This window comes from Streptomyces sp. DH10 (assembly GCF_029813805.1).
GTDB classification, from domain to species: domain Bacteria; phylum Actinomycetota; class Actinomycetes; order Streptomycetales; family Streptomycetaceae; genus Streptomyces; species Streptomyces coeruleofuscus.
Genome location: NZ_JARVKU010000027.1, coordinates 54,785 through 109,742 on the forward strand (window position 1 = coordinate 54,785; position 54,958 = coordinate 109,742).

General features: G+C 71.8%; 53 protein-coding genes and 1 riboswitch. Of the genes, 32 read left to right on the forward strand and 21 right to left on the reverse strand.

The window, feature by feature from the left end:
- Positions 1–96 precede the first annotated feature (96 nt).
- Positions 97–315 carry a helix-turn-helix domain-containing protein gene (locus QC385_RS37885; RefSeq protein WP_010037790.1) on the reverse strand — a complete coding sequence of 73 codons (219 nt, stop codon included), beginning with the start codon at positions 313–315 and terminating at the stop codon, positions 97–99.
- 352 nt (positions 316–667) lie between these two features.
- A complete protein-coding gene (locus QC385_RS37890; RefSeq protein WP_086852169.1) occupies positions 668–2,266 on the reverse strand; it encodes an ABC-F family ATP-binding cassette domain-containing protein in 1,599 nt (532 codons plus the stop codon).
- Positions 2,267–2,514: 248 nt separating this feature from the next.
- Here QC385_RS37890 and QC385_RS37895 point away from each other — a divergent pair, with 248 nt between their 5' ends.
- Positions 2,515–2,928: a VOC family protein gene (locus tag QC385_RS37895; protein WP_279545940.1), complete on the forward strand. Its 414-nt coding sequence runs from the start codon at positions 2,515–2,517 to the stop codon at positions 2,926–2,928.
- A 22-nt stretch (positions 2,929–2,950) separates the two neighbouring features.
- On the opposite strand, the gene QC385_RS37900 is transcribed toward QC385_RS37895, so the two are convergent.
- From QC385_RS37900 to QC385_RS37910, 3 genes are all read right to left on the reverse strand, one after another.
- Positions 2,951–4,351: a hypothetical protein gene (locus tag QC385_RS37900; RefSeq protein ID WP_443033090.1), complete on the reverse strand. Its 1,401-nt coding sequence runs from the start codon at positions 4,349–4,351 to the stop codon at positions 2,951–2,953.
- 246 nt (positions 4,352–4,597) lie between these two features.
- Complete coding sequence (locus tag QC385_RS37905) at positions 4,598–5,725, reverse strand: alpha/beta hydrolase (protein ID WP_279545941.1); 1,128 nt, start codon at positions 5,723–5,725, stop codon at positions 4,598–4,600.
- Between the two features lie 417 nt (positions 5,726–6,142).
- The gene (locus tag QC385_RS37910) at positions 6,143–6,874 is read right to left on the reverse strand and encodes a class II aldolase/adducin family protein (RefSeq protein WP_279545942.1); all 732 of its coding nucleotides are present in this window, start codon (positions 6,872–6,874) and stop codon (positions 6,143–6,145) included.
- A 364-nt stretch (positions 6,875–7,238) separates the two neighbouring features.
- Between QC385_RS37910 and QC385_RS37915 the strand changes: the two genes are divergently transcribed.
- The 13 genes from QC385_RS37915 to cobC all read left to right on the forward strand — a co-directional run bounded on the left by QC385_RS37915 (position 7,239) and on the right by cobC (position 24,654).
- Entirely contained in the window at positions 7,239–8,492 is a 1,254-nt protein-coding gene (locus QC385_RS37915) for an inorganic phosphate transporter (RefSeq protein ID WP_279545943.1), read from the forward strand.
- A 34-nt stretch (positions 8,493–8,526) separates the two neighbouring features.
- The gene (locus QC385_RS37920) at positions 8,527–8,748 is read left to right on the forward strand and encodes a hypothetical protein (RefSeq protein ID WP_033310903.1); all 222 of its coding nucleotides are present in this window, start codon (positions 8,527–8,529) and stop codon (positions 8,746–8,748) included.
- A 128-nt stretch (positions 8,749–8,876) separates the two neighbouring features.
- Positions 8,877–9,017: riboswitch (cobalamin riboswitch) on the forward strand.
- 101 nt (positions 9,018–9,118) lie between these two features.
- Complete coding sequence (locus tag QC385_RS37925) at positions 9,119–10,060, forward strand: cobalamin biosynthesis protein (protein WP_279545944.1); 942 nt, start codon at positions 9,119–9,121, stop codon at positions 10,058–10,060.
- The gene (locus tag QC385_RS37930; protein ID WP_279545945.1) at positions 10,057–11,568 is read left to right on the forward strand and encodes a cobyric acid synthase; all 1,512 of its coding nucleotides are present in this window, start codon (positions 10,057–10,059) and stop codon (positions 11,566–11,568) included. The genes QC385_RS37925 and QC385_RS37930 overlap by 4 nt, the downstream gene beginning before the upstream one ends.
- The gene (gene cobN, locus QC385_RS37935; protein WP_279545946.1) at positions 11,565–15,221 is read left to right on the forward strand and encodes a cobaltochelatase subunit CobN; all 3,657 of its coding nucleotides are present in this window, start codon (positions 11,565–11,567) and stop codon (positions 15,219–15,221) included. Before QC385_RS37930 ends, cobN begins: the two co-directional genes overlap by 4 nt.
- On the forward strand, positions 15,218–17,236 hold the full coding sequence (locus QC385_RS37940; RefSeq protein WP_279545947.1) for a putative cobaltochelatase: 2,019 nt from the start codon (positions 15,218–15,220) through the stop codon (positions 17,234–17,236). Before cobN ends, QC385_RS37940 begins: the two co-directional genes overlap by 4 nt.
- On the forward strand, positions 17,236–17,835 hold the full coding sequence (gene cobO, locus QC385_RS37945; RefSeq protein ID WP_279545948.1) for a cob(I)yrinic acid a,c-diamide adenosyltransferase: 600 nt from the start codon (positions 17,236–17,238) through the stop codon (positions 17,833–17,835). The genes QC385_RS37940 and cobO overlap by 1 nt, the downstream gene beginning before the upstream one ends.
- The gene (locus tag QC385_RS37950) at positions 17,829–19,301 is read left to right on the forward strand and encodes a cobyrinate a,c-diamide synthase (protein ID WP_279545949.1); all 1,473 of its coding nucleotides are present in this window, start codon (positions 17,829–17,831) and stop codon (positions 19,299–19,301) included. The genes cobO and QC385_RS37950 overlap by 7 nt, the downstream gene beginning before the upstream one ends.
- Entirely contained in the window at positions 19,298–20,047 is a 750-nt protein-coding gene (gene cobI / locus QC385_RS37955) for a precorrin-2 C(20)-methyltransferase (protein WP_279545950.1), read from the forward strand. The genes QC385_RS37950 and cobI overlap by 4 nt, the downstream gene beginning before the upstream one ends.
- 53 nt (positions 20,048–20,100) lie before the next feature.
- On the forward strand, positions 20,101–20,919 hold the full coding sequence (cobM, locus tag QC385_RS37960) for a precorrin-4 C(11)-methyltransferase (RefSeq protein WP_279545951.1): 819 nt from the start codon (positions 20,101–20,103) through the stop codon (positions 20,917–20,919).
- Positions 20,920–20,968: 49 nt separating this feature from the next.
- On the forward strand, positions 20,969–22,651 hold the full coding sequence (cobJ, locus tag QC385_RS37965) for a precorrin-3B C(17)-methyltransferase (protein ID WP_279545952.1): 1,683 nt from the start codon (positions 20,969–20,971) through the stop codon (positions 22,649–22,651).
- A 40-nt stretch (positions 22,652–22,691) separates the two neighbouring features.
- Positions 22,692–23,609, forward strand: a complete 918-nt coding sequence (locus QC385_RS37970; protein WP_279545953.1) for a sirohydrochlorin chelatase — start codon at positions 22,692–22,694, stop codon at positions 23,607–23,609.
- Entirely contained in the window at positions 23,599–24,654 is a 1,056-nt protein-coding gene (gene cobC / locus QC385_RS37975; protein WP_279545954.1) for an Rv2231c family pyridoxal phosphate-dependent protein CobC, read from the forward strand. Before QC385_RS37970 ends, cobC begins: the two co-directional genes overlap by 11 nt.
- 4 nt (positions 24,655–24,658) lie before the next feature.
- Here the strand turns inward: cobC and QC385_RS37980 are convergent, their stop codons facing one another.
- The 5 genes from QC385_RS37980 to QC385_RS38000 all read right to left on the reverse strand — a co-directional run bounded on the left by QC385_RS37980 (position 24,659) and on the right by QC385_RS38000 (position 28,987).
- Positions 24,659–25,312, reverse strand: a complete 654-nt coding sequence (locus QC385_RS37980; protein ID WP_279545955.1) for a hypothetical protein — start codon at positions 25,310–25,312, stop codon at positions 24,659–24,661.
- A 95-nt stretch (positions 25,313–25,407) separates the two neighbouring features.
- Positions 25,408–26,499, reverse strand: a complete 1,092-nt coding sequence (locus tag QC385_RS37985) for an amidohydrolase family protein (protein WP_279545956.1) — start codon at positions 26,497–26,499, stop codon at positions 25,408–25,410.
- A gap of 21 nt (positions 26,500–26,520) precedes the next feature.
- Positions 26,521–27,312: an amino acid ABC transporter ATP-binding protein gene (locus QC385_RS37990; protein ID WP_279545957.1), complete on the reverse strand. Its 792-nt coding sequence runs from the start codon at positions 27,310–27,312 to the stop codon at positions 26,521–26,523.
- Positions 27,309–28,145 carry an amino acid ABC transporter permease gene (locus tag QC385_RS37995; protein ID WP_279545958.1) on the reverse strand — a complete coding sequence of 279 codons (837 nt, stop codon included), beginning with the start codon at positions 28,143–28,145 and terminating at the stop codon, positions 27,309–27,311. Before QC385_RS37995 ends, QC385_RS37990 begins: the two co-directional genes overlap by 4 nt.
- Positions 28,142–28,987 carry a basic amino acid ABC transporter substrate-binding protein gene (locus tag QC385_RS38000; RefSeq protein ID WP_279545959.1) on the reverse strand — a complete coding sequence of 282 codons (846 nt, stop codon included), beginning with the start codon at positions 28,985–28,987 and terminating at the stop codon, positions 28,142–28,144. Before QC385_RS38000 ends, QC385_RS37995 begins: the two co-directional genes overlap by 4 nt.
- Positions 28,988–29,215: 228 nt before the next feature.
- On the opposite strand from QC385_RS38000, the gene QC385_RS38005 reads away from it, so the two are divergent.
- The 6 genes from QC385_RS38005 (at position 29,216) to thpD (ending at position 34,435) form a co-directional block, all read left to right on the forward strand.
- Positions 29,216–30,325: a pyridoxal-phosphate-dependent aminotransferase family protein gene (locus QC385_RS38005; protein ID WP_279545960.1), complete on the forward strand. Its 1,110-nt coding sequence runs from the start codon at positions 29,216–29,218 to the stop codon at positions 30,323–30,325.
- 40 nt (positions 30,326–30,365) lie between these two features.
- A complete protein-coding gene (locus QC385_RS38010) occupies positions 30,366–30,905 on the forward strand; it encodes a DinB family protein (protein WP_279545961.1) in 540 nt (179 codons plus the stop codon).
- Between the two features lie 338 nt (positions 30,906–31,243).
- Positions 31,244–31,750 carry a diaminobutyrate acetyltransferase gene (gene ectA / locus QC385_RS38015; RefSeq protein WP_279545962.1) on the forward strand — a complete coding sequence of 169 codons (507 nt, stop codon included), beginning with the start codon at positions 31,244–31,246 and terminating at the stop codon, positions 31,748–31,750.
- Positions 31,751–31,803: 53 nt separating this feature from the next.
- On the forward strand, positions 31,804–33,075 hold the full coding sequence (ectB, locus tag QC385_RS38020) for a diaminobutyrate--2-oxoglutarate transaminase (RefSeq protein ID WP_279545963.1): 1,272 nt from the start codon (positions 31,804–31,806) through the stop codon (positions 33,073–33,075).
- Between the two features lie 42 nt (positions 33,076–33,117).
- Positions 33,118–33,516 carry an ectoine synthase gene (locus QC385_RS38025; RefSeq protein ID WP_059422332.1) on the forward strand — a complete coding sequence of 133 codons (399 nt, stop codon included), beginning with the start codon at positions 33,118–33,120 and terminating at the stop codon, positions 33,514–33,516.
- A gap of 7 nt (positions 33,517–33,523) precedes the next feature.
- Entirely contained in the window at positions 33,524–34,435 is a 912-nt protein-coding gene (gene thpD / locus QC385_RS38030; protein ID WP_279545964.1) for an ectoine hydroxylase, read from the forward strand.
- Between the two features lie 107 nt (positions 34,436–34,542).
- On the opposite strand, the gene QC385_RS38035 is transcribed toward thpD, so the two are convergent.
- The 5 genes from QC385_RS38035 to QC385_RS38055 all read right to left on the reverse strand — a co-directional run bounded on the left by QC385_RS38035 (position 34,543) and on the right by QC385_RS38055 (position 39,254).
- Positions 34,543–35,595, reverse strand: coding sequence for an aminotransferase class V-fold PLP-dependent enzyme (locus QC385_RS38035; RefSeq protein ID WP_279545965.1), 1,053 nt, complete (start codon positions 35,593–35,595; stop codon positions 34,543–34,545).
- Between the two features lie 95 nt (positions 35,596–35,690).
- Positions 35,691–36,404, reverse strand: coding sequence for a DsbA family oxidoreductase (locus tag QC385_RS38040; RefSeq protein WP_279545966.1), 714 nt, complete (start codon positions 36,402–36,404; stop codon positions 35,691–35,693).
- A gap of 73 nt (positions 36,405–36,477) precedes the next feature.
- Positions 36,478–36,972 (reverse strand): GNAT family N-acetyltransferase, encoded by a 495-nt coding sequence (locus QC385_RS38045; protein ID WP_279545967.1) that lies wholly within the window; start codon positions 36,970–36,972, stop codon positions 36,478–36,480.
- A 45-nt stretch (positions 36,973–37,017) separates the two neighbouring features.
- Positions 37,018–37,626, reverse strand: coding sequence for a DUF1349 domain-containing protein (locus QC385_RS38050; protein WP_279545968.1), 609 nt, complete (start codon positions 37,624–37,626; stop codon positions 37,018–37,020).
- Positions 37,627–37,724: 98 nt separating this feature from the next.
- On the reverse strand, positions 37,725–39,254 hold the full coding sequence (locus tag QC385_RS38055; protein ID WP_279545969.1) for an aldehyde dehydrogenase (NADP(+)): 1,530 nt from the start codon (positions 39,252–39,254) through the stop codon (positions 37,725–37,727).
- A gap of 132 nt (positions 39,255–39,386) precedes the next feature.
- On the opposite strand from QC385_RS38055, the gene QC385_RS38060 reads away from it, so the two are divergent.
- From QC385_RS38060 to QC385_RS38085, 6 genes are all read left to right on the forward strand, one after another.
- Positions 39,387–40,160 carry an IclR family transcriptional regulator gene (locus tag QC385_RS38060; RefSeq protein ID WP_010037854.1) on the forward strand — a complete coding sequence of 258 codons (774 nt, stop codon included), beginning with the start codon at positions 39,387–39,389 and terminating at the stop codon, positions 40,158–40,160.
- A gap of 3 nt (positions 40,161–40,163) precedes the next feature.
- A complete protein-coding gene (locus QC385_RS38065; RefSeq protein WP_279545971.1) occupies positions 40,164–40,634 on the forward strand; it encodes a GNAT family N-acetyltransferase in 471 nt (156 codons plus the stop codon).
- 90 nt (positions 40,635–40,724) lie between these two features.
- Entirely contained in the window at positions 40,725–41,732 is a 1,008-nt protein-coding gene (locus QC385_RS38070; protein ID WP_279545972.1) for a hypothetical protein, read from the forward strand.
- Complete coding sequence (locus tag QC385_RS38075; protein ID WP_279545973.1) at positions 41,729–43,015, forward strand: sensor histidine kinase; 1,287 nt, start codon at positions 41,729–41,731, stop codon at positions 43,013–43,015. Before QC385_RS38070 ends, QC385_RS38075 begins: the two co-directional genes overlap by 4 nt.
- Positions 43,012–43,674 (forward strand): response regulator transcription factor, encoded by a 663-nt coding sequence (locus QC385_RS38080; protein ID WP_279545974.1) that lies wholly within the window; start codon positions 43,012–43,014, stop codon positions 43,672–43,674. Before QC385_RS38075 ends, QC385_RS38080 begins: the two co-directional genes overlap by 4 nt.
- Positions 43,675–43,727: 53 nt before the next feature.
- Positions 43,728–45,185 carry a peptidoglycan D,D-transpeptidase FtsI family protein gene (locus QC385_RS38085; protein WP_279545975.1) on the forward strand — a complete coding sequence of 486 codons (1,458 nt, stop codon included), beginning with the start codon at positions 43,728–43,730 and terminating at the stop codon, positions 45,183–45,185.
- 74 nt (positions 45,186–45,259) lie between these two features.
- Here QC385_RS38085 and QC385_RS38090 read toward each other — a convergent pair whose 3' ends face one another.
- The gene (locus QC385_RS38090; protein ID WP_279545976.1) at positions 45,260–46,717 is read right to left on the reverse strand and encodes an NCS2 family permease; all 1,458 of its coding nucleotides are present in this window, start codon (positions 46,715–46,717) and stop codon (positions 45,260–45,262) included.
- 270 nt (positions 46,718–46,987) lie between these two features.
- On the opposite strand from QC385_RS38090, the gene QC385_RS38095 reads away from it, so the two are divergent.
- The 5 genes from QC385_RS38095 (at position 46,988) to QC385_RS38115 (ending at position 51,043) form a co-directional block, all read left to right on the forward strand.
- Positions 46,988–47,593, forward strand: a complete 606-nt coding sequence (locus QC385_RS38095) for a SigE family RNA polymerase sigma factor (protein WP_279545977.1) — start codon at positions 46,988–46,990, stop codon at positions 47,591–47,593.
- A complete protein-coding gene (locus QC385_RS38100) occupies positions 47,590–48,435 on the forward strand; it encodes a hypothetical protein (protein WP_279545978.1) in 846 nt (281 codons plus the stop codon). Before QC385_RS38095 ends, QC385_RS38100 begins: the two co-directional genes overlap by 4 nt.
- An 84-nt stretch (positions 48,436–48,519) precedes the next feature.
- Entirely contained in the window at positions 48,520–49,353 is an 834-nt protein-coding gene (locus QC385_RS38105) for a pectate lyase (RefSeq protein ID WP_279545979.1), read from the forward strand.
- A gap of 438 nt (positions 49,354–49,791) precedes the next feature.
- The gene (locus QC385_RS38110; RefSeq protein ID WP_279545980.1) at positions 49,792–50,124 is read left to right on the forward strand and encodes a hypothetical protein; all 333 of its coding nucleotides are present in this window, start codon (positions 49,792–49,794) and stop codon (positions 50,122–50,124) included.
- Positions 50,125–50,149: 25 nt separating this feature from the next.
- Positions 50,150–51,043 (forward strand): alpha/beta hydrolase, encoded by an 894-nt coding sequence (locus QC385_RS38115; RefSeq protein WP_279545981.1) that lies wholly within the window; start codon positions 50,150–50,152, stop codon positions 51,041–51,043.
- On the opposite strand, the gene QC385_RS38120 is transcribed toward QC385_RS38115, so the two are convergent.
- From QC385_RS38120 to QC385_RS38140, 5 genes are all read right to left on the reverse strand, one after another.
- Entirely contained in the window at positions 50,956–51,366 is a 411-nt protein-coding gene (locus QC385_RS38120; RefSeq protein ID WP_279545982.1) for a class I SAM-dependent methyltransferase, read from the reverse strand. The two genes, QC385_RS38115 and QC385_RS38120, sit on opposite strands and share 88 nt — an antisense overlap.
- A gap of 30 nt (positions 51,367–51,396) precedes the next feature.
- Positions 51,397–51,720 carry a cytochrome P450 gene (locus QC385_RS38125; protein ID WP_279545983.1) on the reverse strand — a complete coding sequence of 108 codons (324 nt, stop codon included), beginning with the start codon at positions 51,718–51,720 and terminating at the stop codon, positions 51,397–51,399.
- Between the two features lie 191 nt (positions 51,721–51,911).
- Positions 51,912–52,493: an SMI1/KNR4 family protein gene (locus tag QC385_RS38130; protein WP_279545984.1), complete on the reverse strand. Its 582-nt coding sequence runs from the start codon at positions 52,491–52,493 to the stop codon at positions 51,912–51,914.
- Positions 52,494–52,656: 163 nt separating this feature from the next.
- Entirely contained in the window at positions 52,657–53,649 is a 993-nt protein-coding gene (locus QC385_RS38135; protein WP_279545985.1) for a hypothetical protein, read from the reverse strand.
- Entirely contained in the window at positions 53,646–54,176 is a 531-nt protein-coding gene (locus QC385_RS38140) for a SigE family RNA polymerase sigma factor (RefSeq protein ID WP_279545986.1), read from the reverse strand. Before QC385_RS38140 ends, QC385_RS38135 begins: the two co-directional genes overlap by 4 nt.
- Positions 54,177–54,328: 152 nt before the next feature.
- Here QC385_RS38140 and QC385_RS38145 point away from each other — a divergent pair, with 152 nt between their 5' ends.
- The gene (locus QC385_RS38145) at positions 54,329–54,718 is read left to right on the forward strand and encodes a DUF6281 family protein (protein WP_279545987.1); all 390 of its coding nucleotides are present in this window, start codon (positions 54,329–54,331) and stop codon (positions 54,716–54,718) included.
- Positions 54,719–54,958 lie beyond the last annotated feature (240 nt).

A 54,958-nucleotide genomic window follows, 5' to 3' on the forward strand; every position in this document is an offset into this window, starting at 1 on the left:
ATGTGTGCGGTCAGCTAAGTGACTGCACAGTAACCACCCGGCCGATCAGTCGACCGACCGGGTGGCCACCATCGAAGCCGAAGGGGCCACCCGGGGTCAGGCCGTGGCCTTTTTACCCCGTGTCGCCCCGCCACGCCCTCGCAGCGTGACGCCCGACTCACTGAGCATGCGGTGCACGAAGCCATACGAGCGGCCGGTCTCCTCGGCCAACGCCCGGATGCTCGCACCGGCGTCGTACTTCTTCTTCAGGTCTGCCGCGAGCTTGTCGCGCGCGGCGCCGGTCACCCGGCTGCCCTTCTTCAGAGTCTCGGCCACCCGTGCCTCCTCATGGGAAGTGCGCTCTGGTCTCCTCATGATCACCCCTCCGGGCCCTGATGGCCACCCATTCGGCAAGGTCCGTGAGACAAGGTTGTGACGACGGGAGCGCGCCCCCACAAGTGGAATACGAAATTCCGAAGAGCGGCGTCCGTACGCCCGAACGGATTGCCAAGCGAAATGCCAGGTCAGAAAGGCGTCGCGGCCGAGCCCGGAAGAATCGGGGGCTCGGCCGCGAAATCGATGTAGGACACACCTCGGTACGAGGAGATCTCACACAGATGATGGATCACCGCTAAGCCGAATGATCCATACGCCGTTGATCACGCATTCGATCAAACCGCACTGACTCTCAGGCCAGGGCGACGAGGTCCGCGTAGTCGGCGCCCCACAGGTCCTCGACGCCGTCGGGCAGCAGGATGATCCGCTCCGGCTGGAGCGCCTCGACCGCGCCCTCGTCGTGCGTGACGAGGACGACCGCGCCCTTGTACGTGCGCAGCGCGCCGAGGATCTCCTCGCGGCTGGCCGGGTCGAGGTTGTTGGTCGGCTCGTCGAGCAGCAGCACGTTCGCCGAGGACACGACCAGGGTGGCGAGCGCCAGGCGGGTCTTCTCGCCGCCGGAGAGGACACCCGCGGGCTTGTCGACGTCGTCGCCCGAGAAGAGGAACGAGCCGAGCGTCTTGCGGACCTCCACCAGGTCCAGGTCGGGGGCCGCCGAGCGCATGTTCTCCAGGACCGTGCGCTCCGGGTCGAGGGTCTCGTGCTCCTGCGCGTAGTAGCCGAGCTTCAGACCGTGGCCAGGGACGACCGCGCCCGTGTCGGGCTGCTCCACGCCGCCCAGCAGCCGCAGCAGGGTGGTCTTGCCGGCGCCGTTGAGGCCGAGGATGACGACGCGGCTGCCCTTGTCGATGGCCAGGTCCACATCGGTGAAGATCTCCAGCGAGCCGTACGACTTCGACAGGCCCTCGGCCATCAGCGGGGTCTTGCCGCAGGGCGCGGGCTCGGGGAAGCGGAGCTTGGCGACCTTGTCGGACTTCCGCTCGGCCTCCAGGCCGGCCAGCAGCTTGTCCGCCCGGCGGGCCATGTTCTGCGCGGCGACGGTCTTGGTGGCCTTGGCCCGCATCTTGTCGGCCTGCGAATGCAGCGCGGAGGCCTTCTTCTCGGCGTTCTGCCGCTCGCGCTTGCGGCGCTTCTCGTCGGCCTCGCGCTGCTGCTGGTAGAGCTTCCAGCCCATGTTGTAGACGTCGATCTGGGCGCGGTTGGCGTCCAGGTAGAACACCTTGTTGACGACCGTCTCGACCAGGTCGACGTCGTGGGAGATCACGATGAAGCCGCCGCGGTAGGTCTTGAGGTAGTCGCGCAGCCAGATGATCGAGTCGGCGTCGAGGTGGTTGGTCGGCTCGTCGAGCAGCAGCGTGTCCGCGTCGGAGAACAGGATCCGGGCCAGCTCGATACGGCGGCGCTGGCCGCCGGAGAGCGTGTGCAGGGGCTGGCCGAGCACCCGGTCGGGCAGGTTGAGCGCGGCGGCGATGGTGGCTGCCTCCGCCTCGGCGGCGTACCCGCCCTTGGTGAGGAACTCCGTCTCCTGCCGCTCGTACTGCTTGAGCGCCTTCTCGCGGGTGGACCCCTGGCCGTTGGCGATGCGCTGCTCGTTGTCGCGCATCTTGCGGATCAGTACGTCGAGGCCGCGCGCGGACAGGATGCGGTCGCGGGCGAGTATGTCGAGGTCGCCGGTGCGGGGGTCCTGCGGGAGGTAGCCGACCTCGCCGGAGCGGGTGATGGTGCCGCCGGCGGGCATGCCCTCGCCCGCCAGGCACTTGGTGAGGGTGGTCTTCCCTGCGCCGTTGCGGCCGACGAGGCCGATGCGGTCGCCCTTGGCGACACGGAAGGTGGCGTTTTCGATGAGGACGCGGGCACCGGCGCGCAGCTCGATACCGGAGGCGGAGATCACGGACAGACTCCAGGGCGGATACGGGGGCGGGATGGGCGGCTGATGACGTTCCCGCCGTCTAATGCGCGAGGAGAAAGGCCATGGGGGACAGTCTAACGGGGCGGTGCAAGCACTTTTTCTGCGTGCGGGTGTTCGGTTGGTCTCGCCGGGTCTCGTCTCGCTGGGTCGCTGTCAGTGGTGAGTGCGAGACTGAGCAACAGAGCCGGATCATCGGATTTCCGGCGACCGGGCACGAGGGAGTGATCGGTATGGCAGGCACGTCCGGCGGGCGCCCGAGCATCTGTCCGACGCTGCTGTACGCCGACGCGAAAGCGGCGATCCGGCAGCTCACGGAGGCCTTCGGCTTCACGGAGCTGTCGGTGTTCGAGGGCGAGGACGGCGCGGTGCTGCACGCCGAGCTGGTGCAGGGCAACGGCGTGGTGATGGTCGGCAGCAAGGGCCGCGGCGGCGTGTTCGACGCGGCCATGAAGGACGCGGGCACCACCGGGGTGTACGTCGTGGTGGACGACGTGGACGCACACCACCGCCGCGCCCTGGACCACGGCGTGGAGATCCTGATGCCCCCGACGGACCAGGACTACGGCTCGCGGGACTACATGGCCCGGGACCTCGAGGGCAATGTGTGGAGTTTCGGGACGTACGCGCCGGAGATACCGGGCTGACGGCCCACGGCGGCAGGTGCGGCTAGCTGCCTCCGGTGTGCACCTGGAACGCGGCCCGGCGTACGGCCTTGGCCAGGGCCGGGTCCGGGTGGGCCGCGGCGAGGGCGACCAGGACCTGCACGGTCCGGGGATGTCCCACGGCCCGCACCTCGTCCAGCAGCATCGGGACGGTCGGCTGCACGGCGGACTCCAGGTGACGCACGAGCAGCGGGGCCTCGCCGTGGTCGGCGACGGCGGCCGCGGTGTCCACCCACAGCCAGGTCGCCTCCTCCCGGGTGAGGACCTCGTGGGCGTCCTCGGGGTCGGTCCCGTCGTGCTCGGCCAGCCACAGCAGCGCGTACGGCCTGAGGGTCGGCTCGTCCAGCACGGCGCGGACGTCCGGCTCGGCGGGGGCGCCGACCACGCGCAGCGCCTCGAATGCGAGACCGCGCAGCAAGGCGTCCTCGCCGCGGGCGGCGGCCAGGAGTTCGGTGACGGCGCTGCCGACGGTGCGGGCGGCGAGCCAGGCCCGGTACTCGGCGCGAGCCGCGTTCGGGCGCAGCTGGGCGCAGCCCCGGAGCATGTCCTCGGCCGCCTGCTCGATGTTCCCGGCGGGGCTCTGCGCGGCGACGCAGATCTGCTCCAGCTTGACCCAGACGGCCCAGCTGCCGAGCGGGGTGAGCGTGGCCTGGCCGTCGCCGTAGGTGAGGGCGCCGACGGAGGCGAGGGCGCGCAGGGCCCAGTCGAGGAGCGGGGCGAGCGGGGCGTCGGTGGGTACCGGTTCGGCCTGCGGCTCGGGCTGCGGGCCGTAGGGGATCTCGCAGCGCGCGGTGCGCAGTTCGGTGACGCGCTGCTCCAGGAGGTCGAGGAGCTGCTCCACGGGGACGGGGCCGGCGGACAGCTGGAGGAACGAGAGCACCTGCGGCATGGCCGAGACGACCTCGGCGACGGCGGCGGGCTCGTGCTCCCGGGGCTCCGGGCAGGCGAGCGACCAGGCGTCGAAGAGGGCGACCCAGCCGCGCAGTACGGCGCTGTCGTCGCGGTCCCAGGCGCGCAGCCGCCAGCCGGGGCGGGCGCTGTCGCCGTGCACCTCGACGAGACCGGCGAGACGGGCGGTGTCCCAGTCGGCTCTGACCTGATCCGGGGTCAGGCCCAACTCGCGGGCGGCCCGTTCGGCGGTCGCGGCGGAGAGGGTGGCCTTGCCGTCGGCGGTGGCGCTGCCCCGGCCGGGGCCGAGCTCGGTGTCGGCCCAGCGGGCGACGCGGGCCGCGTCGGCAAGACCTGAGCGTGCCATTCTGGCCAGCTCCGCCGGTGCCGGGGTGCCCTCCGGGGGGCGCGGTGCGGGTCGGCGCGAGCGCCGCTGGTTCATCGCTCTGGGGGCGGCGGCCAGGGGTCGCGGGCGGACGAGTCGAAGCCTGGAGTCGCGCGGGATACGGGACGTCACGGGGGCAGTCTTCCGGTTGACGGTCCGAAAACCCAAACGGAATGTCACGGCGGGCGACGGGGATGGCCAACGCACGGGGTCGTGTGAGGGGCCGAGGGCCGTAAACAGGCCAGTGGTACGACGCTAAACGGAATCATCACGACCGGTCGGCAGGGGGCGGGACGGGACGTGGTTGCGACGGGGCGAAGGGGGCGTGAACGGGGGGTGTGCGAGGGCAGGGGTCACACGAGATGCGGGGGGCAGGGGTCACATGAGAGGTGTCAGGAAGCGCCGCAGCGCCTCCTCGTAGCCCTGCGGGTCGGCGTTCCACATCGCTCCGTGGGGCGCGTTGCCGACGGTGCGGAGGGCGACCATGTCGGGGCGGGCTCCGGCGAGCCGGCGGGAGAGCTGCCAGGGGGCCACCGTGTCGCCGGGTCCGTGGAAGACGAGCGCCGGGACGCGGAGCCCGGCGGAGGGGTCCGTGTTCCCGACGCGGTCGCCGTACAGGCCGATGCGGCCCTGTGCGGCGCGAACCGCCAGGGGCAGCAGGGCGCCCGGGGTGCGGCGGGCCGCGGCGAGGGCGCGCAGGGTGGTCTCCCAGCTGAGCACCGGGGAGTCCAGGACGAGCCCGGAGACGCGGTCGCGCAGTCCCGAGTGGGCGGCGGCGCGCAGGGCCATCGTGGCGCCGGTGGACCAGCCGTGCAGGACGACCTGCCGGGCGCCGTGGCGCACGGCGTAGCGGATCGCCGCGTCGAGGTCGCGCCACTCGGTCTCGCCGAGGTGGTTCAGGCCGTCGGGCGGGCGGGGTGCGCCCAGGTCGCCGCGGTAGGCGAGGGCGAGCACCGGGAAGTGGCTGCGGTGCAGGAACTCCATGACGTTCATGGCGAGTTCCCGGGTGGTGCCGAGGCCGTGCACGGCGATCACCCAGGTGTCCCGGGCTCCGGGCACGAACCACGCGGGCAGGGCGCCGAGTTCGCCGGGGATGTCGATGTCGGCGTGTTCGATTCCGAGGGCGGAGCTCGGGTTGCCGACGTGGACGTTCGGGGTGAGCCAGGCCTTGTCGCCGGGTTTCAGGGTGCCGTGCGTGACGCTCTCCAGGCGGCGCACGACGGTGTCGGCGGTGTCCGAGGCGCCGGCCAGGACGGGTCCGACGATCGCGTGGGTGCCGTTGCCGGACAGGCCGTAGCGGCCGGGCCGCAGGGCGGCCAGGTCCCGGGTGAGGCTGATCTGCCCCGCGGCGGTGCCGTGCACGGTGAGCCGGGGTTCGGTGGGCAGGGGCCGCCCGGGAGGCGCCTTGAGCGCGGCGTCGCTGGCCAGCCGCCCGGCGGCCACGGCGGCCGCGGCGACTCCGATCACGGCGGTGACGGCAGCGGCCGTCGCTCTGGCAGTGCGCACGGCTCCAGTGTCCTGGCGGACCGGGCGGGCGACCAGTGGGAGGCAGCGGCGGGGTGACGGCGGCGGGAGCGGGGCGGAGCGGGGCACTCGGCCGGGAAGCCCCGCGTACGCCCCGGCGCATGGGCATGGGCGCGTGGTGGGGGGTCGGGCGGTTGCGCCCGGACGACGGGGCTCGCACCCGCAGCAGACGCCCGCACCCAGCCGGACCGCGAGGGCGGGACGCCCGGGTCGGCGGAGTGACGGTTGCGCCCTGAGGTGGGGGCGGCGGCACCCCGCACACCATGGTCTCCGTACTCACAAGGGCGTGAGCGGCGCCCGGGGGGGCGCCGGGCCTGGACGTCCCGGTGCCGCCGGACCGGCCGACCGAGCCGGCCGGTCCGGTGGCAGCGGGACGTCCACGGAGTTCAGGGCGGAAAGTCAGCGGCCTTGGCCGTACCCGCGCAGCTGGTCCTGGGCCTGCGCCAGCTGCTCACCGGACAGCAGGCTCGGGGACAGGCCCGGTACCGACGCGGCGGTCAGCCACAGGCGGCACATCCATTCCAGCTGGGCGGTGCGGTCGTAGGCCTGGTCCAGTGTCGTGCCGTGGGTGACGGTGCCGTGGTTCTGGAGGAGGCAACCGGAGCGGTCGGCGAGGGCGCGGAGCATGTTCTCGGCCAACTCGTCGGTGCCGTACGTGGCATACGGGGCAACCCGGACCGGTCCGCCGAGCGCGGCGGCCATGTAGTGGATCGGCGGCAGCTCGCTCACGAGCGTCGATACGGCCGTCGCGTGCACGGCGTGGGTGTGGACGACGGCACCGGCGTCAGTCGTGCGGTAGACCGCGAGGTGCATGGGCAGCTCGCTGGTCGGGACGAGTGCGCCGAGGACCTGGCGGCCGTCGAGGTCGACACCGGTCACGTCGTCCGGCTTCAGGCGGTCGTAGGGGACGCCCGAGGGCGTGACCAGGACCGTGTCCCCGACGCGCACCGAGACGTTCCCGGACGTGCCGACGACGAGTCCGTCGGAGACGGTCCGGCGGGCCGTCGTGACGAGTTCCTCCCAGGCGCGTGCCTCCTCGGGGCGCACCCCCCTCCGCCGCGGCTCCCCCGCATCCTGTCCGCCGCCCCGGACGCCTCCCGCGTCCCACCCGTCGTCTCGCTGCTCAGCCATGCGGCGATCCTGCCAGGCAGCCCCTCAACGCGCCGCCGGGTGGGGGCACTTTAGGCCGGAAGCCGAGCTTCTCCGGTGGATTCGCCGCTCGACGGTGGACGGCTGGACGCAGCCGCCCTCGCTCGACATCGCATACAACGGCTCGGGAGCCTGCCGGGTGATCAAAATCTCTTCGAAGGGTCACTCGATCGGCTGAAACGGTTCGGGCGCGGGGCCTAGCCCTTAGGGGCGCTGGGAGCGTGACAGCAGGGCGGAACGGTAACCCTAGATTGCGGACACCCCTGCGCCCCTCCCAGTTCATCTTCCGTTCACTCGGGTTACCTACGTTCGTCCAGCCAATGACCTCGAACGATTGCCTGGGTAAATGGAAAGCTTCTCGCTGATCCTCGCGATTGTGGTGATAACCGCACTCGCGTTCGATTTCACGAACGGTTTCCACGACACGGCGAACGCGATGGCCACGACCATTTCCACCGGTGCCATGAGGCCCAAGGTCGCCGTCGCCATGTCCGCCGTCCTCAACCTGGTCGGTGCCTTCCTGTCGGTGGAAGTCGCCAACACGATCTCCAAGGGCCTCGTCGACGAGGCCGGCATCCGTCCCGAGGTCATCTTCGCCGCCCTGGTCGGCGCGATCCTCTGGAACCTGCTGACCTGGCTGGTCGGCCTGCCGTCGAGTTCCTCGCACGCCCTGATGGGCGGCCTGATCGGCGCCACGATCGCCTCGGCGGGCGTCGGCGCGGTGCACGGTGACGTCCTGGTCACCAAGGTGCTCATCCCGGCGATCGCCGCCCCGCTGGTCGCGGGCCTCGCGGCGCTGCTCGCCACACGGCTGACGTACTCCCTCGGCAAGAAGGCCGACGGCAAGGCCTCCGAGAAGGGCTACCGCGCCGGCCAGATCGCCTCCGCGGGCCTGGTCTCCCTGGCCCACGGCACCAACGACGCCCAGAAGACGATGGGTGTCATCACCCTCGCCCTGGTCGCCGGCGGCGCCGTCGCCCCCGACTCCGACCCGCCCATGTGGGTCATCCTGTCGGCGGGCATCGCCATCGCGCTCGGCACGTACCTCGGCGGCTGGCGCATCATCCGGACCATGGGCAAGGGCCTGACCGACCTCCAGCCGCAGCAGGGCTTCGCCGCCCAGACCAGCGCGGCGACGGTCATCCTGGCCTCCTCGCACCTCGGCTTCTCGCTCTCCACGACGCACTCCGTGTCCGGCTCCGTGATGGGCGCGGGCCTCGGCCGCAAGGGCGGCGTCGTCCGCTGGTCGACGGCGACGCGGATGTTCGTCGCGTGGGGTCTGACGCTGCCGGCAGCGGCCCTGGTGGCCGCGCTCGCCGAGTACGTCACCGGCTTCGGCAGCTGGGGCACCGCGGTGGTGGCCGTCTTCCTCGTCGCCTCCAGCGCGGCGATCTGGAAGATCTCGCGGCGTGAGGTCGTCGACCACACCAACGTCAACGACACCGACGAGGCGGAGCCCGCCGGTGTGGTGACCACGGCGATGGCAGCGGTGACGCCGCCGCCGGCCGGCACGGCAACGGAGGCGGCGGAGGACCCGGTGCCGTCGTTCCCGGCGCAGGCCACCGCCGAGCGGACGCCCTCGACGACCACCACGGTCTGACCCCGCCGACCCGTAACAAGGAAGAGTCTCCGATATGAAGATCGACTGGGCGGCCCTCGGCTCCGTCTTCGGCGTCAGCCTCGTGGTCACCGTGGCCCTGGTGGCCCTGTTCACCCTCGGCATCACCGGCCTGTCCCGCCGCGAACGGGCGGTGGCCCAGGGCGGATCCGCGGGCCTCGCGGTCACCGGCGCGTACGCGTGCTTCGCGGCGTGCGCGGCGGCTGTGGGGTACGGGATCTATCTGATCGTGGCCTGACGGCCCGACCGCACGAGGTTCCCGACGGGCGGGACAGGACTTCGGTCCTGTCCCGCCCGTCCTCGTGTGACAGGGGGCGGTGTGGGCTTCTCCACAGTCTCCCCTCGCAGGTCAACGGCAAGTTGACGGCTGTTCCCGGCCGTGGTGGACTGCCGGGGCCAGTAACGGCGGCAGGAGAGGAAGCCGGTGGAAGTCCGGCGCGGTCCCGCCACTGTCACCGGGGTAGCGATTCCCCGGGAGCCAGGAACTCTCACCGCCGGTCTAGTCGAACCAGGGCGCGGACACCCTGAGTGAGGACATATCGCCATGCGCGGCTGCCGATCGAAGTTCAGTACCCCACCCCTGCCTGCCCCTACGGACGGCTGAGCCCATGGGTGCCGGTCGCGTCTTCGCGTACGGCGCCGCCGCCGGTCTGATCGGTGACCTGCTGCTCGGCGATCCTCGCCGGGGGCATCCGGTCGCCGTGTTCGGGCGGGCCGCGGGAGCCGTGGAACGGGTGTTGTGGCGGGACCACCGGGGCTGGGGCGCGCTGCACACCGTGGTGTGCGCGGGAGGAGCCGTCGCGCTCGGGAGCGTCGCCGCGCGGGCCGTGCGTGACTCCGCCGTCGCCTCCGCCGCGCTGACCGGTGCCGCCACCTGGGCCGTGGTCGGGGGGACTTCGCTCGCGCGGGAGGCGCGGGCCATCGGGCGTGCCCTGGAGGCGGGGGACGTCGACGGGGCACGGGTGCGGCTGCCGCATCTGTGCGGGCGGGATCCGCAGGCGCTCGACGCCGACGGGATCGCGCGGGCCGTGGTCGAGTCCGTCGCCGAGAACACCTCCGACGCGGTCGTGGGGGCGCTCGTGTGGGGGGCCGTCGGCGGTGTGCCGGGACTCCTCGGGTTCCGCGCCGTCAACACCCTCGACGCCATGGTCGGGCACAAGTCGGCCCGGTACCGGCGTTACGGATGGGCCTCCGCCCGGCTGGACGACCTGGCGGGCTGGCCGGGGGCCCGGCTGACCGCCGTGCTCGCGGCCCTGGCGGGAGACGATCCACGGGGAGCCGTACGGGCCTGGCGCGCCGACGCCGCCAAGCATCCGAGCCCCAACGCCGGGCCCGTGGAGGCCTCGTTCGCGGGGGCGCTCGGGGTGCGGCTGGGCGGGACCTTGTCGTACGGCGGGCGCGTCGAGCACCGGCCCGTGCTCAACGGGGCCGGGCGCGCCGTCGCCACCCGGGACATCGAACGGGCCGTACGGCTGTCCAGGCGTGTCGGCTGGCTCGCGCTCGGCGTCTGTGTCGCCGCGCGCCGCATCGCGAAAGGGCGTACGTCATGACGGGCGGTGGGCTTCTCGTCGCCGGTACCACCTCCGACGCAGGCAAGAGCGTCGTGACCGCGGGGATCTGCCGGTGGCTGGTGCGGCAGGGCGTCAAGGTGGCGCCCTTCAAGGCGCAGAACATGTCCCTCAACTCCTTCGTGACGAAGGAAGGCGCCGAGATCGGGCGAGCGCAGGCCATGCAGGCGCAGGCCTGCCGCGTCGAGCCGACCGCGCTGATGAACCCGGTGCTGCTCAAGCCCGGCGGCGAGAGCAGCAGTCAGGTCGTGCTGCTGGGCAAGCCGGTCGGGGAGCTCAGCGCACGCGGGTACCACGGCGGACGGCAGCAGAAGCTGCTCGGGACCGTACTGGACTGCCTGGAGCAGTTGCGGGGCACGTATGACGCGGTGATCTGTGAGGGGGCGGGCAGTCCCGCCGAGATCAATCTGCGGCGGACCGACATCGTCAACATGGGGATCGCCCGCAACGCCGGGCTCCCCGTGCTCGTCGTCGGCGACATCGACCGGGGCGGTGTCTTCGCCTCGTTCTTCGGGACCGTGGCGCTGCTGTCGCCCGAGGACCAGGAGTGCGTCGCCGGGTTCCTCGTCAACAAGTTCCGGGGCGACGTCTCCCTGCTGGAGCCGGGGCTCGACATGCTCAAGGGGCTCACCGGGCGGCATACGTACGGCGTCCTGCCCTTCCGGCACGGGCTGGGGATCGACGAGGAAGACGGGCTGCGCGTCTCCCTGCGGGGGACGGTCCGGGAGTCCGTCGTGGCCCCGCCGATCGGCGAGGACGTGCTGCGCGTCGCGGTGTGCGCCGTTCCGCTCATGTCCAACTTCACGGACGTCGACGCGCTGGCCGCCGAACCCGGTGTCGTCGTGCGGTTCGTGGACCGGCCGGAGGAACTCGCCGACGCCGACCTCGTCATCGTGCCCGGGACCCGGGGGACCGTCCGTGCGCTGGAGTGGCTGCGGGAGCGCGGGCTGGCCGGCGCGCTCGTGCGCAGGGCCGCCGAGCAGCGGCCCGTCCTGGGGATCTGCGGCGGCTTCCAGATCCTCGGCGAGCACATCGAGGACGACGTGGAGAGCCGCCGGGGTCATGTCGAGGGGCTCGGGGTCCTGCCCGTGCGGGTGCGGTTCGCCCGCGAGAAGACCCTGACGCGGCCGGAGGGCGAGGCCCTCGGGGAGCGTGTGGAGGGCTACGAGATCCATCACGGGGTCGCCGACGTCCAAGGGGGCGCGGCCTTCCTCGACGGCTGCCGGGTCGGCCAGACCTGGGGCACGCACTGGCACGGCTCGCTGGAGTCGGACGGATTCCGGCGGGCCTTCCTGCGCGAGGTGGCGGCCGCCGCGGGGCGCCGCTTCGTGCCTGCGCCCGACACCTCGTTCGCCGCGCTGCGCGAGGAGCAGCTCGACCGGCTCGGCGACCTGATCGAACAGCACGCGGACACGGACGCGCTGTGGCGGCTCATCGAGTCGGGCGCGCCGCGAGGACTGCCCTTCATTCCACCGGGAGCGCCCGCATGAGCACTGTGTTGTTGTTGTCGACCGCCGACACGGACCTGCTGGCGGCCCGGGCCGCCTCCGGTGCCTCGTACCGGATCGGCAACCCGACCCGCGTGGACGTCCAGGAGGAGCTTCCGGCGCTCCTCGACGGGGCGGACATCGCCGTCGTGCGGCTGCTCGGCGGCAAGCGGGCCTGGGAGGACGGGCTCGCCGCGTTGAAGGCGTCCGGCGTCCCGACCGTGCTGCTGGGCGGCGAGGCGGTGCCCGACGCGGAGCTGATGGCCGAGTCGTCGGTGCCGGCCGGTGTCGTGGCGGAGGCGCTGAAGTACCTCGTGGAGGGCGGGCCGGCCAACCTCACCGAGCTGGCGCGGTTCCTGTCCGACACCGTGCTGCTCACGGGCGAGGGCTTCGCCGCGCCGCAGCGGATGCCGGAGTACGGCATTCGCGGCGAGCGCGCACGGACCGAGGGCCGGCCGACCGTCGGCGTGCTCTTCTACCGGGCGCACGAACTGAGCGGCAACACCGCCTTCGTGGACACCCTGTGCGACGCGATCGAGGCGCGGGGCGCCAACGCGCTTCCCGTGTACTGCGGTTCGCTGCGCGGCGCCGACGCGGGACTGTACGACATCCTCGGGCGGGCGGACGCCCTCGTCGCCACCGTCCTCGCCGCCGGCGGCACCCACGCCTCGCAGGCCTCGGCGGGCGGTGACGAGGAGTCCTGGGACATCGGCGCCCTCGCCGAGCTGAACATCCCCGTGCTGCAAGGGCTGTGCCTGACGTCCTCGCGGCGCGCCTGGGAGGCCTCCGACGCCGCCCTGTCCCCCATGGACGCCGCGATGCAGGTGGCGATCCCGGAATTCGACGGGCGGCTGATCACCGTGCCGTTCTCCTTCAAGGAGCAGGGCGCGGACGACGTGCCCGTGTACGTCGCCGACCCGGAGCGGGCCGCGCGGGTCGCCGGGATCGCCGTACGGCACGCGCGGTTGAAGCACAAGGCGAACGCCGAGAAGAAGCTCGCGCTCGTCTTCACCGCCTACCCGACCAAGCACTCGCGGGTCGGCAACGCCGTCGGGCTGGACACCCCGGCCTCGGCGGTGCGGGTGCTGGACGCCCTCAGGGACGCCGGGTACGGCCTCACCGAGTACCCCGCGGGCGGTGACGAGCTGATCCACCGGCTCATCGCGGCCGGCGGGCACGACGTGGAGTGGCTGACGGACGAGCAGCTGGCCGCCGCGCCCGCGCGAGTGCCGCTGGCGGACTACCGGGCCTGGTTCGACCAGCTCGACCCGGAGCTGAGGGACGCCATGACCGAGGCGTGGGGCGAGCCGCCGGGCAGCCTCTACGTCGACGGTGACGACATCGTGCTGGCGTCCCTGCGGTTCGGGAACGTCGTGGTGATGATCCAGCCGCCCCGCGGCTTCGGCGAGAACCCGATCGCGATCTACCACGACCCGGACATGCCGCCGTCCCACCACTACCTGGCGGCATACCGCTGGCTGGAGAACAGTTTCGGCGCGGACGCGATCGTGCACATGGGCAAGCACGGCACACTGGAGTGGCTGCCCGGCAAGGGTCTCGGGCTCAGCGGCGGGTGCGCCCCGGACGCCGTGCTCGGGGAGCTGCCGCTGATCTACCCGTTCATCGTCAACGACCCGGGCGAGGGCACCCAGGCCAAGCGGCGCGGGCACGCCACGGTCGTCGACCACCTGGTGCCGCCGATGGCCCGCGCCGACACCTACGGCGACCTGGCCAAGCTGGAGCAGCTCCTCGACGAGTACGCGCTCGTCTCCGACCTGGACCCGGCGAAGGCGCCGGCCGTGCGCGCGCAGATCTGGACCCTGGTCAAGGCCGCCGAGCTGCACCACGACCTGCATGTCGACGAGCAGCCGGACGACGAGGCGTTCGACGAGTTCGTCATGCACATCGACGGCTATCTGTGCGAGATCAAGGACGTGCAGATCCGCGACGGCCTGCACATCCTGGGCGGCGGCCCGGTCGGCGAGCCGCGCGTCAACCTCGTGCTGGCGGTGCTGCGCGCCTCGCAGGTGTGGGGCGGGCAGGCCGACGCGCTGCCGGGGCTCAGGGCGGCGCTGGCGGAGCACTTCGGGCTGGTGGAGAAGGAACTGCTGGCTGAGCCGGGCGCTGCCGTGAAGGTGCCGGCGGAGCTGACGGGCCTGGTGGCGGGACCGGCACGCACCGCCGCCGACGCGATCGACCTGCTGGAGCAGCTGTGCCGGCGGATCGCGGAGGGCATGGAGGAGCGCGACTGGGCGGTCGCCGAGGCCCCGGCGCTGGTCCGGGAGGTGCTCGGCAGGGACGTCGCCGACGCCGTGGCGGTGCTGGAGTTCGCCTGCACGGAGGTCGTGCCGCGGCTGGCCAGGACCACCGACGAGATCGCGCACATCCTGCGGGCGCTGGACGGCGGTTACGTCCCGGCGGGCCCCTCCGGCTCGCCGACCCGCGGCCTGGTCAACGTCCTGCCGACGGGACGCAACTTCTACTCCGTCGACCCCAAGGCGATTCCGTCCCGGCTGAGCTGGGAGGTCGGGCAGTCGCTCGCGGACTCGCTGGTACAGCGGTATCTCACCGACACGGGCGCGTACCCGAAGTCCGTCGGCCTGACGGTGTGGGGCACCTCGGCCATGCGCACCCAGGGCGACGACATCGCCGAGATCCTGGCGCTGCTGGGCTGCCGGCCGGTGTGGGACGACGCCTCGCGCCGGGTGACCGGGTTCGAGGTGATCCCCCCGGGGGAGCTCGGCCGGCCGCGCATCGACGTGACGGTCCGTATCTCGGGCTTCTTCCGGGACGCGTTCCCGCATGTGGTGGGGCTGATCGACGACGCCGTCCGCAAGGTCGCCGAGCTGGACGAGCCCGCCGAGCAGAACTACGTCCGGGCGCACGCGGATGAGGACACCGCCGAGCACGGCGACCGGCGCCGGGCGACCGCCCGGATCTTCGGCTCCAAGCCGGGGGCGTACGGGGCCGGTCTGCTGCCGCTGATCGACGCGCGCAACTGGCGCTCCGACGCGGACCTCGCCGAGGTGTACGCGGTGTGGGGCGGCTACGCCTACGGGCGGGGGCTCGACGGGCGGGCCGCGCGCGGGGACATGGAGACGGCGTTCCGGCGGATCGCGGTCGCCGCGAAGAACGTCGACACGCGGGAGCACGACCTCGTCGACGCCGACGACTACTTCCAGTACCACGGCGGCATGGTCGCCATGGTCCGCCACCTGACGGGCGCGAGCCCCGAGGCGTACGTCGGCGACTCGGCCGTACCGGACCAGGTGAAGACCCGCACGCTGGGCGAGGAGACGCACCGGGTGTTCCGGGCCCGGGTGGTCAACCCGCGCTGGATGGCGGCCATGCGGCGGCACGGCTACAAGGGGGCCTTCGAGATGGCCGCGACCGTGGACTACCTGTTCGGGTACGACGCCACGGCCGGGGTCGTGGACGACTGGATGTACGAGAAACTCAGCGCCGAGTACGTCTTCGACCCGGAGAACCGGGAGTTCATGAAGACGTCCAACCCCTGGGCGCTGCGCGGCATCACCGAGCGGCTGCTGGAGGCCGCCGACCGCGGACTGTGGGCGGAGCCGGACGCTCAGACGCTGGACCGGCTGCGTGCCACGTACCTGGAGCTCGAAGGCGACTTGGAAGGTGACGACAAGTGAGCACCCCGTTCCCGTTCACGGCCGTGGTGGGCCAGGACGACCTGCGGCTAGCGCTGCTGCTGAACGCCGTGTCGCCGGCGGTCGGCGGTGTGCTGGTGCGCGGGGAGAAGGGCACCGCCAAGTCGACGGCCGTGCGGGCGCTGTCCGCGCTCATGCCGGAGGTGGCCGTCGTCCCCGGCTGCCGCTTCTCCTGCGACCCTGTCTCCCCCGACCCAGCCTGCCCCGACGGGCCGCACGCGCCGGGCACCGCCGGCCAGGCCCGTCCGGCGCGGATGGTCGAGCTGCCCGTCGGCGCCTCGGAGGACCGGCTGGTGGGCGCGCTGGACATCGAGCGGGCGCTGTCGGAGGGCGTGAAGGCCTTCGAACCGGGCCTGCTCGCCGCCGCGCACCGCGGCATCCTCTACGTCGACGAGGTCAACCTCCTCCACGACCACCTGGTCGACCTGCTGCTGGACGCGGCGGCGATGGGCGCCTCCTACGTGGAGCGCGAGGGCGTCTCCGTACGGCACGCGGCCCGGTTCCTGCTCGTCGGCACCATGAACCCCGAGGAGGGCGAACTGCGGCCGCAGTTGCTCGACCGGTTCGGGCTGACCGTCGAGGTCGCGGCCTCGCGGGAGCCCGACCAGCGGGTCGAGGTCGTCCGGCGGCGGCTCGCCTACGACGCCGATCCGGACGGCTTCGCGGCCCGGTGGGCGGACGAGGAGGCCGACGTACGGGCGCGGATCGTCGCGGCGCGGGAGCTGCTGCCGTCCGTGCGGCTGGGCGACGGGGCGCTGCGGCAGATCGCGGCGACCTGTGCGGCCTTCGAGGTCGACGGCATGCGCGCCGACATCGTGATGGCGCGCACGGCGACGGCGCTGGCCGCCTGGGCGGGGCGTACGGACGTGCTCGCCGAGGACGTCCGGCAGGCCGCGCTGCTCGCGCTGCCGCACCGCCGGCGGCGCAACCCCTTCGACGCGCCGGGTCTTGACGAGGACAAGCTGGACGAGACCCTGGAGGAGTTCTCCGGGGACGACGACCCGGACCAGGACCCCGACCCGGACCCGGACCAGGGCCCGGACGGGCCCGGCGGGGGCGGCGGGCAGCCGGAGCCCGACGACGGGCCGCAGGGCGACGACACCGGCGCCACGCCCGAGGCCGGGGAGAACGGGCAGCCGCAGCCGTCGGGTGCCGGTGAGCAGTCGGCCGTACGGTCGGCCGAGCCGTTCCGGACCAAGGTGCTGAGCGTGCCCGGGATCGGCGAGGGCGCCGCCGGGCGGCGTTCGCGGGCGCGGACCGAGCACGGGCGCACGACCGGCTCCCGCCGGCCCCGGGGAACGCTCACGAAGCTGCACTTGGCGGCGACCGTGCAGGCCGCGGCCCCGCACCAGCGGGCGCGCGGGCGGTCCGGGCCGGGTCTGGTGGTGCGCCGGGACGATCTGCGGCAGGCCACCCGCGAGGGGCGCGAGGGCAATCTCGTGCTGTTCGTCGTGGACGCCTCCGGGTCGATGGCGGCGCGGCAGCGGATGAGTGCCGTGAAGGGGGCCGTGCTGTCGCTGCTGCTGGACGCCTACCAGCGGCGGGACAAGGTGGGGCTGGTGACGTTCCGGGGTTCGGGCGCGGACGTCGCGCTGCCGCCGACCTCGTCCGTGGACGCGGCGGCGGCCCGGCTGGAGTCGCTGCCGACGGGCGGGCGTACGCCGCTCGCCGCCGGGCTGTTGCGCGCGCACGACGTGCTGCGGGTGGAGCGGCTGCGGGATCCGGCGCGGCGGCCGCTGGTCGTGCTGGTGACGGACGGGCGGGCCACCGGGGGCCCGGAGCCGGTCGCCCTGGCCGGGCGGGCGGCACGGCTGTTCGCGGCCGAGGGCGTCGCGTCCGTCGTCGTGGACTGCGAGGCCGGGCCGGTGCGGCTGGGGCTCGCCGGGCAGCTCGCCGGTGAGCTGGGCGGAACCGCCGTGACGCTGGACGAGCTGCGGGCCGACTCGATCGCCGGGCTGGTCAGGGATGTGCAGGGGACTTCGAGGAGGGCCGCGTAATGCCGCAGGGACAGCCGAGTGTCATTCCGGACGACGGTCTGACGACCCGACAGCGCCGGAACCGACCGCTGGTGGTCGTGCACACCGGCGTCGGCAAGGGCAAGTCGACGGCCGCCTTCGGGCTCGCGCTCAGGGCCTGGAACCAGGGCTGGCCGATCGGGGTGTTCCAGTTCGTCAAGTCGGCGAAGTGGAAGGTCGGCGAGGAGAACGCGCTGCGTGTGCTCGGTGCCTCCGGCGAGGGCGGGTCCGTCGCCTGGCACAAGATGGGCGAGGGCTGGTCCTGGGTGCAGCGCGACGCGCAGCTGGACAACGAGGAGAAGGCCCGGGAGGGCTGGGAGCAGGTCAAGCGAGACCTGGCGGCGGAGACGTACCGGCTGTACGTGCTGGACGAGTTCGCCTATCCGATGCACTGGGGGTGGGTCGACACCGACGAGGTCGTGGACGTCCTGCGGAACCGGCCCGGCACGCAGCATGTGGTGATCACGGGGCGCAATGCCCCCGGAAAGCTCCTGGACTTCGCCGACCTCGTGACCGACATGTCCAAGGTGAAGCACCCGATGGACGCGGGGCAGAAGGGGCAGAGGGGCATCGAGTGGTGACGTCCTCGTCCGTGCCCCGGCTGGTCGTCGCCGCGCCCTCGTCGGGCAGTGGCAAGACCACCGTCGCCACGGGGCTGATGGCCGCGTTCGCCGCGCGGGGGCTCGCCGTGTCCCCGCACAAGGTCGGGCCGGACTACATCGATCCCGGGTACCACGCGCTCGCGACCGGGCGGGTGGGGCGGAACCTCGACGCGTATCTGTGCGGTCCCGAGCTGGTCGGGCCGCTGTTCCTGCACGGGGCGCGCGGGTGTGACATCGCCGTCGTCGAGGGCGTGATGGGGCTGTACGACGGTGCCGCCGGGGAGGGGGAGCTGGCCTCCACGGCTCATGTCGCGAAGCTGTTGCGGGCGCCGGTGGTGCTGGTCGTCGACGCGTCGTCGCAGTCCCGGTCGGTGGCGGCGCTGGTGCACGGGTTCGTCTCCTGGGATCCGGAGGTGCGGGTCGGGGGCGTGATCCTGAACAAGGTCGCGTCGGACCGGCACGAGGTGATGCTGCGGGAGGCGCTGGAGCAGACGGGCGTGCCGGTGCTCGGGGTGTTGCGGCGGGCTCCGCAGGTGGACACGCCGTCGCGGCATCTGGGGCTGGTGCCGGTCGCCGAGCGGCGGGCTGAGGCCGTGGAGGCGGTTGCGGCGATGGCCGCGCAGGTCTCCGACGGTTGTGATCTGGACGCGTTGGCGGGGCTGGCCCGGAGTGCGGGGGCGTTGTCGTGCGAGGCCTGGGATGCGGCTGCGGCTGTGGCTTCCTCGCCCCCGCCGCCCCTACCCTTCCCGTCCTCCAGGGGCTCCGCCCCTTCGACCCCGCCGGGGGGCTCCGCCCCCTGGACCCCCGATCGGTCTGAACGGCCTCGTCCTCAAACGCCGGACGGGCTGGTCATCGCCGTCGCCGGCGGTGAGGCGTTCACCTTCTCCTACGCCGAGCACACCGAGCTGCTCACCGCCGCCGGTGCCGAGGTCGTGTCCTTCGATCCGCTGCGGGACGAGGAACTGCCCGAGGGGACCCGGGGGTTGGTGATCGGGGGCGGGTTTCCCGAGGTGTACGCCGCCGAGCTGTCCGCCAACGAGCCCCTGCGCAAGGCCGTTGCCGACCTGGCGGAGAGCGGCGCTCCGGTGGCCGCCGAGTGTGCCGGGCTGCTGTATCTGTGCCGGGAGCTGGACGGACTGCCCATGTGCGGGGTGCTGGACGCCGGGGCGCGGATGACCGAACGGCTGACCCTGGGGTACCGGGACGCCGTGGCCGTCGGCGACAGTGTGCTCGCGGCGGCGGGGACGCGGATGCGGGGGCACGAGTTCCACCGGACCGCCGTCGAGCCCGGGGCGGGGGCGGAACCCGCCTGGGGCCTCAGGACCCCTCAGCGGCGCGTCGAGGGGTTCGTGCGGCGCGGTGTGCACGCGAGCTATCTGCACACGCACTGGGCCGCGGAGCCCTGTGTCGCCCGTCGGTTCGTGGAGAGGTGCCGGACGTCATGAGCAGCAGGCTGGTCGGTGTCGGGGTCGGGCCCGGGGATCCGGAGCTGGTGACCGTCAAGGGCGTGAACGCCCTGCGGGCGGCCGATGTCGTGGTCGTCCCTGTGATGGCTGCGTCTGATGGAAAAGACGGGGGCGAGCGCGGGCGGGCCGAGGCGACCGTGTTGCACTACGTGCCCGAGGAGAAGGTCGTCCGGGTCGTGTTCGCGCTGAACGAGCGGAGCGACCGCGCCCGGCGCGAGGCGGCCTGGGACGCGGCGGGCGAGCGGGTCGCCGAGCTGCTGCGCGGGCACGGTTCCGTCGCCTTCGCGACCATCGGGGACCCCAACGTGTACTCCACGTTCACGTATCTCGCGCAGACCGTCGCCGAGCTGGTGCCGGGGACCGTCGTCGAGACGGTGCCCGGGATCACCGCCATGCAGGACCTCGCCGCGCGGTCGGGCGCCGTACTGACCGAGGGGACGGAGCCGCTCACGCTCGTGCCCGTCACGGCGGGGGCGACGGTGCTCAAGGAGGCCCTCGCCGGGCCCGGGACGGTCGTCGCCTACAAGTTCGGCCGGCAGGCGCACGAGGTCGCCGAGGCGCTGCGGGAGACCGGGCGGATCGGCGACGCGGTGTGGGGCTCGGCGCTGGGGCTGACGGAGGAGTCGATCCGGCCGGCCGCCGAACTCGACGGCGCTCCCCTGCCCTACCTGTCGACGCTCATCTCCCCCGCGCGGCGCGACGGCGGGCGGGGCGGAAAGCTCTGACTCGCCCGCCCGTCACCCTGACTACCGGAACCCCTGTACGAGAGGACCGACCCATGGCCGACGCCCCCACCGGCAAGGTGACCTTCGTCGGTGCCGGCCCCGGCGCCGCCGATCTGCTGACGTTCCGTGCCGCGCGCGCCATCGCCGAGGCCGACGTGGTGATCTGGGCGGCGAGCCTGGTCCAGGCGGAGGTCCTCCAGCACGCGCGCGAGGACGCGGAGGTCCTCGACTCGGCGGCGATGTCCCTGGAGGACGTCGTGGCCGTGTACCGGCGGGCACGGGAGGAGGGCCTGCGCGTCGCCAGGATCCACTCCGGTGACCCCGCCCTGTGGGGCGGCACCCAGGAGCAGCTCGACCGGTGTGCCGAGATCGGCATCGCGACCGAGGTCGTGCCGGGGGTGTCCGCCTTCTCCGCCGTCGCCGCGCTCGCCCAGCGCGAGCTGACCATCCCCGAGGTCGCGCAGTCCGTCGTCCTGACCCGGCTCGGCGGCGGCAAGACGCCCATGCCGCCCGGGGAGGAGGTCCGCGAGTTCGCCAAGCACGGCACGACCATGGCGATCTTCCTCTCCGCGGCCCGCAGCGGGCAGCTGGTGCGGGAGCTGCTGGAGGGCGGTTATCCGGTGACGACCCCGGTCGTGGTGGCGTACCAGGCGACCTGGCCCGAGGAGCTGATCGTGAGGTGCACGATCGGCACGCTGGAGGAGACGGTCAAGGAACACAAGCTCTGGAAACACACGCTGTTCCTGGTCGGCCCGGCGCTCGACGCGCACGGCACGCGCTCGCACCTGTACCACCCGGGTCACTTCCACGGCTACCGCAAGGCCGACCCCGAGGCCCGCAAGGCCCTGCGCGAACGTGGTGCCGGCAGATGATCGTCCGGCCTTGCGCAGGCATCGAGGAAATCGAAGAGGGAGTCGCACAGTGATCGGGCTCATTTCCGCCACCGCGGCGGGTGCGGCCGCGCGGGACCGGCTGGCCGCCGCGTGGCCGGACCGCACGCGCGTGTACGAGGGTCCCGTCGGGGACGCCGTGCGGACGGCGTTCGCGGAGTGCGAGCAGCTCGTGTGCTTCCTGGCGACGGGGGCGGTGGTGCGGCTGGTGGCTCCGCTGCTGGCCGGCAAGACGGCGGACCCGGGCGTGGTGTGCGTCGACGAGGGCGGCCGGTTCGCGGTGTCCCTGGTGGGTGGGCATGCGGGCGGGGCCAACGAACTCGCCCGGGAGGTCGGGGAGTTGCTGGGCGCGGAGCCGGTCGTGACCACGGCGACGGACGCCGTGGACCTGCCCGGCCTCGACACCCTCGGCCTGCCCGTGGAGGGCGATGTCGCCGGGGTCTCGCGGGCGTTGCTGGACGGTGAGGCGGTGGCGCTGCGGGCCGAGGTGGCCTGGCCGCTGCCGCCGCTCCCGGTCGCCGCCGAGGGGTCGTACGCGATCCGGCTGACCGACCGGCTCGTCGAGGCGGCCGAGCGCGAGGTGGTGCTGCGGCCGCCGTCGCTGGTCGTCGGGGTCGGGGCGTCGAAGGGTGCCCCCGCCGAGGAGGTGCTCGGGCTGATCGGGGACGTCCTGCGGGAGGCCGGGCTGTCCGCGGCGTCGGTCGCCGAGCTCGCGACCGTCGACGCCAAGGCCGCAGAGCCCGGCCTCGTCGAGGCCGCACGGCGGCTCGGTGTGCCCCTGGTGACGTATGCCGCCGGCGAGTTGGCCGCCGTCGACGTGCCCAATCCGTCCGACGCCCCGCTCGCCGCCGTCGGTACGCCCTCGGTCGCGGAGGCCGCCGCCCTGGTACGCGGGGGCGAACTCCTCGTCCCCAAGCGGAAGTCGGCCGGGAGCCCCGCCATGGCGACCTGTGCCGTAGTACGGCGCCCGGGGCGCGGACGGCTCGCGGTGGTCGGGCTCGGGCCGGGTGCCCGGGATCTGCTGACACCGCGTGCGAGGGCGGAACTCCGGCGCGCTTCCGTGCTCGTCGGACTCGACCAGTACGTCGACCAGATCCGCGATCTGCTGCGGCCCGGCACGCGGATCCTGGAGTCGGGCCTCGGGGCCGAGGAGGAGCGGGCGCGCACGGCCGTCGAGGAGGCCCGCCGGGGGCAGGCCGTCGCGCTGATCGGCAGCGGGGACGCGGGCGTGTACGCCATGGCCTCCCCCGCGCTCGCCGAGGCCTCCGACGACATCGACGTGGTCGGCGTGCCCGGCGTGACGGCGGCGCTCGCGGCCGGCGCGGTCCTGGGCGCGCCGCTGGGCCACGACCACGTGTCGATCAGCCTGTCCGACCTGCACACGCCGTGGGAGGTCATCGAGCGGCGGGTACGGGCGGCTGCCGAGGCCGACATCGTGGTGACGTTCTACAACCCGCGTTCGCGCGGCCGGCACTGGCAGCTGCCCAAGGCGCTGGGCATCCTCGCCGAGCACCGGGCGCCGACGACGCCGGTCGGTGTCGTGCGCAACGCCTCGCGGCCGGACGAGTCCGCCCGGCTCACGACGCTGGCCGCGCTCGATCCGGCGACGGTCGACATGATGACGGTCGTCACCGTGGGCAACACCGCCACCCGGGAGATCGCCGGGCGGATGGTGACGCCGCGCGGCTACCGCTGGCAGGAGGAGCCCGAGTGAACCGCGTCGTCCACCACCCCACGTCCGCCGAGGAGAACCTGTGACCACCCCGCCCGCCCTGCTCATCGCCGGCCACGGCACCCGTGACGACGCCGGAGCCGAGGCGTTCCGCGACTTCGTGCGGGAACTGGCGGCCCGCCACCCGGAACTGCCCGTCGCGGGCGGCTTCATCGAGCTGTCCCCGCCGCCGCTGGGCGACGCCGTCGCCGAGCTGGTGGAGCGGGGCGTACGGCGGTTCGCCGCCGTGCCGCTGATGCTGGTGTCCGCCGGGCACGCCAAGGGCGACATCCCTGCGGCGCTGGCCCGCGAGAAGGAGCGGCACCCGGGGATCTCGTACACCTACGGGCGTCCGCTGGGTCCGCACCCGGCGCTGCTGAACGCGCTGGAGCGGCGGCTGGACGAGGCGCTGGGCGGCGCGGCGGGGCGCAGGCCGGGTGACCGGGCCGATGTGACGGTGCTGCTGGTGGGGCGCGGGTCGACGGACCCGGACGCCAACGCCGAGGTGCACAAGGCGGCCCGGCTGCTGTGGGAGGGGCGCGGGTACGCAGGGGTCGAGACGGCGTTCGTGTCGCTGGCGGCGCCGGACGTGCCGAGCGGACTCGACCGGTGCGCGCGGCTGGGTGCCCGCCGGATCGTGGTGCTCCCCTACTTCCTGTTCACCGGCATCCTGCCGGACCGGGTGCGGATGCAGACCGAGGGCTGGGCGGCGGCGCACCCGGAGGTCGAGGTGCGTTCGGCCGACGTCATCGGGCCGGAGCCGGAGCTGCTGGACCTGGTGTGGGAGCGGTACGCGGAGGCCGTCGAGGGTGATCTGCGGATGAACTGCGACTCGTGCGTGTACCGCGTCTCGCTACCGGGCTTCGAGGACAAGGTGGGGATGCCGCAGCAGCCGCACTTCCACCCGGACGACGACGGCCACCACGGTCACCACCACGGGGCGCACTCCCATGTCCACTGACGGCGGGCACGACCTGCGGCACCACGGGGACGCGGAGGTCCGGGACGACGGCGGCTCGCTCGTCGACCTCGCCGTGAACGTCCGCGCGGACACCCCTCCGGCGTGGCTGCGGGAGCACATCGCGGCGTCGCTGGGCGGGCTGGCGGCCTACCCGGACGGGCGGGCCGCACGCGCGGCGGTGGCGGCGCGGCACGGCCTGCCGGTGGAGCGGGTGCTGCTGACGGCCGGGGCGGCGGAGGCGTTCGTGCTGCTGGCGCGGGCGCTGAAGGTGCGGCGGCCGGTCGTGGTCCACCCGCAGTTCACGGAGCCGGAGGCCGCGCTGCGCGACGCGGGGCACACGGTCGACCGGGTGCTGCTGCGGGAGCGGGACGGCTTCCGGCTGGACCCGGTGGCCGTCCCCGAGACCGCGGACCTGGTGGTGATCGGCAATCCGACGAACCCGACGTCGGTGCTGCACCCGGCGGAGGTGATCGCCTCTCTCGCCCGGCCCGGGCGGCTGCTGGTGGTGGACGAGGCGTTCATGGACGCGGTGCCGGGCGAGCGGGAGGCCCTGGCGGACCGCGTCGACGTTCCCGGGCTCGTGGTGCTGCGCAGCCTGACCAAGACGTGGGGGCTGGCCGGGCTGCGGATCGGTTACGTGCTGGCGGCGCCGGAGACCATCGGGGAGTTGGAGCGGGCGCAGCCGCTGTGGCCGGTGTCGACGCCGGCGCTGGCGGCGGCGCAGGCGTGCGTGGGGCCACGGGCGGTGGCGGAGGCGGCCCACGCGGCGCACCGCGTCGCCGCGGACCGGGCCCACCTGGTGACGGGGCTCGCCCGCTTCGCCCCGGCCGGGCTGCGGGTGGTCGAGCCCGCGCAGGGCCCGTTCGTCCTGATCCGTCTCCCGCACGCGGCGGCCGTCCGCGGGCGCCTGCGCGACCTCGGCTACGCCGTGCGGCGCGGGGACACCTTCCCCGGCCTGGACGAGGAGTGGCTGCGGCTGGCGGTGCGGGACCGGAGGACGGCGGACGGGTTCCTGCGGGCGCTGGAGCGTGCGCTGGCGGGCTGACTGCTCACCGCCGGGCGGCGGTCCCGGCCGTCTCCGTCCCGGTCGGTGTGCCGCCCTGGGCGCGGCGGGTCAGCAGGACGCTGGTGACGACGACCCAGAGCCCGGCGGCCATGAAGGCGAAGAAGCCGACCCAGGGGATGAAGACCAGTACGCCGATCACGACGGCGGCCGAGGCCAGCCAGCGGGGCAGCGGGCTGACGGCGGCGCGGGCGGTGGCCAGGCCCGCGCCCAGCAGCATCAGGCCCATGCCGCCGACGAAGGGGATGTAGAAGTTCTCGTTGAGGGCGTTGAGGGCCTGGAGCGCGGGGCCGGAGGCCGTCGGCTCGTCGGCGAGGTCCACCAGGGCCAGCATCAGTCCGGCCCCGGTCAGGAAGCCGATGGCGAGCAGCAGCCCGCCGCCGAGGACCACCCGGTGCAGCCAGCCGCCGCTCGCCGGGACGTCCCGTACGACGCTGGCCAGGTGGGCGGCGAAGAAGACGAAGAACACCGCCGCGAGCACCAGCAGGTACAGGCTCACCCCGGTCTGGGCCTCGTGGTCGATGTAGAAGGCTCTGACCTGGGAGCCCGTGGCATCGTAGTCGGGTGTGTCGCCGAACAGCAGGAAGGCGACGAGCGTCAGAGCGACGGCCACCAGTCCGGTCAGGGGTGCGATGCGCATGAGGACCTCCCGCCCTGCTGGGTCCGCCCCCGTGTCTTCCACGCTCCCAGAGGTCCCCGAGCGCTGCCATCCGGGACCGGGGGGCCGTCTCGGCTTCAGCCGACCACGCGTCCGTTCAGCACCACGCGGCGCGGTGCCGCCAGCACGCCCACGTCCTTGCGCGGGTCCTCGTCGTAGACGACGAGGTCGGCCGGGGCGCCCTCGTCCAGGCCGGGGCGGCCGAGCCAGGTCCGGGCCGTCCAGGTTCCCGCGGCCAGGGCCTCGACGGGCGGGATGCCCGCGGTGACCAGCTCGGCGACCTCGGCCGCCGCGAGGCCGTGGGCGAGTCCGCCGCCGGCGTCGGTGCCGACGAAGACCGGGATCCCGGCGTCGTAGGCGCCCCGCACGGTGTCGTAGCGGCGTTCGTGGAGCCGGCGCATATGGGCCGACCAGCGCGGGAACCGGTCCTCGCCGCCGTCGGCGAGCTGCGGGAAGGTCGCGATGTTGACCAGCGTCGGGACGATGGCGACGCCCCGTTCGGCGAACAGCGGGATGAGGTCCTCGGTCAGGCCCGTCGCGTGCTCGATGCAGTCGATGCCCGCCTCGACGAGGTCCTGGAGGGAGTCCTCCGCGAAGCAGTGCGCGGTGACCCGGGCGCCCAGCCGGTGCGCCTCGGCGATCGCCGCCTCCACCGCCCCGCGCGGCCAGCAGGCCGACAGGTCGCCGAGGTCGCGGTCGATCCAGTCGCCGACCAGCTTCACCCAGCCGTCGCCGCGCCGCGCCTCCTGGGCGACGTAGGCGACCAGGTCGTCCGGCTCGATCTCCCAGGCGTAGTTGCGGATGTAGCGGCGGGTGCGGGCGATGTGCCGCCCGGCGCGGATGATCTTCGGCAGGTCGTCGCGGTCGTCGATCCAGCGGGTGTCGGAGGGCGAGCCCGCGTCGCGGATCAGCAGCGTGCCCGCGTCCCGGTCGGTCAGCGCCTGCTTCTCGGCGACGTCCCTGGGGACCGCGCCGTGCCGGTCGAGTCCCACGTGGCAGTGCGCGTCGACGAGGCCGGGCAGGGCCCAGCCCCTGACGGTGCGGATGTCGCGGGCGCCGGCGGGGCGGTCGTAGGAGATCCGGCCGTCGACGACCCACAGCTCGTCGCGGACCTCCTCGGGTCCGACGAGCACCCGTCCCTTCACGTGCAGCACCGTGCGATCGCTCATGTACGGCACCTTAGTGAGGCGCTAGTCGGCCTTGCCCACCTGGTCCGAGGTCTCCTCCTCCACCTCGGCCATGGCGGGGTCGAGGAGGCGGGAGAGGAAGTGGCGGGTGCGGTCGTGGCGTGGGTTGCCGATGACCTGCTCGGGCGTGCCGTCCTCGACGATCATGCCGCCGTCCATGAAGACGACCCGGTCGGCGACCTCGCGGGCGAAGGTCATCTCGTGGGTGACGACCATCATCGTCATGCCCTCGTCGGCGAGCATGCGCATCACCGCGAGGACGTCCCCGACCAGTTCGGGGTCCAGCGCCGAGGTCGGCTCGTCGAACAGCATCACCTCGGGGCCCATGGCCAGGGCCCGGGCGATGGCGACGCGCTGCTGCTGGCCGCCGGAGAGGGAGGAGGGGTAGGCCGCCGCCTTCTCGGACAGGCCGACGCGCGCCAGGTTCTCGGCGGCCACCTTCGCGGCCGCCGCCTTGTCGCGGCGCAGCACCCGCCGCTGCGGCAGGGTGAGGTTCTCGGTCACCGTCAGGTGCGGGAACAGGTTGAACTGCTGGAAGACCATGCCGATGCGGCGGCGGGCGGCGTCGATGTCGACGTCCGGGTCGGTCAGTTCCGCGCCGCCGACGAACACCTGGCCCTTGGTCGGCTCCTCCAGCAGGTTCACGCAGCGCAGCAGCGTCGACTTGCCGGAGCCGGACGGGCCGATGACGCAGACCACTTCGCCCCGGCCGATCTCCAGGTCGATGCCGCGCAGCACCTCGTTGGCGCCGAACGACTTGTGCAGCGCGCGTACCTCGATCTCGGGTCGGCTCATTTCACGGCCTCCTGGGCCTTCGCCTCCATGCGGCGTACGACGAAGCCGAGCGGGATCGTGACCAGCAGGTAGCACAGTCCGGCGACCAGGATCGGCGTGGAGTTGGCGGTCTGGCTGGCCAGGTCGCGGCCGTACTTGGACAGTTCGCGCTCCTCCAGGGTGACGCCGAGGAACAGCACCAGCGAGGAGTCCTTGAACAGCAGCACCAGTTCGTTGGTGAGCGGCGGGAGGATGACCCGGAACGCCTGCGGGATGATGATGGAGATCATGGCCCGCGCGGGCGAGAAGCCGAGCGAACGGGCCGCCTCCATCTGCCCCTTGGGCACGGCCTGGATGCCGGCGCGGATCGTCTCCGCCATGTAGGCGGCGGCCACCAGGCCGAGCGCGAGGGCGACCTTGCCGTACGTGCCGCCGATGATCTCGGTGCCGGGGAAGGCCAGCGGCACGGCGACGCCGATGAAGATGAAGATCAGCAGGGCGGGCAGGCCGCGGAAGATCTCGATGTAGATCCCGGCGAGCCAGCGGTACGGCCCCACGGAGGACAGCCGCATCAGCGCGATCACCATGCCGAGGGCCAGCCCCACGGCGAAGCCGGTCACCGTGTAGAGCACGGTGTTCTTCAGCGCCAGCGTGATGACGTCCGGGAACATGCGCTCGGCGATGTCCGCCTGCGCGAACTGGTTCTGGAGCCGGTCCCAGTCGGCGGAGACCGCGAAGGCGATCACGGCCGCGACGAAGACGGCGTACTGGACGCCGCGCGAGAGGCCGCGCTTCTGCCGCCGGGTGAGGCCCTTCCTCTTCGGCTGGACTTCGGGCGTGGCCGTGTCGGTCATGAGGCGGCAGGCGACGCGGCGGACTCGTCGTACGGGCCGATCCACTGTTCGTACAGCTTCTTGTACGTGCCGTCGGCCTTGGCGTCCTCGATCGCCTTGTTGATGGCGGCGCGGAGCTTGGTGTTGCCCTTCTTCACCGTGAAGCCGTACTGCTCGCCGGTCTCGATGTTGTCGACGACCTTGAAGGCGTCCGCGTTGGCCTTGTCCTTCAGCCAGCCCTGGACGACCGGGTAGTCGATGACGACGGCCTGGACCTGGCCGGTGCGCAGGCCGTTGAGGACGGCGTCGGAGGACTCGAAGGAGACCGGGTCGAGGCCCTTGCTCTTGGCGTAGTCCTCACCGGTCGTCTGCGCCTGGGCGCCGAGCTTCTTGCCCTTGAGGCCGGCGAAGGAGGAGATGCCGCTCTTCTTGTCGACCAGTACGGCCTGGGTGGCGTTGAAGTACGGGTCGGAGAAGTCGACGTTCTTCTTGCGCTCCTCGGTGATGGTCATGCCGGCGGCGGCGAGGTCGCACTGGCCGGCGTTGAGGGACCCGCCGGTCTTGAAGTTCTCGAAGGGCTGGTCGACGATGTCCTGCTTCACGCCCAGGTCCTTGGCGACCAGGTCGATCAGCGACACGTCGAAGCCCTGCACCTTGCCGTCGATCTCCGACTGGAACGGCGGATACGGCAGGTGGGTGCAGGTGGTGAGCTGGCCCGCCCTGACGAGTTCGACGCCGCCCGCGGCCGTCTTCTTGCCGCTGCCGCCGTCGTCGGTGGAGGTGCAGCCGGCCACGAGCAGCAGCCCGGCCGTCGCGGTGGTGGCGGCCAGGATGCGGGCCCGGTGCCCGGGGTGCGTGTTCACGACGAGCCTCCTGTGAGTGAACTGTGGGTTCCGATCATAAGGAGAAGTTTGAGTGTCTGAAAACAATCCGATGGCCGCGGGGGCGTCGGGCCTGCGAAGTCACCGGTCGTAGGGGGCTGGGGCTCGGTCGTGGCGGGCTGGGACGCGGCGGTTACGCTCGTTCCCGTTGTTCCCGCGAGTAGTCCCGTGTTCCCGCGAGTTGTCCCCGCACGTGAAGAGAGTGCCACCGTGACGCATCCGTTTCTGGACCTGGCCCCGCTCGGGGCGGACCGTTTCGCCGCGATCGAGGACCGTGTGGCGCGGCTGCTGAGCACCGGGCAGGACGTCGTGATCATGCAGGGTGAGGCGCTGCTGCCGCTGGAGGGCGCGATCCGCGCCGCGGCCGGTCCGGGCACGACGGCCCTGAACGTCATCACGGGTCCGTACGGGCAGACCTTCGGCGACTGGCTGCGCGACTGCGGGGCGACGGTGGTCGACCTGGCGGTGCCCTTCCACACGGCGGTCACGGCCGAGCAGATCCGGCAGGCCTTCGCCGAGCACCCGGAGATCGACTTCGTGTCCCTGGTGCACGCGGAGGCGGCGACCGGAAACACCAATCCGGTGGCGGAGATCGGCGAGGTGGTGCGCGCGCACGGGGCCCTGTTCTACCTGGACGCGGTGGCGTCGATCGGCGCCGAGCCGGTGCTGCCGGACGCGTGGGGCGTGGACCTGTGCGTGATCGGGGCGCAGAAGGCGATGGGCGGCCCGGCCGGCGTGTCGGCGGTGTCGGTGAGCGAGCGGGCCTGGGCCCGGATGGCGGCGAACCCGCGGGCGCCGCGCCGGTCGTACCTGTCGCTGCTCGACTGGAAGGAGCGGTGGATCGACGGCGGCCGCAAGGCACTGCTGCACGCCCCGGCGCAGCTGGAGATGCTGGCGCTCGAGGCGTGCGTGGAGCGGATCGAGGCGGTGGGGATCGACGCCGTGATGGCCCGGCACGCGTCGGCCGCGGCTGCCACGCGGGCCGGGGCGGTCGCGCTCGGCGGCGGGCTGGAGCCGTATGTGCACGAGGCGCGGGACGCGGCGCCCGTCGCCACGACGCTCCGGGCTCCGTCCGGGGTGGTGGCGTCGGAGCTGGTGGCCAGGGCACTGGAGGCGGATCCGGCGGTGCCGGTCGCGGCCGGCGGGGGTGCGCTGGCCAAGGAGATGATCCGGGTCAACCACTACGGGCCCGATGCGACGCCGGGGGCCGTGCGGGCGAGTCTGGCGGCGCTGGGGGCCGCGCTCTCGGAGACGGGGCTGCCGGTGGACATGGAGGGGGCGCTGCGGGCGGCCGAGGAGGCGTGGCGGGAAACCCTCTAGGGGGCCCGCCGCTGTCGGTGGCCCGTGCCATGCTCCCCGCATGACCACCAACATCCCCGCCGAGACCCCCATCACCCTTCCCGACGGCCGCCCGGTCCCGCACCTGGCCGGTGACGAACGGGCCATGCTGGAGAGCTGGCTGGACTTCCACCGGGCCACGCTGGCGCTGAAGTGCGCCGGGCTGGACGACGCGCAGGTGCGGACCGCGTCGGCCGAGCCGTCCACGCTGACGCTGCTCGGGCTGGTGCAGCATCTCGCCGAGGTCGAGCGGAACTGGTTCCAGCGGGTGGCCGCCGGGCTCGACGTGCCGCCGGTGTACGAGGACGGCACCGGCTACACGCTGGATCCGTCGCGGGGGCTCGACGAGGCGCTCGGGATCTGGCGGCGGGAGATCGAGCGGGGACGGGAGCTGTGTGCGGGGCTGCCGCTGGACCACATCGGGCGGGTCGCGGAGGGACCGGTGCCCGGGATGGAGGTCAGCATGCGCTGGGTCCTGATCCACATGATCGAGGAGTACGCCCGGCACAACGGTCATGCCGATCTCCTGCGGGAACGTATCGACGGAGTGACCGGGGCCTGAATTAAACGTGTTTCCGAGGCGACTCACATGTAAGCTGGCACACAATTAGGAATTCTTTCAAGAACAGCTTCCCGTATTCTTCTGCCCGCTTTCTCCGATCCTAAACCCAAAGATTTTGAGGACACTTAGAGAAGGAATTCGGGCAGATCTCGTGGTGATTACACGGCTGTGACGCGTTACACACCGTGACTGCTTTGCCCGGTATTACCCGGACAATATCGGGCATACCTCTGCCCTTTTGCGCCAACCCTCGCGCTCGCGCGATAACATAGGTCTGGCTCATACGTAACCCCTAACGGCGATGCAATTTTGAATTTCGCTGGGTAAGTTCAATTCGCATGACTGCCGTACAAGCAGATCCGCAAATCGACCGCCCAACGGTGGCTGACGGAGCCGCGCTCTGGCGGATGGCGAAGGACTCGAAGGTTCTCGACCTGAACTCGTCCTACAGCTATCTGCTGTGGTGCCGCGACTTCGCGGCCACGTCGGCCGTGGCGCGTGACGAGCACGGCGAGCCGATGGGTTTCATCACCGGGTACGTGCGGCCGGACAGCCCGCACACCCTGCTGGTCTGGCAGGTGGCGGTGGACGAGGCGCACCGCGGGCGCGGGCTGGCCGCCACGCTGCTCGACGGCCTGGTCGCCCGGACCGCCGACGAGCGCGGGGTGACGACGGTGGAGACCACCATCACCCCGGGCAACACCGCCTCGGAGCGCCTGTTCACGTCGTTCGCCGAGCGTCACGGCGCCCGGCTGGAGCGCGAGGTGCTGTTCGACACGGCCGTGTTCCCCGACGGGCCGCACGACCCCGAGGTCCTGTACCGCATCGGCCCGCTGGCCCCCTGACTTTCTCCCTGACTCCCGCAGACTTCCCCCACCGCACCGAGGAGCGATTCGTCGTGACCATCACCCAGCCCGACCTGAGCGTCTTCGAGACCGTCGAGTCCGAGGTACGCAGCTACTGCCGCGGCTGGCCCACCGTCTTCGACCGTGCGGTCGGCAGCCGCATGTACGACGAGGACGGCCATGAGTACCTCGACTTCTTCGCCGGAGCGGGGTCACTGAACTACGGGCACAACAACCCCGTCCTGAAACGCGCCCTGATCGACTACCTGGAGCGGGACGGCGTCACGCACGGGCTCGACATGTCGACCACCGCCAAGCGCACGTTCCTTGAGGCATTCCAGAACCTGCTGCTGCGGCCGCGCGACCTGCCGTACAAGGTCATGTTCCCGGGCCCGACCGGCACCAACGCCGTGGAGGCCGCGCTGAAGCTGGCGCGGAAGGTGAAGGGGCGCGAGTCGATCGTGTCCTTCACCAACGCCTTCCACGGCATGTCGCTGGGCTCGCTGGCCGTGACCGGCAACGCCTTCAAGCGGGCCGGCGCCGGTATCCCGCTGGTGCACGGCACGCCCATGCCGTTCGACAACTACTTCGACGGCACCGTCGAGGACTTCCTGTGGTTCGAGCGGCTGCTGGAGGACCAGGGCTCCGGCCTGAACAAGCCGGCCGCCGTGATCGTCGAGACCGTGCAGGGCGAGGGCGGCATCAACGTGGCCCGGGCCGAGTGGCTGCGCGCCCTGTCCGAGCTGTGCGAGCGGCAGGACATGCTGCTGATCGTCGACGACATCCAGATGGGCTGCGGCCGTACCGGCGCCTTCTTCTCCTTCGAGGAGGCGGGCATCACGCCGGACATCGTCACCGTCTCGAAGTCGATCAGCGGCTACGGCCTGCCCATGTCGCTGTGCCTGTTCAAGCCGGAGCTCGACATCTGGGAGCCCGGGGAGCACAACGGCACCTTCCGCGGCAACAACCCCGCCTTCGTCACGGCGACCGCGGCCCTGGAGGCGTACTGGGCCGACGGCTCCGCGATGGAGAAGCAGACCCGCAAGCGCGGTGAGCAGGTCGAGCAGGCCATGATCTCCATCACCGAGGAGAACCTGGCCGACGTCAAGGAGTACCGGGGCCGCGGCCTGGTCTGGGGCCTGGAGTTCCACGACAAGGCCCGTGCGGGCAAGGTCGCCAAGCGCGCCTTCGAACTCGGCCTGCTCATCGAGACGTCCGGGCCGGAGAGTGAGGTCGTGAAACTGCTCCCCGCCCTCACCATCACGCCCGAGGAACTGGACGAGGGCCTGTCGACGCTGGCCCGCGCCGTCCGCGAGACCGCCTGACCGAGTAACCGGCACCACCCATCTAGGAGGCATCGCAGCACCGTGATTGTCCGTTCGTTCAAGGAGATCGAAGGTACCGACCGGCACGTGAAGTCGGCGTCCGGCACGTGGGAGAGCAAACGCATCGTCCTCGCCAAGGAGAAGGTCGGCTTCTCCCTGCACGAGACGATCCTGTACGCGGGTACGGAGACGTCGATGTGGTATGCCAACCACATCGAGGCCGTCGTCTGCGTGGAGGGCGAGGCGGAGCTGACCGACCGCGAGACCGGGAAGTCGTACACCATCACGCCCGGGACCATGTACCTCCTGGACGGGCACGAGAAGCACACGCTGCGGATCAAGAAGGACTTCCGCTGCCTCTGCGTCTTCAATCCGCCCGTGACCGGACGGGAGGACCACGACGAGAACGGCGTTTACCCGCTGCTCACCGAGGAGGTGTGACGTTTCCATGACCGCCATCACCGACACCACCACCACCGGTATCCCCGACCTGTACCCCAGTCGTGGCGCCACCGAGGTGCTCACCCCGCGCCAGGACCCGGTCGTCTGGGGCGCCCCCGACGCGCCCGGCCCGGTCGAGCCGGCCGACCTGCTGTCCTTCGAGCGTGACGGCTTCCTCGCCATCGACGAGCTCATCGGGGACGACGAGGTCGCCGTCTACCGCAACGAGCTGAACCGGCTGGTGAACGACCCGGACATCCGCGCCGACGAGCGGTCGATCGTCGAGCCGAAGTCCCAGGAGATCCGCTCGGTCTTCGAGGTCCACAAGATCAGCGAGGTGTTCGCCAGGCTGGTGCGGGACGAGCGGGTCGTCGGCCGGGCGCGGCAGATCCTCGGCTCGGACGTCTACGTCCACCAGTCGCGGATCAACGTCAAGCCGGGCTTCGGGGCCAGTGGCTTCTACTGGCACTCGGACTTCGAGACGTGGCACGCCGAGGACGGTCTGCCGCGGATGCGCACGGTGTCGGTCTCGATCGCGCTGACCGAGAACTACGACACCAACGGCGGGCTCATGATCATGCCGGGGTCGCACAAGACGTTCCTCGGGTGCGCGGGGGCAACGCCGAAGGACAACTACAAGAAGTCGTTGCAGATGCAGGACGCGGGCACGCCGTCGGACGACGCGCTGACCCTGCTGGCCTCGCAGCACGGCATCAAGTTGTTCACGGGCAAGGCCGGTTCGGCGACGTGGTTCGACTGCAACTGCATGCACGGCTCCGGCGACAACATCACGCCGTTCCCGCGCAGCAACGTGTTCATCGTGTTCAACAGCGTGGAGAACACGGCGGTGGAACCGTTCGCGGCGCCGGTGCGGCGACCGGAGTTCATCGGCGCGCGGGACTTCACGCCGGTGCGGTGACCGCAGATCGCCGGTGAGATGACCGCAGATCGCCGGTGAAGTGACCGGATGACACAGCTGCCGGGTGGGGCCTCCTCGTGTGGGACGGGAGGCCCCGCCCGGTTTTGTCATGCGGCCAGGGCCTCCAGCAGACGGTCCACGTCCGCCGGGGTGTTGTAGAGGTGGAAGGCCGCCCGCAGGTTCCCCGCCCGGTTGGACACCTGGATGCCCGCGCGGCTCAGCTCGCCCTGCCGGTGGCCGAGGCCCGGCACGGACACGATCGCCGAGCCCGCCGCGGGCACCGGCGCGTGGCCCAGCTCGGCGAGCCCGACGCGGAAGCGGTCCGCGAGGGCGACGTCGTGGGCGTGCACGACGTCGACGCCGATCTCCTCCAGCAGCTCCAGGGAGGCGCGCAGCCCGGCGTAGGTGAAGAGGGAGGGGCTGATGTCGAAGCGCCGTGCGGAGTGGGCGAGTTCCTCGACGGGGCCGTAGCAGCTGTCCCAGGGGACCTCACCGGCGACCCAGCCGGCGAGCAGCGGCGTGAGCCCGCCGAAGTCCTGCGGGGTGACGAAGAACGCTGCCCCGTGCGGCCCGAGGAGCCACTTGAAGCCGACGGCGGCCAGGAAGTCGTCGGCGTCGGCCTCCATCGGCAGCCAGCCGGCCGACTGGGAGGCGTCGACGTAGGTCCGGGCGCCGTGCTCCCGGGCCGCCTCGCGCACGGCGGGCAGGTCGGCGAGCCGGCCGTCGGCGGACTGGGCGGTGCTGACCGCGACGAGCGCGGTGCCGGGGCGGACGGACTCGGCGAGCCGCTCCAGGGGAACGGCGCGCACCTTGAGGTCGCCGCGCGCGTGGAAGGGGTTCACCAGGGAGGCGAAGTCGGCCTCCGCCGTGAGGACTTCGGCGCCCGCGGGCAGCGAGGCGGCGATCAGCCCGCCGTACTCGGCGACCGAGGCGCCGGTGGCGACCCGCTCGGCCGGCACACCGGCCAGCCGGGCGAAGGAAGCGCGGGCGGCCTCGACGTCCTCGTACAGGGGACCCAGCGGCGTGCCCTCCGCGCGCATCCGCACCGCCTGCTGTACGGCGGTGACGGTACGGGCGGGCAGGAGCCCGTTGCTCGCGGTGTTGAGGTAGGTGTGCTTCGGGGCGAACTCGGCACGGACGAGGTTCTCGAAGGTCTCCATGGAACCACTCTGCGTCCCCTGGATCTCCCCGTCCATTGCCGATTTCTGCGTGATGCCGCTAAGGAGCGCTTATGGATATGCGCCGACCTGCGGTTTCAGCGCTGGGGCACCGCACAGCCGTCCGGGCCGCACGCGTCCGCGTCCCCGCTGTCCACGAGCTTCAGCGGCGAGCGCTCGCCGTACGCCTGGGTCAGGGCCTGGGCGAAGACCTCCGCGGGCTGGGCACCGGAGACGCCGTACTTGCGGTCGAGCACGAAGAACGGCACACCGCTCGCGCCGAGCTGCGCGGCCTCGCGCTCGTCGGCGCGTACGTCGTCGGCGTAGGCCCCGGAGTCGGCGAGCACCGCACGGACGGCCTCCGCCTCCAGCCCAGCGGTTACGGCGAGCTCCACCAGCCGCTCGTCGTCGTTGAACACGGAGCGCTCCTCGGCGAAGTTCGCCCGGTACAGCAGGTCGAGCAGCTGCTCCTGGCGCCCCTGCTCCTTGGCGAAGTGCAGCAGGCGGTGCATGTCGAAGGTGCTGCCGTGGTCGCGGCCCCGGGTGCGGTAGTCCAGTCCCTCGGCGGCGGCCTGCGCGCCCAGGTTGTCCTCACCGGCCTCGGCCTGCGCCCGGCTCATCCCGTACTTCCTGGTGAGCATCGTGATCACGGGCTGGATGTCGTCCTTGGCGCGGCCCGGGTCCAGCTCGAAGGAGCGGTGCACCACCTCGACGTCGTCACGGTGCGGGAAGTCCTTCAGCGCCTTCTCGAAACGGGCTTTGCCCACGTAGCACCAGGGGCAGGCGATGTCGCTCCAGATCTCGACGCGCATGTCTTCGGCTCTCCAGCTCGTACGGGGTACGGAGGCTCCCTCCGCCGATTGGTGAACGTTCAAGCAGCCGGTTTCATTCCGCGGCCAGGGAGAGCCGCATCGCCAGATGGTGATCCCCCGGCTCGGCCGGTTCCGGCACCCACCCCTGCCGCCGGTAGAACCCCTGCGCCCGCAGGTTGTCGACATGCACGTCGAGAACGGCGGTCCGCCGGCCGTCGGCCTGCCACTCCTCGACGCACGCCGCGTGCAGGGCGGTGCCGATGCCGCCGCGCCAGTGGTCGGGGTCGACATGGAACTGGAACAGCTTCACCGTGTCCGCCCGGGCGCCCTCGGGAGTCCGGAAGGAGGCCAGGCCGACGATGCGCCCTGCCTCCACCACGCACAACACCCGCCCCTCCGGCCGCGCGAGGGCGCTCTCCCAGGAGGCGAGCCAGTCGGTGCCGTCCTGTGGCAGCCCGTCGGGGTAGTACGTCGCCCGGGCACGCGCGTGCAGCGCGACGACGTCCGCCACCTCGGCGGGCAGGGCGGTACGGATCACTCTCTCCGGGGTCACTCGGTTCATGATCATGCAATGGGGGACGCCCCCGGCCGGGACGTGGTTCCCCGACAGGCCTCAGCTGCCGTCGCGCAGGTCGTTCGGCCAGTGCGGCCTGAACTCGACGTGGTCGTACGTCACCACGCAGCCCTCCCCCATCGGTGACTGGGTCATGAAGCCGATCAGGGCCGCGCCCGTCTCCTTCTCGTCGCCCAGGGTGAAGAGGCGGACGAAGGTCCACCGTTCACCGTCGCGGGAGGCGTGGAAGGCGAAGGCGCGGCCGGTGCGGCTCACCCGGAGCCAGACGGAACTGCCGTCGACGGTGAAGGAGTTGGCGTCGTCGGAGTGGTCCCGGGTGACCACCGTGCAGACGGTGGGCACGTCCGGGGAGTACTCCAGGCAGAGCTTGGCCCAGGCGCGCTCGCCGACATGGACGTAGAGCACCCCGGCGTCGAAGGCCGCGCCGAACCCGACCGTGACCCGGGCGATCAGCTGGAAGTCCCCTTCGGGCGCCCCGAGCAGCCGCGGCGCGTCGGAGGCGGGGTCCAGCCCTTCCCCGGTGGGCGGCACGAACCGGTCCTGCCGAGCCCCGGCCCACCCGGTCAGCACCCCGTCCTCGTAGGTCCAATGGGCCTCGGGCCCGTAGGAGCGCAGGGGGAACGGAAGTTCGGGAATCTCGAGATCCATTCGACCGAGTCTTTCAGGTCCGGCCCTCAGGGGCGCGGGGAACTGCGCGATCAACCACAACGAACCGGCACCCCGCAGCTCACCGCGCCCCCACGGCGCTACCGCTCCAAACTCCCGTTGAACCTACGCGGCAGCCCCAGTGGATTCGCATCCCGCAGCTCGGCCGGAAGCAGCGCCTCCGGAGCGTTCTGGTAGACAACCGGCCGCAACCACCGCTCGATCGCCGTACCGCCCACCGAAGTGGACGTGGACGTCGTGGCCGGGTACGGCCCGCCGTGATGCTGAGCCGGCGCGACGGCGACACCCGTCGGCCAGCCGTTCACCAGCACGCGCCCGGCCAGCGGCGTCAGCTCTTGGAGAAGCTCCGCGCCCCGGCCCTGGCCGGCGGCCTCCTCCTCGGACAGCTGCACCGTCGCCGTGAGGTTGCCCGGCAGCCGCGACAGCACGGCCTTCACCTCGTTCTCGTCCTCGTAGCGGGCCACCACGGTGACCGGCCCGAAGCACTCCTCCAGGAGCAGGTCGTGCTCGCCCTCCTCCGCCAGCCTGCTCGCCGGAACCGTGAGGAAGCCCGCGCTGACGGTGTGCTCGCCGCCCGCGCCCGGGGTGACCGGGGAGTCGACGTCGGGCAGCTCGGCCCGCTCGGCGACGCCGGCGACGAAGTTGTCGCGCATGCGGTGGTCGAGCAGGACCCCGGCGTCGGTGTCGCTGACCGCGTCGGTCAGCGACTTCAGCAGGGCGTCACCTGCGGCACCGGACGGCGCGAGGACGAGGCCCGGCTTCACACAGAACTGGCCGACGCCCAGCGTCATCGACCCGGCGAGGCCCGCGCCGATCGTCTCGGCGCGCTCGGCGGCCGCGGCCTCGGTGACCACGACCGGGTTCAGCGAGCCCAGCTCGCCGTGGAACGGGATCGGCACCGGGCGGGCGGCGGCCGCGTCGAAGAGGGCCCGGCCACCGCGCACGGACCCGGTGAAGCCGGCCGCCGAGACCAGCGGGTGCTTGATCAGCTCGACGCCGGCCTCGAAGCCGTGCACCAGCCCGAGGACACCCTCGGGGATGTCGTGCCGGGCGGCGGCGCGGCGCAGGACCTTGGCGACGTACTCGGACAGGGCCGGGTGGTCCGGGTGCGCCTTGACGACGACCGGGCAGCCGGCCGCGAGGGCGCTCGCGGTGTCGCCGCCGGCGACCGAGAAGGCGAACGGGAAGTTCGACGCCGAGTAGACGGCGACCACGCCCAGGGGCACCTTGTAACGGCGCAGGTCGGGGATGGGCGGGGTCGCGGTGTCGTCGGGGTGGTTGATGACGACGTCGAGGAAGGCGCCCTCGTCGACGATGTCGGCGAAGGCCCGCAGCTGGTAGCAGGTGCGGGTGAGCTCACCGGTCAGCCGGACCGGACCGAGCGCGGTCTCGGCGTCGGCGGTCTCGACGAGTCCGTCCTTGGCCGCCTGAAGCTCCTCGGCGACGCTGCGCAGGAAGGCCGCGCGGACGGTACGGTCCGCGAGTGAGCCGCGCGCCTCGTGCGCGGCGCGGACGGCGGCGTCCACCTCCTGGGCTGTGGCCTCCACCGCAACCTGTTCACGCTGCTTCCCGGTTCGGGGGTCGACACTCCAGACTGGTGCTGCTGCCACCGCGGGTCCCTCCACACATGTAATGCCGCAGTACTGGGTCATCCACCAGGGGCGTTCGATATACTGAACGCTGTCTCTGATGATGAATATGCTGTGGAGACTATTTCCCGTCGAACGAAGGGGTCAAGGGCGATGTCGGCTGGCGAGACGGGCGGCGGGGCGCAGGTCAAGTCCGCGGTAAGAACGGTTGAACTGCTCGAATACTTCGCCGGGCGTCCCGGTATGCACTCGCTCGCGGCGGTCCAGGAGGCCGTCGGCTACCCCAAGTCCAGTCTCTACATGCTGCTCCGCACGCTCGTCGAGCTGGGCTGGGTGGAGACCGACGCGACGGGCACGCGGTACGGCATCGGCGTTCGGGCCCTGCTGGTCGGCACCTCCTACATCGACGGCGACGAGGTCGTGGCGGCGGCCCGCCCGACGCTGGACCGGCTCTCGGACGACACGACCGAGACGATCCACCTCGCCCGCCTCGACGGCACGAACGTCGTCTACCTCGCCACCCGCCAGTCGCAGCACTACCTGCGCCCCTTCACCCGGGTCGGCCGCCGGCTGCCCGCGCACTCCACGTCCCTCGGCAAGGCGCTGCTGAGCACCTACTCGGACGAGCAGGTCCGCAAGATGCTCCCGGAGACGCTGCCCGCGCTGACCGAGAACACGATCACCGACCGCGAGAAGCTCATCGAGGAGCTGCACCAGGTCCGGGAGCAGGGCTTCGCCGTGGACCGCGAGGAGAACACGCTGGGGCTGCGCTGCTTCGGGGTGGCCATTCCGTACCGCACGCCGGCGCGGGACGCCATCAGCTGCTCGGTGCCGGTGGCGCGGCTCACACCGGCACACGAACAGCTGGTGAAGGACGCGCTGTTCGACGCGCGGGACCGGCTGACACTGGCCACCCGTAGGCTCTGAGGCATGAACGTCGAGCTGCGCCAGGTCCACGACAGCGATCTGCCGGTCTTCTACCGGCAGATGAACGACCCAGAGGCTCTCCACATGGCGGCCTTCACCCCCAAGGAACCGGCCGACCGGGACGCCTTCGACGTCCACTGGGCCAAGATCCGGTCCTCCGACGCCGTGGTCCGCACGGTGCTGGCCGACGGTGACGTGGTCGGCAATGCGGCGGTCTACGGCGTGCCCGGCGAACGCGAGGTGACGTACTGGGTCGACCGCGCGTACTGGGGGAAGGGCATCGCCACGGCGGCCCTGCGGGCGCTGGTCACGGAGGTCCCCGAGCGCCCCCTGTACGCCCGGGCGGCGTCCGACAACGCGGGCTCGCTGCGCGTGCTGCACAAGTGCGGTTTCCGTACCGTCGCCACGGCCAGCGGGTACGCCAACGCGCGGGGCGCCGAGATCGAGGAGACGGTCCTGCTCCTGGAGGGCTGAGCGGCGGCCCCCGCCTCTCCCCCGCCCGGCGGAGGCGGATCGTCGTCGCGCAGGAGGTGCCGTCGGGCTTCCTCGCGGGAGCCTGATCGCATGACGCAGTCACTCGTTCCCGCAGCCGTCGCCGGCCCCGCCGTCCGTCTCAGCGGGCCCCGGCGGATCCTCCGTGCCGTCGCCGTCCTCTCCTGCCTGCCGTACCTCGGGCTCAAAGCGGCCTGGATCGCCGGGAGTCACGTCGGCATCCCCGAGGGCAGCGGCCTGCTCGACGACCGGGTGGGCATGGCCGTGATCAACGGACTGTCCGTGCTGGTGGACAGCGCGGTGATCGTGCTGGCGCTGGTGCTGACCCGGCCGTGGGGGCTCAGGGTGCCCGCGTGGCTGCTGGCGTTTCCCATGTGGGTCGCCACCGGGCTGCTCGCGCCGATCATGGCCGGGTTCCCGGCACAGCTGGTCGTGAGGGCGTTCGCAGGCGGCTCCGCATCGGACCAGGGCCATGAGCCCTTCCTCCACGAGTGGGTGTTCACCGTCGTGTACTCGGGGTTCATCCTCCAAGGGCTCGCCCTCGGCGGCCTCTTCGTGCTCTACGCCCGCGACCGCTGGGGGTATCTGTGGCGGGGCCGGGTCTGGGAACTGCCCGCTGGTGCCGTCGGGCCGGCGCACCGGGCCCTCGCCGCCGTGGCCGCCGTGCTCGCCCTGCTGCCCCTCACCCTCCACGTGCTCTGGGCCTGCGATGTCACCGCCGGACTCAGCGAGGGCCGGGCGGCGGACCGGGGCGGTGACTTCCACGTCCTGGAGGCCGTCTACGCGGTGTTCCTCGTCGCGGCCGTCGCCGGCGGCTTCCTGCTGGCCTTCCGGCGCGGCCGGGCGCTGCCCGTGGCGGTGCCGCTCGGGCTGGCCTGGGTCGGCTCGGGCGCCGTGGCCTGCTGGGGCGGCTGGCTGACGCTCGCCTCCCTCGGCGGCGTCGAGGACATCGCCGACCGTCCCACGCCGCTGATGAACCTCGCCTACGCTGGGCAGATGCTCGTCGGCTTCCTCGTCGCCGCCATCGGCGTCTACTACTTCGCCGAGCGCTCGGCCCGGGCCGCGCGGCGGGCCGCGTGAGACAGGCCGCCCGGTCCCTGTTCGGCCGGCGGGCCCGGCTGCGCTGGGTGCATCTGATCCTCGGCGGCGCGCTCGCCATGCCGTACGTCCTGGTCGGCTCGGTGGTCATCGGTCCGGCCACCGGCAGCACGAACGTCTTCGGGTCCTTTCCGCTCCAGCTCGCCTCCTTCGGCGTGGGGCTGCCGCTCGCCGCCGTCACGTCCGTGTTCCCGCTGACCCGGCCGCTGGAGGCCGCCGCGGCGCGCTGGCTGTGCGGTGTCGACGCGGACCGGCTCGCCTTCGGCCCGGCCCGGACGCGGGGCGAGAAGGGCCGTACGGCGGGCTGGTTCACGCTGCATCTCGGGCTCGGCGGGATCATCGCCGGGATGTCGCTGGCCGTCCCGCCGTTCGCCGCCGTGCTGATCCTGCTGCCGGCCTTCGCGGTACTCGGCGGCACCCGGCTCGGGCTGCCCGAAGTCTTCGACCACGCCTGGGCGTTGGCGCTCGCGCCGGTCGCGGGCGCGGCCATGCTCGTGGCCCTCGCCGGCTGCGCCGCCGGCGGCGGTGCGCTGCTGGCCCGCTGGGCGCCCGCGCTGCTCGGCCCGTCTCCCGAGGGCCGGCTCGCGGCCGCCGAGGCACGCGCCGCCGACCTGGCCGTACGCAACCGGCTGGCGCGGGAGCTGCACGACTCCGTCGGCCACGCGCTGAGCGCCGTCACCCTCCAGGCGAGCGCGGCGCGCCGCGTCCTCGACTCCGACCCGGAGTTCGTCCGCGAGGCCCTCGCCGCGATCGAGGACACGACCCGGCGTACGGTCGGCGAACTCGACGCCGTGCTGGGCGTGCTGCGCGAGGGCGGCGCCCCCGGCACGGCCCCGGCGCCGACCCTCGCGGCCGACCTCGACGGTCTGCTGCGCCGTACCCGGGCGGGCGGACAGCGCGTGACGGCCACGGTCGACGCCGACCCGGAGGCCCTGCCCCCGCTGCTGTCCCGCGAGGGCTACCGGATCGTGCAGGAGGGGCTGAGCAACGCCCTCAAGCACGCGGGCGACCGGGTCGCCGTGGACGTTCGGATCGCGGTGACGGGAGGGGAGCTGGAGATCACCGTGGAGAATCCCGTGACCGGCCCCGCGTCCTCCCGCCCCGGCGGCGGCCACGGGCTGCGCGGCATCGCGGACCGGGTCAGGCTGCTCGGCGGGACCATGACGGCCGGACCGGCCGCCGGATCAGCCGCCGAATCGGCGCCCGGACCGGCCGGGGAGACCTGGCGGCTGCACGTACGTCTGCCGATGAAAGGACCCGCATGACCCGTCCGACGCCGATCCGTGTCGTCCTCGCGGACGACGAGCGCATGGTCCGCACCGCCCTGCGGGCCATCCTCTCCGCCGAGCCGGACCTGGAGGTGGTGGGTGAGGCGGCCACCGGCGCCGAGGCCGTGTCGGTCGTACGGGACCTGCGGCCGGACGTCGTCCTCATGGACGTCCGCATGCCGGAGATCGACGGTATCCGCGCCACCGAGCAGATCCTCGCCACCCTGGACGAGCCGCCCAGGATCGTCGTCGTGACGACCTTCGAGAACGACTCCTACGTGTACGACGCGCTGCGCGCCGGAGCCGCCGGGTTCCTGCTGAAGCGGGCGGACGCCGACGCGCTCGTGCAGGCGGTCCGGCTGGTGGCGCGCAGCGACAGCCTGCTGTTCCCGGCGGCCGTCCGCACCCTCGCGACCGAGCACGCACGCGCGCACGCGGCGCCGCCCGCGTGGGTGGCGAAGCTCACGGGACGCGAGCGGGAAGTGCTGCGGCACATGGCGCAGGGGCTGACCAACGCGGAGATCGCCCGCCGGATGGAGGTCGGCCCCGCCACGGTGAAGTCGCACGTGGCGGCGGTGCTGGCCAAGACGGGCACCCGGGACCGTACGCAGGCGGTCATCGCGGCCTACGAGGCGGGCTTCCTGAACGTCGGATGAGAAACAGGACGGGCGGGAACGATCCGCCCGGCATCGTTCGTCCTCAGTTCGGGATGAACAAGACGATCAGGCGCGCATCGGTCTTCGCGCTGCTGCTGGTGTTCGCTCTGCTGATCAGGGCGACCTGGGTGCAGTTCTACGAGGGCCAGGCGCTCGCAGACGACAAGGACAACCGGCGGAACGCGATCGAGACGTACTCGGCGCCGCTCGGGAACATCATCGTGGGCGGCCGGTCGGTCACCGGTTCGGCCCCGACGACGACCGGCGACCTCAAGTACAAGCGCACATACACGGACGGCGAGCTGTACGCGGCGGTGACGGGCTACGCGTCGCAGGCGTACGCGCCGACCCAACTGGAGGGCATCTACACCGACCTGCTCAACGGCACGGACAGCCGGCTGAAGTCCGTGATGGACACCCTCACCAACCAGCGGGCCGACCCGGGCAACGTGGTCACGACGATCGACCCGGACGTGCAGAAGGCGGCGTTCGACGCGCTCGGCGACAAGAAGGGCGGGGCCGTCGCCATCGACCCGAAGACCGGGAAGATCCTCGCGGTCGTGTCGTCCCCGTCGTACGACCCCTCGTCGCTGACCGACGCCAACACCGCCGGTGCGGCCTGGGAGAAGCTCACGACGGACCCGGAGAAGCCGCTGGTCAACCGTGCGCTTCGGCAGCCGCTGCCGCCCGGCTCGACGTTCAAGCTGGTCGTGGCGGCGGCCGCGCTGGAGGACGGCCTGTACTCGTCGGTGGACGACCCGACCGACAGCCCCGACCCGTACACGCTGCCGGGCACCACGCGGGAGCTGACGAACGAGAACCCGAACGCGCCCTGCACGAACGCCACGATCCGTACGGCGCTGGAGTACTCGTGCAACAACGTCTTCGCGAAGATGGCCGTCCAGCTCGGCCAGGACAAGGTGAAGGCGATGGCCGAGAAGTTCGGCTTCAACGACGACAAGCTGGACGTGCCGGTGCGGGCCTACACGAGCGTGTACCCGTCCGACATGTACCCGTCGCAGACGGCCCTGACGGGCATCGGCCAGTTCGACGTCACGGCGACGCCGCTCCAGATGGCCATGGTGTCGGCGGCCATAGCCAACGGCGGCAAGCTGGTTTCGCCGCATATGGTTTCGCAGATCACCAACAGCGGTGGTGATGTGTTGCAGGACTACGACGACGAGGCGGGCTCGAAGGAGATCGTCAGTTCCTCGACCGCCGAGCAGTTGCAGTCGGCGATGCAGACGGTCGTGGACCAGGGCACGGGCACGAACGCCCAGGTCCCGGGCGCGACCGTGGGCGGCAAGACGGGTACGGCCCAGCACGGCGAGAACAACAGCCAGGTGCCGTACGCCTGGTTCACCTCGTACGGGAAGTCCGACTCGTCGGGCAAGGAGGTCGCCGTGGCGGTCGTCGTCGAGCAGTCGAACGCGGCCCGCTCGGAGGTCAGCGGCAACGGCCTGGCGGCGCCGGTCGCCAAGGCGATGATGGAAGCGGCGCTCAAGGACTGAACCTCAGCTGCCGATAAGCCGTCTGTAGAGACGAGACGGGCCGCCCCCCTCCCCCCGGGGACGGCCCGTCATCGTTACTTCGCTCCCAGGAGCTGCTCGATCGGGTCGATCGCGAAGTACACGAGGAACAGCGCCGAGGTCCCCCACAGCAGCCAATGGACCTCCTTGGCCTTCCCGAGCACGGTCTTGATGACGACGTAGGCGAGGAAGCCGGCGCCGATGCCGTTGGTGATGGAGTAGGTGAACGGCATCACGGCGATGGTGAGGAACGCGGGGATGGCGATGTCGTAGCGGTCCCAGTCGATGTGCTTGACCTGGGTCATCATCAGGAAGCCGACGGCGACCAGGGCGGGGGCGGCCGCCTGGAGCGGGACGATGGTGAGCAGCGGGGTCAGGAACAGCGCGAGGCCGAACAGTGAGCCGGTGACCAGGTTGGAGAAGCCGGTGCGCGAGCCCTCGCCGACGCCGGCCGCGGACTCGATGTAGGAGGTCGCCGAGGAGGCCGAGGCCGCGCCGCCCGCGACCGCCGCGGCGCCGTCGATCAGCAGCACCCGGCCGAGGTTCGGGACCTTGCCCTCCTCGTCGAGCAGACCTGCCTCAGCGCTGATGCCGACGACCGTGCCCATGGTGTCGAAGAAGTCCGACAGGATCAGGGTGAAGATCAGCAGCACGACGGTGATGACCCCGACGCCGGGGGCGCCGAAGGCACCGAACAGGTCGAAGTCGCCGATGAGTCCGAAGTCGGGAGCGTCGACGAGCTTGTCGGGCCAGGACGGTGTGGTCAGCCCCCAGCTCTTGATGTCGGCTATGGAGTTGATCACTATCGCCAGCGCCGTCATGGTGACGATGCTGATCAGGATGGCGCCCTTGACCTTGCGGGCGAGCAGGCCGATCGTCAGCAGAACGCCGAGGCAGAAGACGAGCATCGGCCACCCGGTGAGCGTTCCCGTGCCGCCGAGCTGAACCGGCACGGTGGTGTTCGCGGCGTCCGGGATGCGGCTGACGAACCCGGCGTCGACGAAGCCGATGAAGGCGATGAACAGGCCGATGCCGACGCTGATCGCCTGCTTGAGCGGCTGGGGTATGGCGTGCATGACGGCCTCGCGCAGGCCGGTCACCACCAGCACGCAGATCAGCAGGCCTTCGAGGACGATCAGGCCCATCGCGTCGTCCCAGCTCATCAGCGGGGCGATCTGGAAGGCGACCACGGCGTTCAGGCCGAGTCCGGCGGCGAGGGCGAGGGGCAGATTGCCACCCACGCCCATGATGATCGTCATAACGGCGGCCACCAGGGCGGTGGCGGTGGTGAGCTGGACGGCGTCCAGCTGGTGTCCGAACTTGTCCTTCGCGCTGCCCAGGATGATGGGATTCAGGACAAGGATGTAGGCCATCGTGAAGAACGTGGCGAAGCCGCCGCGGATCTCACGGCCGAAGGTGGATCCCCGCTCGGAGATCTTGAAGAACCGGTCGACGCTGTTCACCGCCGGTGGTGCGGCGTCGGGCCGGTCGGCCACCTTCTGCGATTCGGACATGACTGGTACTCCTCGGTGCCTGGGTGATCGGTGTGCGGATGCTGGCTGGATTGTTCCCGCGTTGAACCACATTCAGGTTTTCTTCGTGTTACGGAATCAGAGTCCGGCCCGCCATACGCCGTTCGAAGCTCCGTACGAACCATCCTGAGAACGCTGCTACGCTTCCCGATCTCGTCCGGACCTCCCCCGGATGATCACATGTCATCTGCATGACACTCACAGGCACCCCCGGCCGGGAGTGTCCGAAGCCGCTGCGAGGAGAGGTCGCCCGTGGGCACAGTCGTCGACGACGCCGCCTCCGTGGAGTTCCACGCCTTCTTCGAGCGTCACTACGCCGAACTGTCCCGCCTGGCCTACCTGCTGACCGGCGAGTCGGACACCGCCGACGACCTGGCGGCGGACGCGTTGCTGGCGCTGTGGCACCGCTGGGACCGGGTGCGCGCCGCCGACCATCCGGCGGCGTACGCGCGCGGTGTGGTCGCCAACCTGGCCCGGAGCCGGATCCGCAGCGCCGTGCGCGAGCGGCGGCGCATCGCCCTGTTCTGGTCACAGCGCGAGGAGAACACCGAGAACCCGGACGTCGCGGGCGTGGTCGACGTCCAGGAGGCCTTGCGCAGGCTGCCGTTCCGCAAACGGGCCTGTGTGGTGCTGCGGCACGCGTTCGACCTCTCGGAGAAGGACACCGCGCTCGCCCTCGGCGTCTCGGTGGGTACGGTGAAGAGCCAGACCTCCAAGGGAATGGCCGAACTCCAGCGGTTGCTGGGCACACAGGGAGTACCGCAGCGGATGCACGCGGCGGTGGGCGCTCCCCGCTGCTCGCCGGTCGTGGAAGGCTTGCGGGCACGCACCGGCGAGGGCGGAGGAAGGGACCGATGACGATGCGGCGGGACGTGCACGAGGAGCTGCGCGCCCGGCTGCACGAAGCGGCCGGGACGCACCAGCCCGACCGGGAGCAGATCCTGGCCCGGGTGGAGCGCGGCATGGCCGGTCCGGCCGGTGCCGGCCACCGGGCGACGCGTCCGCCGGTGTTCGGGTGGATGCGGGTGGCCGGTGCGACGGCCGCGGTGGCGGGTGTGCTGGCCGTGGGCGGTTACGCGGTCGCGTCCGCGGTGAAGGAGGAGACCGCCCCGCAGCAGCAGGACGTGGCGACGTCGCCGACGCCCACGCCGTCGCCGGAGGCGACGAGCCGGGCGCCCGCGCCGCCCGTGGATCCCACGCCGTCCGCCCCGCCGGAGCGCAGCGAGTCCGCTCCGCCGCCCTCGCGGAAGCCGAGCACCTCCGTCACCGGGCGGCCGCCCGCCGCCACGGAGGACGGGCCGCTGTGGTCGGACGGCTCGGTCGATCCGCACAGCAACGACTTCTGGGCGCAGAGCAACATCACGATCAAGACGCGCGAGGAACTGACCGCGCTGACCGTGCGGTTGGCCGTCGCCCAGACCGGCGGCGTCTCCGACGCGGGCGCCTGGCGGTCGCTGCCCGAGCAGGACTTCACGCTCACGGTCGGCGAGCGGGACGGCTTCCTCGTCTACACCTGGACCCTCAAGGAGGGCCGCAAGGTCCCGGCGGGCGAGTGGGTGTTCGCGGGCCAGTTCGACCACGAGCGAGGCGGCCGTGACGCCGGCGCCGACCGGTACACGGTGACGGCCGCCGCAGGTTCGGAGCGGCTGTCCGTGGGCGGCGGTTTCGCTGCCGTGAACGACACCGACGACGACTCGTGAAAAATTCCTGACGGCACGGCAACCCTTTCCTCACCTGCGGCGACCACCAGGCGCAAGAGTCACCACCCATTGAGGAATCGGTACATGACTGCACCAGCAGAACAGCGCGTCCGCCACCGCCGCCGGCTCACCAAGCGGCGTGCCATGATCGCCGGGTTATCTGCGTTCGGCATCACGGGAGCGGCGATCGTCACCACGTCGATGCTGTCGACCGCGGGCGCCGCGTCCGCCTGGCCCACGGACAAGGGCAAGACGCCCGTGTCGAAGACCATCCCGGTCTCCGGTGTCCGCGACGGCGGGATGAAGATGTTCTACGGCTCCGGCGCGCTCGGCGGCGACAGCCAGGACGAGGGCCAGGCCCCTCTCTTCGAACTGGCCGACGGCGCGGTTCTGAAGAACGTCATCATCGGCACCCCGGCCGCGGACGGCGTGCACTGCAAGGGCAGTTGCACGCTCCAGAACGTGTGGTGGACGGACGTCGGCGAGGACGCGGCCAGCTTCAAGGGCAAGTCGTCGTCGGCCGTGTACAAGGTGATCGGCGGCGGCGCGAAGAACGCCGACGACAAGGTGCTCCAGTTCAACGGCGCCGGCACGCTGAACGTGTCGGGCTTCCAGGTGCAGAACGCCGGGAAGCTGGTGCGCTCCTGCGGCAACTGCAAGACGCAGCACAAGCGCACGGTCGTGCTGAACGACATCGACGTCACGGCGCCCATGAACTCGATCGTCGGCGTGAACGCCAACTACGGCGACACGGCCACGCTGTCGAAGATCCGCATCCACGGTGACAGCAAGAAGAAGATCAAGACGTGTGTGCGCTTCGAGGGCAACAACACGGGCAAGGAGCCCAAGGAGCTGACCCCGCCCGGGCCGGACGGCAAGACCTGCAAGTTCAAGGCCTCGGACATCAGCTACCAGTGATGCCGCAGCACGTGTGAGCTCCGGACGGCCCGAATCCCCCTCGGGCCGGCCGGATGCCGGATGTCCGGGCCCCCAGTCGGACTTCCCGGCACCCCGACCCTCCGGAGCCCCCCTCCGGGGGGTCGGACAGCCCTGACCGAGCCCCCCTCGGCCAGACGGCAGGACGCCCCCGCCGGTTCGCACGACATTGTTGGCGAATCCGGTCCGCTGAGCCGAGGCACGATAGCTGTCACGTCGGCATGCTTGTTGTCATCGAGAGCGCGACAGGCGAGCGTTGGTGACGGCTCTCCGACGCTTACCCCGCTGCGGGACACCGTGGACGGGCATATGATCACCAGCAAGGCGGGGTCGTAGCACAGAGGTAGTGCGCCGCGACATCATCTCGGAGGACGTCGGTTCGAATCCGACCGCCCCGCCCCTTCGATGGTCTCCGCATCGGTGAACTCCAGGCCGGACCCGATCCCGTCGGCGAAAATCGGCGGAACCCTGACCAGCATCAAGGCCGTGCAGCGCCGCGTCGGCCCGGCCGGCGCCCACCAGCTGCTCCAGCGGGACGAGCGAGTACGGCTCTATCGCATCGACCGGGTGCTGAGGGAAGGGCTCCAGCGGGCCTACGTCCTCGCCGACGCCCGGCCCGACCTCCCGCGCTTCACGAGCTCGGCGGAGTCGACGTGCCGGCACTGTGCCTCTCCTGACCGTCTTGCTGACCGCCTGCCCGCCTATTGCGCGAAGACGAGCGAGCGTCCATTATCAGGAATCCTGTTATTTTAAAGTTGTAACGAAGGGTGGCCGAGGCATGCCATTGAGTCCCAGAATCCAGGCCAGAGGGATCCAACTGCTGCTCGGTCGGGTGATCTCGCGGGTCCACAAGGACCTGCGCTTCGCGGACATCCCGAAGCGCACCGAAACCCTCCACGTGGAGACCGGCGCCGGCCCGGTGCCGTGCACGGTCTACCGCCCGCCGTCCGACACCGGAACTCCGGCCCCCGTGTACGTCAACTTCCACGGCGGCGGCTTCGTGGTCGGCCGCCCGGAGCAGGACGACCACATCTGCCGATACATAGCCGCCACGGCCGGCTGTGTCGTGATCAACGTGGACTATGCCGTCGCCCCGCAGCGGCAGTTTCCGGTGCCCGTCACCCAGGCGTACGACGTCACCGCGTGGGTCGCCGAGAACGGCCCCACGGGCGGCTGGGACGGCTCGCGCCTTGCCGTGGGCGGACACAGCGCCGGCGCCAACCTGACTGCCGCGGTCTGCCGCATGGCCCGGGACCGCGGAACCTTCTCGCCCCGGCTCCAGATCATCGACTCCGCACCGCTCGATCAGATCGCCGACCCGGCCACCAAACAGTCCCTCATCGCCAAGCCGCTGCTCACCCCTCAGCTCATGCGGGTCTTCACGGCCGCCTACGTCCCCGACCCCGCCCACCGTGCCGATCCCCTTGTCTCACCCGGACTGGCCGATGATCTCGCCGGACTCCCTCCCGCCCTCGTCATCACCGCGGAGAACGACCGCTTGCGCGAGGAGGGCGACGCCTACGCCAAGGCTCTCGAGGCCGCCGGCGTTCCGGTCATCCACCGTGTCTTCGAGGGAGTCGATCACTACTTCACCCACACCGGTCCGGTACCGGCGGGGAAGGCCGCCATCGACATGATGGCAACCACCTTGCGCACCGCACTCGGCGTCTGATGCCGGCCGAGCGAATTCGGCCGCGCTGGGAAGCGGAGCACGTCGTACGTGGCGGCCGTGGCGTGCAGGTGGTTCACGACGTCGGAGTGCACGATGCGCAGGCGTGGGGCGAAGTGCCCGTACAGGTCGGTCGCCATGGCGTGCTGGGCGGGTGAGGCGTCCACCGCGACGACCTGGGCGGGGTGGCGACGAGTCGCGAGGTACGCGGCGTGCCGGGCCACCCCTGCGCCGAGGTCGCCCACGCATTTGTCCGTCAGGTCGCCCAGGGTTTCCGGTCCGAGTCCGGCGTCCTGGCCCCAGGTCCAGTAGAACGCGACCGACAAGAGTTCCTCTCCGTCGTCAGCGGCATCGGCTCACCGGCTGCGCAGGGTCAGCGTGAGGCCGAGACGGTCGCGAGGCGGCAGGGCCACGGCCAGACGCGGGCGGGGACTGCCGTACACCTGCACGTCATAGCGGCTCAGCACGGTGGCCAGGACGAGCACCGACTCCATGGCGAAGAACGCCTGGCCCACACACTGGTGGGCACCGTCCCCGAAGGGCAGGTAAGCCATCGAGTGCCGCGCGCGTACGGCAGGCTTGTCGAACCGGTGGGGATCGAACCGCAGCGGGTCGGGCCAGAACTCGGCGAGCCGGTGGGTGAGATACGGGGAGATGACCAGCGTGGTCCCGGCCGGCACGGATCGAGTTCTGAGCAAGCCCCGACGAGCCGACGCCCGCTACGGAACCATCCCGGCACACGTGTTCTTTCCGGCGCGTACCGGACGGAGCCTAGAAGCACAGCGACCTCTCACTCAACGAGCACACGCCCAGTTACGGCCTCCAAAACCCTCGCCGCGCAGCCCTACCGGCCGCCGCAGCGGGCTGAGCATCAGAAGTCCCAGTCCAGTTCATCCTCGTCGACTGCGACAGGCAGGTACCCGTCCACCGCCTCGCCGGTCTCCAGAGCTATGGCCGTCGCATCCAGGAGAGCCGGGAGCGACGCCCACATGGGGTGGGGCGAAAAGGAGCATCCTGCTTCGTGATCGGCCTCGCCGATCCTTCCGCGGCGACGATAGGGGCGCTGGTCGATGATGAGGTAGTCCCCTGCACCGTTGAAGGCGAAGGGGACCCACTGCGCATGCCACCACGGCCCGTATTCGCCGTCCGGGTCGCCTTCCTCCGCTCCCGCCAGCTCATCTCCGTAGATCTTCATACGTGTCTGCCAGGCCCTGGTGATGCTCTGCACCTCAAGCAAAGACCAGAACGGCGGCAGCAGGTCGTGGTGGCCCATGCCGTTGTGCCGCAGCAAGGACTCCACCAAGGGCTCGGGGAACGGCTGACCGATGGCCTGTTCGGCCACGGCGATCGCCGAGCGCTCCGCCGGAGGGCCAAGAGCAGCAAACGTACGAGGCGTGTGCTGGGCGAGCCAAGCCTCTATACGGGTCCACGACTCGGATATCGACGAAGTCACCCTGGGATCATGCCAGTTCGACGCGCCGCTGAACGGGAGGATTCGAGACGGTTCTGACCCCTGCCCGGTCCTGCGCCACCGCTCTCCCCCGGCCGGCCAGCGTGGAGCGGGCTGGCCGGCCGTACTGGAGGCCTCGGAGTAGCACAGAGCTCTAGCCAGTGCCCTACGGCAGGGTCTTGTCGTACGTCTTGTCTGTGTCCGAGTCGTAGACCAGCTTGCCGGCGGCGTCGAAGCCCTTGATGTGCGGGGTCTTCGTCACCTGCCGGTTCAGGACGCCGGAAGCGGCGAACCAGCCGTGGTCCAGGGCGGCCGTGGCGCTGCCGTCGCCGTAGTCGACGGTCACCTTGGCCACGGTCGGGTCGACCATGCCGATCACGCCCCAACGGAAAGGCAGCTTCCACTTGCCCTTGTCGATCAACGACTGCTGGTACAGGTCACCGGCGTTCGCGTCCGGCACGACCGGACCGGTGTCCGGCCCGTGGGCGTCCTTCGCGCTGGTGCTGATGCCGGCGGACACGCCATCCTTCACGTTGCAGATCACCCGGAAGCCCTCCGGCCGCTCTGCCACGCCGACGACGTGGATGCCGTCGCCTGGAGAGTTGGAGACGCCCGTGCTCTTCGCCGCCAGGATGATCCGGTAGCTCTCGGCCTTGGCCAGGTCACCGCTGACCGCGCTTCCCACGTGCTCCTGGTCGAGGCACTGCTCCAGCGCCTCCGACGCCTGGGCGAACGTGATCCCGTCGAGCAATTGCTCCTCCGAGACGGGCGGTTGAGGTCCGGAACGTGTCGTCGACCCGGAAGTCGACGCCGTCTGCGGGGCGCTGACCGACGACATCGGCGTCGCCGTGTCAGCGCCCCCTCCCCCGTCTCCCCCTACCACGGCGTACGCCCCCGCCGGCACCGCGACCGCGGCCGCCAGCACCGCCCCGACCGCCGAGACCCGCCGCCGCCGTTCCGCCACGCCCCGCCGGCGGATCGCCGGGTACGGCGCGGGCGAAGGCTGGATGGTGTGAGCGTCGTCCGTCATCAGTTTCCTCACCAGTTCCTCGAAGTCCCGCTCGTCGTCGGCCTCGTGCGCCGTGTGCGCCTCGTCGGCCCCAGCAGCTCCGTGGTGCGCCTCACTTGCTTCGTGTGCTTCGTGTGCCTCGTGGTTCACCTTCCACCTCCCAGTCCGGACACCGTGCGGCCCTCGCGCACCAGCCCCGGATACACCCGCAGCTTCGCCAGTCCTTTCGAAGCCTGGCTCTTGACCGTGCCGGGCGAGCAGCCGAGCACCTCAGCCACCTCCGCCTCCGACAGGTCCTCCCAGTACCGCAGGACCACCACCGCCCGCTGTTTCGCGGGCAGCAGGGCCAGCCCGGCGAGCAGGGAGCCGCGCTCCTCCACTCGGCCGACGGCCTCGTCCCCGCCCGCCCTCTCGGGTGGGGCCGCGGTCAGCGCCTCCGTCACCCGCCGCTTGCGGAACCGGTCGCTGTTGCAGCTGACCAGCATCCGCCGGACGTAGGCCTCCGGGTTGTCGGTGCGCGCGATGCGCCGCCACGACCGGTACGCCTTCGCCAGCGCCGTCTGCGTCAGGCCCTCCGCGTGGTGGACGTCGCCCGTGAGCAGGTACGCGGTCCGGACGAGCCGTGACCACCGTGCCCTGACGAAATCCTGGAACTGGCCCTCAAGTTCGGCCTGCATCAAGCACCCTCCTCGCCCTCCAGACCACCACTGGGGCGGAATCAGTTGCCCGTGACTTCGGGAACCGTTGGAATGACGGCATGGAAAGGGATGCCGAGAGCTACGGTGGCCGACGGCGCCGGCACTGCCTGCCGAGCCTGAGGAGGCCGTTCATGAGTTGGGCCAAGCGATCCGTGGCCGCGGTACTGACGGCAGCTGTAGCGGCGTCGGTTGCCGCCTGCACGTCAGGGGGCACCAATGCGGACGGCGCGGCATCGTGCGTCTACCAGGTGACCTACGACGGGCGCACCTACCGGGATGTCGCCAACGCGGAGTTCACGGTCGGCAGAAAACTCGGGGCAGCGACAAAACCGCCCTGTGACGACACCGGCGGCCAGGACGAGGAGCCGGCCACGACGGAGACCGCCTACGCCGTGGCCGGTATCTCTCCGAAGGTGGCCATCGCCGTCGGCGACTCACCCGGCGACGTGCAGTTCGTCGCTGTCTACTCCGGCAATAAATTGCCGCCCGAGGTGAAAGAACTGATCACCAACGCATGGTGAACGGTGCGGGGCGTCGCTCGACCGGACAGGCCCTTGACGCCCCGCACATGCCTCTAGGGCGTGTCCGCAAAGTCCCGCCTGCCCCGCGACGCCCGGCACGCCCTCTCGCCGCCCCGGGCGAACACCCACGTACAACCAGTACGCGGGCGTCCGCCCGGCACTCCCCCAGCCTTCGGCCGGGGGGACCCCCAGAGCACGCACCGGACGCCGCGAGGCCCGCCCTCCGGGCGGACGACGGGA

Excerpts from the sequence above, each read along its gene's own strand:
- QC385_RS38070 (WP_279545972.1), top strand. The coding sequence starts at position 40,725 with ATGACGCAGTCACTCGTTCCCGCAGCCGTCGCCGGCCCCGCCGTCCGT.
- QC385_RS38045 (WP_279545967.1), bottom strand. The coding sequence starts at position 36,972 with ATGATCATGAACCGAGTGACCCCGGAGAGAGTGATCCGTACCGCCCTG.
- QC385_RS38115 (WP_279545981.1), top strand. The coding sequence starts at position 50,150 with ATGCCATTGAGTCCCAGAATCCAGGCCAGAGGGATCCAACTGCTGCTC.
- QC385_RS37915 (WP_279545943.1), top strand. The coding sequence starts at position 7,239 with ATGGAAAGCTTCTCGCTGATCCTCGCGATTGTGGTGATAACCGCACTC.
- QC385_RS38100 (WP_279545978.1), top strand. The coding sequence starts at position 47,590 with ATGACGATGCGGCGGGACGTGCACGAGGAGCTGCGCGCCCGGCTGCAC.
- cobM (WP_279545951.1), top strand. The coding sequence starts at position 20,101 with ATGGCCGACGCCCCCACCGGCAAGGTGACCTTCGTCGGTGCCGGCCCC.
- QC385_RS38145 (WP_279545987.1), top strand. The coding sequence starts at position 54,329 with ATGAGTTGGGCCAAGCGATCCGTGGCCGCGGTACTGACGGCAGCTGTA.
- cobI (WP_279545950.1), top strand. The coding sequence starts at position 19,298 with ATGAGCAGCAGGCTGGTCGGTGTCGGGGTCGGGCCCGGGGATCCGGAG.
- cobO (WP_279545948.1), top strand. The coding sequence starts at position 17,236 with ATGCCGCAGGGACAGCCGAGTGTCATTCCGGACGACGGTCTGACGACC.
- ectA (WP_279545962.1), top strand. The coding sequence starts at position 31,244 with ATGACTGCCGTACAAGCAGATCCGCAAATCGACCGCCCAACGGTGGCT.
- QC385_RS38090 (WP_279545976.1), bottom strand. The coding sequence starts at position 46,717 with ATGTCCGAATCGCAGAAGGTGGCCGACCGGCCCGACGCCGCACCACCG.
- QC385_RS37920 (WP_033310903.1), top strand. The coding sequence starts at position 8,527 with ATGAAGATCGACTGGGCGGCCCTCGGCTCCGTCTTCGGCGTCAGCCTC.
- QC385_RS37910 (WP_279545942.1), bottom strand. The coding sequence starts at position 6,874 with ATGGCTGAGCAGCGAGACGACGGGTGGGACGCGGGAGGCGTCCGGGGC.
- QC385_RS37930 (WP_279545945.1), top strand. The coding sequence starts at position 10,057 with ATGACGGGCGGTGGGCTTCTCGTCGCCGGTACCACCTCCGACGCAGGC.
- QC385_RS37980 (WP_279545955.1), bottom strand. The coding sequence starts at position 25,312 with ATGCGCATCGCACCCCTGACCGGACTGGTGGCCGTCGCTCTGACGCTC.
- thpD (WP_279545964.1), top strand. The coding sequence starts at position 33,524 with ATGACCGCCATCACCGACACCACCACCACCGGTATCCCCGACCTGTAC.
- QC385_RS38080 (WP_279545974.1), top strand. The coding sequence starts at position 43,012 with ATGACCCGTCCGACGCCGATCCGTGTCGTCCTCGCGGACGACGAGCGC.
- QC385_RS37985 (WP_279545956.1), bottom strand. The coding sequence starts at position 26,499 with ATGAGCGATCGCACGGTGCTGCACGTGAAGGGACGGGTGCTCGTCGGA.
- QC385_RS37895 (WP_279545940.1), top strand. The coding sequence starts at position 2,515 with ATGGCAGGCACGTCCGGCGGGCGCCCGAGCATCTGTCCGACGCTGCTG.
- QC385_RS38035 (WP_279545965.1), bottom strand. The coding sequence starts at position 35,595 with ATGGAGACCTTCGAGAACCTCGTCCGTGCCGAGTTCGCCCCGAAGCAC.
- QC385_RS37995 (WP_279545958.1), bottom strand. The coding sequence starts at position 28,145 with ATGACCGACACGGCCACGCCCGAAGTCCAGCCGAAGAGGAAGGGCCTC.
- cobN (WP_279545946.1), top strand. The coding sequence starts at position 11,565 with ATGAGCACTGTGTTGTTGTTGTCGACCGCCGACACGGACCTGCTGGCG.
- QC385_RS38085 (WP_279545975.1), top strand. The coding sequence starts at position 43,728 with ATGAACAAGACGATCAGGCGCGCATCGGTCTTCGCGCTGCTGCTGGTG.
- QC385_RS38140 (WP_279545986.1), bottom strand. The coding sequence starts at position 54,176 with ATGCAGGCCGAACTTGAGGGCCAGTTCCAGGATTTCGTCAGGGCACGG.
- QC385_RS38050 (WP_279545968.1), bottom strand. The coding sequence starts at position 37,626 with ATGGATCTCGAGATTCCCGAACTTCCGTTCCCCCTGCGCTCCTACGGG.
- QC385_RS38105 (WP_279545979.1), top strand. The coding sequence starts at position 48,520 with ATGACTGCACCAGCAGAACAGCGCGTCCGCCACCGCCGCCGGCTCACC.
- QC385_RS38065 (WP_279545971.1), top strand. The coding sequence starts at position 40,164 with ATGAACGTCGAGCTGCGCCAGGTCCACGACAGCGATCTGCCGGTCTTC.
- QC385_RS38010 (WP_279545961.1), top strand. The coding sequence starts at position 30,366 with ATGACCACCAACATCCCCGCCGAGACCCCCATCACCCTTCCCGACGGC.
- cobC (WP_279545954.1), top strand. The coding sequence starts at position 23,599 with ATGTCCACTGACGGCGGGCACGACCTGCGGCACCACGGGGACGCGGAG.
- QC385_RS38040 (WP_279545966.1), bottom strand. The coding sequence starts at position 36,404 with ATGCGCGTCGAGATCTGGAGCGACATCGCCTGCCCCTGGTGCTACGTG.
- QC385_RS37990 (WP_279545957.1), bottom strand. The coding sequence starts at position 27,312 with ATGAGCCGACCCGAGATCGAGGTACGCGCGCTGCACAAGTCGTTCGGC.
- QC385_RS37925 (WP_279545944.1), top strand. The coding sequence starts at position 9,119 with ATGGGTGCCGGTCGCGTCTTCGCGTACGGCGCCGCCGCCGGTCTGATC.
- QC385_RS38060 (WP_010037854.1), top strand. The coding sequence starts at position 39,387 with ATGTCGGCTGGCGAGACGGGCGGCGGGGCGCAGGTCAAGTCCGCGGTA.